General features: G+C 75.3%; 47 protein-coding genes, 1 tRNA gene, 1 pseudogene and 2 riboswitches (2 of these 51 running past the window's edge). Of the genes and pseudogenes, 30 read left to right on the forward strand and 19 right to left on the reverse strand.

Annotated features, from left to right (window positions below):
• Positions 1–254, forward strand: the 3' portion of a protein-coding gene (locus tag J0910_RS09640) for an ankyrin repeat domain-containing protein (RefSeq protein ID WP_420158184.1). Its footprint begins 133 nt before the window's first position; only the last 254 of its 387 coding nucleotides appear in the window; its start codon lies beyond the left edge, outside the window; it ends in the stop codon at positions 252–254.
• A 105-nt stretch (positions 255–359) separates the two neighbouring features.
• Here J0910_RS09640 and J0910_RS09645 read toward each other — a convergent pair whose 3' ends face one another.
• From J0910_RS09645 to J0910_RS09660, 4 genes are all read right to left on the reverse strand, one after another.
• Positions 360–1,829, reverse strand: coding sequence for a catalase (locus tag J0910_RS09645; RefSeq protein WP_420158185.1), 1,470 nt, complete (start codon positions 1,827–1,829; stop codon positions 360–362).
• 53 nt (positions 1,830–1,882) lie between these two features.
• Entirely contained in the window at positions 1,883–2,302 is a 420-nt protein-coding gene (locus J0910_RS09650; RefSeq protein WP_420158186.1) for a Fur family transcriptional regulator, read from the reverse strand.
• 167 nt (positions 2,303–2,469) lie between these two features.
• A complete protein-coding gene (locus J0910_RS09655) occupies positions 2,470–2,973 on the reverse strand; it encodes a TspO/MBR family protein (protein WP_420158187.1) in 504 nt (167 codons plus the stop codon).
• A 448-nt stretch (positions 2,974–3,421) separates the two neighbouring features.
• On the reverse strand, positions 3,422–3,832 hold the full coding sequence (locus tag J0910_RS09660) for a RidA family protein (protein WP_420158188.1): 411 nt from the start codon (positions 3,830–3,832) through the stop codon (positions 3,422–3,424).
• Positions 3,833–3,857: 25 nt separating this feature from the next.
• Here J0910_RS09660 and J0910_RS09665 point away from each other — a divergent pair, with 25 nt between their 5' ends.
• A complete protein-coding gene (locus J0910_RS09665) occupies positions 3,858–4,367 on the forward strand; it encodes a MarR family winged helix-turn-helix transcriptional regulator (RefSeq protein ID WP_420158189.1) in 510 nt (169 codons plus the stop codon).
• Between the two features lie 94 nt (positions 4,368–4,461).
• Here J0910_RS09665 and J0910_RS09670 read toward each other — a convergent pair whose 3' ends face one another.
• Positions 4,462–5,331, reverse strand: coding sequence for a helix-turn-helix domain-containing protein (locus J0910_RS09670; protein ID WP_420158190.1), 870 nt, complete (start codon positions 5,329–5,331; stop codon positions 4,462–4,464).
• 154 nt (positions 5,332–5,485) lie between these two features.
• On the opposite strand from J0910_RS09670, the gene J0910_RS09675 reads away from it, so the two are divergent.
• From J0910_RS09675 to J0910_RS09690, 4 genes are read left to right on the forward strand one after another with little or no spacing between them, the layout of a single operon-like run.
• Positions 5,486–5,608: a hypothetical protein gene (locus J0910_RS09675; RefSeq protein ID WP_420158191.1), complete on the forward strand. Its 123-nt coding sequence runs from the start codon at positions 5,486–5,488 to the stop codon at positions 5,606–5,608.
• On the forward strand, positions 5,605–5,808 hold the full coding sequence (locus J0910_RS09680; protein ID WP_420158192.1) for a carboxymuconolactone decarboxylase family protein: 204 nt from the start codon (positions 5,605–5,607) through the stop codon (positions 5,806–5,808). Before J0910_RS09675 ends, J0910_RS09680 begins: the two co-directional genes overlap by 4 nt.
• A complete protein-coding gene (locus J0910_RS09685; RefSeq protein WP_420158193.1) occupies positions 5,808–6,221 on the forward strand; it encodes a cupin domain-containing protein in 414 nt (137 codons plus the stop codon). Before J0910_RS09680 ends, J0910_RS09685 begins: the two co-directional genes overlap by 1 nt.
• A 13-nt stretch (positions 6,222–6,234) precedes the next feature.
• Positions 6,235–7,092 (forward strand): aldo/keto reductase, encoded by an 858-nt coding sequence (locus tag J0910_RS09690; RefSeq protein ID WP_420158194.1) that lies wholly within the window; start codon positions 6,235–6,237, stop codon positions 7,090–7,092.
• Between the two features lie 494 nt (positions 7,093–7,586).
• Here the strand turns inward: J0910_RS09690 and J0910_RS09695 are convergent, their stop codons facing one another.
• Positions 7,587–7,856 (reverse strand): MerR family transcriptional regulator, encoded by a 270-nt coding sequence (locus tag J0910_RS09695; protein ID WP_420158195.1) that lies wholly within the window; start codon positions 7,854–7,856, stop codon positions 7,587–7,589.
• Positions 7,857–8,008: 152 nt separating this feature from the next.
• Here J0910_RS09695 and J0910_RS09700 point away from each other — a divergent pair, with 152 nt between their 5' ends.
• On the forward strand, positions 8,009–8,440 hold the full coding sequence (locus J0910_RS09700; protein ID WP_420161933.1) for an Hsp20/alpha crystallin family protein: 432 nt from the start codon (positions 8,009–8,011) through the stop codon (positions 8,438–8,440).
• A gap of 339 nt (positions 8,441–8,779) precedes the next feature.
• Here J0910_RS09700 and J0910_RS09705 read toward each other — a convergent pair whose 3' ends face one another.
• Positions 8,780–9,550 (reverse strand): SGNH/GDSL hydrolase family protein, encoded by a 771-nt coding sequence (locus J0910_RS09705; RefSeq protein WP_420158196.1) that lies wholly within the window; start codon positions 9,548–9,550, stop codon positions 8,780–8,782.
• Between the two features lie 112 nt (positions 9,551–9,662).
• On the opposite strand from J0910_RS09705, the gene J0910_RS09710 reads away from it, so the two are divergent.
• The 3 genes from J0910_RS09710 (at position 9,663) to J0910_RS09720 (ending at position 12,219) form a co-directional block, all read left to right on the forward strand.
• The gene (locus J0910_RS09710) at positions 9,663–10,337 is read left to right on the forward strand and encodes a response regulator transcription factor (RefSeq protein ID WP_420158197.1); all 675 of its coding nucleotides are present in this window, start codon (positions 9,663–9,665) and stop codon (positions 10,335–10,337) included.
• A complete protein-coding gene (locus J0910_RS09715; RefSeq protein WP_420158198.1) occupies positions 10,334–11,749 on the forward strand; it encodes an ATP-binding protein in 1,416 nt (471 codons plus the stop codon). Before J0910_RS09710 ends, J0910_RS09715 begins: the two co-directional genes overlap by 4 nt.
• Before the next feature lie 104 nt (positions 11,750–11,853).
• A complete protein-coding gene (locus tag J0910_RS09720) occupies positions 11,854–12,219 on the forward strand; it encodes a hypothetical protein (protein WP_420158199.1) in 366 nt (121 codons plus the stop codon).
• On the opposite strand, the gene J0910_RS09725 is transcribed toward J0910_RS09720, so the two are convergent.
• Positions 12,220–13,755, reverse strand: a complete 1,536-nt coding sequence (locus tag J0910_RS09725; protein WP_474646589.1) for an acyltransferase family protein — start codon at positions 13,753–13,755, stop codon at positions 12,220–12,222.
• A gap of 131 nt (positions 13,756–13,886) precedes the next feature.
• On the opposite strand from J0910_RS09725, the pseudogene J0910_RS09730 reads away from it, so the two are divergent.
• Positions 13,887–14,705: pseudogene (locus tag J0910_RS09730) on the forward strand (site-specific integrase); the annotation flags it as partial.
• Positions 14,706–14,974: 269 nt separating this feature from the next.
• Here the strand turns inward: J0910_RS09730 and J0910_RS09735 are convergent.
• Positions 14,975–15,050: transfer RNA gene (locus tag J0910_RS09735), tRNA-Arg, on the reverse strand.
• 328 nt (positions 15,051–15,378) lie between these two features.
• Complete coding sequence (locus J0910_RS09740; protein ID WP_420158200.1) at positions 15,379–15,519, reverse strand: hypothetical protein; 141 nt, start codon at positions 15,517–15,519, stop codon at positions 15,379–15,381.
• A gap of 92 nt (positions 15,520–15,611) precedes the next feature.
• Between J0910_RS09740 and J0910_RS09745 the strand changes: the two genes are divergently transcribed.
• The 3 genes from J0910_RS09745 to J0910_RS09755 all read left to right on the forward strand — a co-directional run bounded on the left by J0910_RS09745 (position 15,612) and on the right by J0910_RS09755 (position 18,848).
• Entirely contained in the window at positions 15,612–16,595 is a 984-nt protein-coding gene (locus J0910_RS09745; RefSeq protein ID WP_420158201.1) for a cobalamin biosynthesis protein, read from the forward strand.
• The gene (locus J0910_RS09750; RefSeq protein ID WP_420158202.1) at positions 16,592–18,124 is read left to right on the forward strand and encodes a cobyric acid synthase; all 1,533 of its coding nucleotides are present in this window, start codon (positions 16,592–16,594) and stop codon (positions 18,122–18,124) included. The genes J0910_RS09745 and J0910_RS09750 overlap by 4 nt, the downstream gene beginning before the upstream one ends.
• A gap of 244 nt (positions 18,125–18,368) precedes the next feature.
• Positions 18,369–18,848: a hypothetical protein gene (locus J0910_RS09755; RefSeq protein WP_420158203.1), complete on the forward strand. Its 480-nt coding sequence runs from the start codon at positions 18,369–18,371 to the stop codon at positions 18,846–18,848.
• Between the two features lie 102 nt (positions 18,849–18,950).
• On the opposite strand, the gene J0910_RS09760 is transcribed toward J0910_RS09755, so the two are convergent.
• Positions 18,951–19,469, reverse strand: a complete 519-nt coding sequence (locus J0910_RS09760; protein WP_420158204.1) for a hypothetical protein — start codon at positions 19,467–19,469, stop codon at positions 18,951–18,953.
• A 114-nt stretch (positions 19,470–19,583) separates the two neighbouring features.
• Positions 19,584–19,744: riboswitch (cobalamin riboswitch) on the forward strand.
• Positions 19,745–19,808: 64 nt separating this feature from the next.
• Between J0910_RS09760 and cobN the strand changes: the two genes are divergently transcribed.
• The 4 genes from cobN to J0910_RS09780 all read left to right on the forward strand — a co-directional run bounded on the left by cobN (position 19,809) and on the right by J0910_RS09780 (position 28,529).
• Entirely contained in the window at positions 19,809–23,576 is a 3,768-nt protein-coding gene (gene cobN, locus J0910_RS09765; RefSeq protein WP_420158205.1) for a cobaltochelatase subunit CobN, read from the forward strand.
• A 317-nt stretch (positions 23,577–23,893) separates the two neighbouring features.
• On the forward strand, positions 23,894–26,752 hold the full coding sequence (locus tag J0910_RS09770) for a penicillin acylase family protein (protein ID WP_420158206.1): 2,859 nt from the start codon (positions 23,894–23,896) through the stop codon (positions 26,750–26,752).
• 185 nt (positions 26,753–26,937) lie between these two features.
• Positions 26,938–27,378 carry an NfeD family protein gene (locus J0910_RS09775; protein WP_420158207.1) on the forward strand — a complete coding sequence of 147 codons (441 nt, stop codon included), beginning with the start codon at positions 26,938–26,940 and terminating at the stop codon, positions 27,376–27,378.
• Between the two features lie 59 nt (positions 27,379–27,437).
• On the forward strand, positions 27,438–28,529 hold the full coding sequence (locus tag J0910_RS09780) for an SPFH domain-containing protein (RefSeq protein ID WP_420158208.1): 1,092 nt from the start codon (positions 27,438–27,440) through the stop codon (positions 28,527–28,529).
• Between the two features lie 45 nt (positions 28,530–28,574).
• On the opposite strand, the gene J0910_RS09785 is transcribed toward J0910_RS09780, so the two are convergent.
• Both J0910_RS09785 and J0910_RS09790 read right to left on the reverse strand, forming a co-directional pair.
• Positions 28,575–29,555, reverse strand: coding sequence for a quinone oxidoreductase family protein (locus J0910_RS09785; protein ID WP_420158209.1), 981 nt, complete (start codon positions 29,553–29,555; stop codon positions 28,575–28,577).
• A gap of 70 nt (positions 29,556–29,625) precedes the next feature.
• The gene (locus J0910_RS09790) at positions 29,626–31,782 is read right to left on the reverse strand and encodes a serine/threonine-protein kinase (protein ID WP_420158210.1); all 2,157 of its coding nucleotides are present in this window, start codon (positions 31,780–31,782) and stop codon (positions 29,626–29,628) included.
• 168 nt (positions 31,783–31,950) lie between these two features.
• On the opposite strand from J0910_RS09790, the gene J0910_RS09795 reads away from it, so the two are divergent.
• On the forward strand, positions 31,951–32,229 hold the full coding sequence (locus tag J0910_RS09795) for a DUF6504 family protein (protein WP_420161935.1): 279 nt from the start codon (positions 31,951–31,953) through the stop codon (positions 32,227–32,229).
• A gap of 43 nt (positions 32,230–32,272) precedes the next feature.
• On the opposite strand, the gene J0910_RS09800 is transcribed toward J0910_RS09795, so the two are convergent.
• Positions 32,273–33,292, reverse strand: a complete 1,020-nt coding sequence (locus J0910_RS09800) for an LLM class F420-dependent oxidoreductase (protein WP_420158211.1) — start codon at positions 33,290–33,292, stop codon at positions 32,273–32,275.
• Between the two features lie 69 nt (positions 33,293–33,361).
• Positions 33,362–33,661, reverse strand: a complete 300-nt coding sequence (locus J0910_RS09805) for a hypothetical protein (protein WP_420158212.1) — start codon at positions 33,659–33,661, stop codon at positions 33,362–33,364.
• 143 nt (positions 33,662–33,804) lie between these two features.
• Positions 33,805–33,933, forward strand: a riboswitch (cobalamin riboswitch).
• Positions 33,934–33,988: 55 nt separating this feature from the next.
• Between J0910_RS09805 and J0910_RS09810 the strand changes: the two genes are divergently transcribed.
• From J0910_RS09810 to J0910_RS09820, 3 genes are all read left to right on the forward strand, one after another.
• Positions 33,989–36,058 carry a putative cobaltochelatase gene (locus J0910_RS09810; protein WP_420158213.1) on the forward strand — a complete coding sequence of 690 codons (2,070 nt, stop codon included), beginning with the start codon at positions 33,989–33,991 and terminating at the stop codon, positions 36,056–36,058.
• A 50-nt stretch (positions 36,059–36,108) separates the two neighbouring features.
• Positions 36,109–36,711 (forward strand): cob(I)yrinic acid a,c-diamide adenosyltransferase, encoded by a 603-nt coding sequence (gene cobO, locus J0910_RS09815; RefSeq protein ID WP_420158214.1) that lies wholly within the window; start codon positions 36,109–36,111, stop codon positions 36,709–36,711.
• 140 nt (positions 36,712–36,851) lie between these two features.
• Positions 36,852–37,046 (forward strand): hypothetical protein, encoded by a 195-nt coding sequence (locus J0910_RS09820; protein ID WP_420158215.1) that lies wholly within the window; start codon positions 36,852–36,854, stop codon positions 37,044–37,046.
• A 129-nt stretch (positions 37,047–37,175) separates the two neighbouring features.
• Here J0910_RS09820 and J0910_RS09825 read toward each other — a convergent pair whose 3' ends face one another.
• Both J0910_RS09825 and J0910_RS09830 read right to left on the reverse strand, forming a co-directional pair.
• Positions 37,176–37,778 carry a GNAT family N-acetyltransferase gene (locus tag J0910_RS09825; protein WP_420158216.1) on the reverse strand — a complete coding sequence of 201 codons (603 nt, stop codon included), beginning with the start codon at positions 37,776–37,778 and terminating at the stop codon, positions 37,176–37,178.
• Complete coding sequence (locus J0910_RS09830; RefSeq protein ID WP_420161936.1) at positions 37,775–39,166, reverse strand: cobyrinic acid a,c-diamide synthase CobB; 1,392 nt, start codon at positions 39,164–39,166, stop codon at positions 37,775–37,777. Before J0910_RS09830 ends, J0910_RS09825 begins: the two co-directional genes overlap by 4 nt.
• A gap of 552 nt (positions 39,167–39,718) precedes the next feature.
• Here J0910_RS09830 and cobC point away from each other — a divergent pair.
• The 8 genes from cobC to J0910_RS09875 all read left to right on the forward strand — a co-directional run bounded on the left by cobC (position 39,719) and on the right by J0910_RS09875 (position 55,248).
• Entirely contained in the window at positions 39,719–40,849 is a 1,131-nt protein-coding gene (cobC, locus tag J0910_RS09835; protein ID WP_420158217.1) for an Rv2231c family histidinol phosphate aminotransferase CobC, read from the forward strand.
• 50 nt (positions 40,850–40,899) lie between these two features.
• Positions 40,900–43,221 (forward strand): nicotinate-nucleotide--dimethylbenzimidazole phosphoribosyltransferase, encoded by a 2,322-nt coding sequence (gene cobT, locus J0910_RS09840; protein ID WP_420158218.1) that lies wholly within the window; start codon positions 40,900–40,902, stop codon positions 43,219–43,221.
• Positions 43,222–43,762: 541 nt separating this feature from the next.
• A complete protein-coding gene (gene cobA, locus J0910_RS09845; protein ID WP_420158219.1) occupies positions 43,763–45,061 on the forward strand; it encodes a uroporphyrinogen-III C-methyltransferase in 1,299 nt (432 codons plus the stop codon).
• 61 nt (positions 45,062–45,122) lie between these two features.
• A complete protein-coding gene (locus J0910_RS09850) occupies positions 45,123–46,889 on the forward strand; it encodes a GTPase (RefSeq protein WP_420158220.1) in 1,767 nt (588 codons plus the stop codon).
• Complete coding sequence (locus J0910_RS09855) at positions 46,886–49,537, forward strand: GTPase (protein WP_420158221.1); 2,652 nt, start codon at positions 46,886–46,888, stop codon at positions 49,535–49,537. The genes J0910_RS09850 and J0910_RS09855 overlap by 4 nt, the downstream gene beginning before the upstream one ends.
• A gap of 968 nt (positions 49,538–50,505) precedes the next feature.
• Positions 50,506–51,786, forward strand: a complete 1,281-nt coding sequence (locus tag J0910_RS09860; protein ID WP_420158222.1) for a GGDEF domain-containing protein — start codon at positions 50,506–50,508, stop codon at positions 51,784–51,786.
• Positions 51,787–51,878: 92 nt separating this feature from the next.
• The gene (gene ettA / locus J0910_RS31310) at positions 51,879–54,632 is read left to right on the forward strand and encodes an energy-dependent translational throttle protein EttA (RefSeq protein WP_474646590.1); all 2,754 of its coding nucleotides are present in this window, start codon (positions 51,879–51,881) and stop codon (positions 54,630–54,632) included.
• A 127-nt stretch (positions 54,633–54,759) separates the two neighbouring features.
• Positions 54,760–55,248 carry a globin gene (locus tag J0910_RS09875; RefSeq protein WP_420158223.1) on the forward strand — a complete coding sequence of 163 codons (489 nt, stop codon included), beginning with the start codon at positions 54,760–54,762 and terminating at the stop codon, positions 55,246–55,248.
• Here J0910_RS09875 and J0910_RS09880 read toward each other — a convergent pair.
• Both J0910_RS09880 and J0910_RS09885 read right to left on the reverse strand, forming a co-directional pair.
• Positions 55,229–56,413, reverse strand: coding sequence for an MFS transporter (locus tag J0910_RS09880; RefSeq protein WP_420158224.1), 1,185 nt, complete (start codon positions 56,411–56,413; stop codon positions 55,229–55,231). The two genes, J0910_RS09875 and J0910_RS09880, sit on opposite strands and share 20 nt — an antisense overlap.
• Positions 56,414–57,006: 593 nt before the next feature.
• Positions 57,007–57,474, reverse strand: the 3' portion of a protein-coding gene (locus J0910_RS09885; protein ID WP_420161938.1) for a helix-turn-helix domain-containing protein. It continues 1,485 nt past the right edge of the window; the window shows 468 of its 1,953 coding nt (coding positions 1,486–1,953); its start codon lies beyond the right edge, outside the window; its stop codon occupies positions 57,007–57,009.

A 57,474-nucleotide genomic window follows, 5' to 3' on the forward strand; every position in this document is an offset into this window, starting at 1 on the left:
GCAACAGCCTGCTGATGCTCGCCGCCTACCACGGCCACGCGGAGACGGTGGCCGCCCTCATCGGCCGGGGGGCCGACGTCGACCTGCGCAACGGGCGCGACCAGTCGCCCGTGGCCGGGGCGCTGTTCAAGGGCGAGGACGAGGTCGTGGCCGCACTGGTCGAGGCCGGCGCCGACCTGGATGCGGGCACCCCCAGCGCCAGGGCCACCGCCGAGATGTTCGGGCGGAGCGGCCTCCTTCCGGAGAGCGGCTGACCGCGTGGGGCCGGAGCACGGAAAGGGCCGGCGCGGTCGGGAAGACCGCGCCGGCCCCTTCATGCGCGCCGATGCCGCTCTAAGGGCATCTCACGCCGGGCCTTCTCAGAGGTTGCCGGCCTTGAGGGCCTCGACGGCCTTGCGCACGCCCTCGCCGTAGGCCGGGTCGGCCTTGGTGCAGTTGGCGATGTGCCGCTCGACGGTGGCCTCGGAGGCGCCGTCGATCGCCCGGGCGGTGTTGGCGAACAGCCGCTGCTGCTCCTCCGTGCTCATCTGGCGGAACAGGTCGCCGGGCTGCTGGAAGTAGTTGTCGTCGTCCTCGCGGTAGTCGAACCGGTCGGCGCTCGCACCCACGCTCAGCGCCGGCTCGGCGTAGGCCGGCTGCTCCGGCCAGCGGCCGTAGGAGTTCGGCTCGATGCCGGGGACGCTGCCCTGGTTGCCGTCCACGCGCATGGTGCCGTCGCGGTGGTAGGTGTTGACCAGCTTGGCGCCGCGCGGGTAGTTCACCGGGATCTGGTGGTGGTTGACGCCCAGGCGGTAGCGGGCGGCGTCACCGTAGGAGAACAGGCGGCCCTGGAGCATGCGGTCGGGGGAGACGCTGACGCCGGGGACCAGGTTCGCCGGGGTGAAGGCGGCCTGCTCCACGTCGGCGAAGTAGTTCTCCGGGTTGCGGTTGAGCTCGAACTCGCCCACCTCGATGAGCGGGTAGTCCTTCTTCGACCAGACCTTCGTCAGGTCGAAGGGGTGGAAGCGGTAGTTCTCCGCGTCGGCCTCGGGCATGACCTGGACGTAGAAGGTCCACTTGGGGTTGTCGCCGCGCTCGATGGCCTCGTAGAGGTCGCGCTGGGCCGACTCGCGGTCGGCGGCGATGACCTCGGCCGACTCCTGGTCGGTGAGGTTCTTGATGCCCTGCTGGGTGCGGAAGTGGAACTTGACCCAGAAGCGCTCGCCCTCGGCGTTGATGAAGGAGAAGGTGTGCGAGCCGAAGCCGTGCATGTGGCGGTAGCTCGCGGGGATGCCGCGGTCCGACATGACGATGGTGACCTGGTGCAGGGCCTCGGGCAGGTTGGTCCAGAAGTCCCAGTTGTTCTCGGCCGACCGCATGTTGGTGCGGGGGTCGCGCTTGACGGCGCGGTTGAGGTCGGGGAACTTCAGCGGGTCGCGGAAGAAGAAGACCGGGGTGTTGTTGCCGACGATGTCCCAGTTGCCCTCTTCGGTGAAGAAGCGCAGCGCGAACCCGCGGATGTCGCGCTCGGCGTCGGCCGCACCGCGCTCACCGGCGACGGTGGAGAACCGGGCGAACATCTCGGTCTCCTTGCCGACCTCGGAGAAGAGCGCGGCCCGGGTGTAGCGGGTGATGTCCTGGGTGACGGTGAAGGTGCCCCAGGCGCCCGAGCCCTTGGCGTGCATGCGCCGCTCGGGGATGACCTCGCGGTCGAAGTGCGCCAGCTTCTCCAGGAACCACAGGTCCTGCAGGAGCATCGGGCCGCGCGGGCCGGCGGTCAGGCTGTTCTGGTTGTCGGCGACGGGAGCGCCGTTGGCCGTGGTGATCGGATTCGTGTTGTCCTGCGACATGAATTCCTGTTCCTTGGGAGAAGACTGTCAGCGCCGCGGACGGCACTGGCGTGTCAGGCCTCTTGACACGCAGGGCACATGCCCCAGTAGGTGACCTCGACCTCGTCGATGGCGAAGCCGTGGTCGTCCGAGCCCTCGAGGCAGGGCGCCGCCCCTGTGGCGCAGTCCACGTCCGAGATCGCGCCGCACCCGCGGCAGATCACGTGGTGGTGGTTGTCGCCCACGCGCCGCTCGTAGCGCGCCGGCGACCCTTCGGGCTCGATGCGCCGCAGGAGCCCCGCCTCGGTCAGGGCCTTGAGGACGTCGTACACCGCCTGGGTGGACACCGCACCGAGTCGGGCGCGGGCCAGGCGGAGAACGGAGGAGGCGTCGGAGTGCGGATGGGCTCCGACCGCCTCCAGTACCGCGACCCGGGGCCCGGTCACACGCAGCGAAGCCTCGCGGAGGACGGCTTCGGTGTCGGTCTGGTGCATGGGCCCAGTAAAGCATGTTTTCTAGAGTTGTTCCAATATTGGGGTCATGCCGAGGAAGTCGCTGGTCACGGCCGCGGCGGCGCGCACGTCCGCTCCGCACCGTCCGGCACGGTACGGCCCGGTCGGCCGCCTCCGGCGGTGCGCGGGATCCCCTCCGGGGCGCGCGGTCAGGCGTTGAGCCGCCACACGGCGAGGTTGAGCGCGGCCGCGAAGGCGACCCAGAACCAGTAGGGCACGAGGAGCGCCCCGGACACCGCGCTGACCCGGAAGAACGCGGGGACCGCCGCGGTGAGCACCGCCAGCAGCAGGACGATGTCGACCAGCGCGGTGCCGCGCAGGCCCGCCGCGAAGAACAGCGGCGTCCACGCGGCGTTGAGGACCAGCTGCACCGCGTAGAGCGACAGCGCCGTGCGCGCGCCGCTCCAGCCCCGCAGCCGCCACACGTTCCACCCGGCCACCGCGATCGCGGCGTAGAGCACCGTCCACACCGGGCCGAAGACCCAGGAAGGGGGAGCCCACGCGGGCTGCTCCAGGCGCATGTAGTCCTGGGCGGCGGTGGTGCTCGACAGGGCGCCGGCCAGCGCGGCGGCGATGACGGCCGCGGCGAACACCCCCAGCCCGGCCAGCGCGGGCGCCCCCGCCGCCCGCGGCGGCCGCTCGGTCTCGCTCACTGCGGTGGCCTCCTCCGGCCGCTGGGCTGCGGGCCGGGGCGGCCGTCCGGTCCGCCTCGGAGAGGACGGCGCCCTGCCGCTCCGATGCCCCGCGCGGTGGGGCCGAAACCCCTGAGGACGCCTCCTCCTTCGGACCGGGCCCGGCATCCGTCCTTGCACCTCAAGCGGCGGGGAGCGCTTCCGCCCGCCCCCGGCGCCCGACCGGGGAGGGGGGAAGGGGCAGGGCGGTCGACGGCCCTGCCCCGGTTCATGTCCTGGAGCCGTTCCCGGACGCGTTCGACTTCCGCGACCTGCAGGAACGGTAACCCTCCGGCTCGCTCTGAGGGCGGCGCCGCGCCATCGCCCCGGGAGCGCCGCCGGTATGGGCGTTCCTTCCGGCCTGCGCTGCCTCCTGCGGGGGAGGCCTCCTGCGGCCGAGCCGCTGCGGGGTGGCCCGGGGCGGGGCGCGCTACCGGGCGGGCGCCGAGGGGTCCAGGGCGATGGCCTCGACCTCGATCTGCCAGTCGGGCCGGGCGAGCGAGGACACCTCGAGGAGGGTGTCGGCCGGGTAGGGCTCGGTCAGGAACTCCTCGCGCAGCCGGATGACATCGGGCAGGACCGCCGCCATGTCGCGGACGAAGATGCCGATCTTCACGACGTCGGCGAGGGTGGCGCCGGCCTCGGCCAGGACCCGCTGGACGTTGGCGAAGGCCTGGCGGCCCTGGGTGAGGAAGTCGTCGGAGACGGTGGCGCCGCGCTCGTCGAACCCGGCCTGGCCGGAGACGTGGATGAACCCTCCGGCGCGCACCGCCTGGGAGATGCGGTAGGGCGCGTACCAGTCGGGGGCGGTGGCGACCTTGGCGATGCGGGTGGCGGGCATGGTGGCTCCTCAGAGAATTATCTGCATGTACATGCATTTGATGTACATGCAGATCATGCACATGCATGTATCCTGGTGTCAACTCGCATGGCGGAGAGGAAGGGCGGCGCCGGTGGACGCGCGGATCTGGGACGACGTCGTGGCCCTCCACGGCCGGGTCGAGCACGAGCTCGGCCGCGCCCTGCAGCGGCGGCACGGCATCGGCCTGTCGGAGTACCGGGCCCTGTGCCGGCTGGAGGCCGCCGACGGCGGCGAGCTGCGGGTGCGGGAGCTCGCCGGCCTCATCGGCCTCAACCAGAGCTCGGTCAGCCGCCTCGCGGCCCGCCTGGAGGCCGACGGCCTGACCCGGCGCGACCTGTGCCCCAAGGACCGGCGCGGGGTCTACAGCGTCATCACCGGCGCCGGCCGCGCCCGCCGCGCCGAGGCCGAGCCCACTTACCGCGCCGCCTTGGAGCGCGCTCTGGCCGGCGCCGCCGCCGACCCCCGTACCGGCCCCCTTGCGGCGGCCCTGCTCGCCGCCGACCCGGCGCGCTGACCGGCCCGGGCGTCTCCGGAGGCGGCGAAGGCCCCCGCCCCGGGCCGGGGCGATGGACCCTGCGCATCACCCGGCACGGCACCGCGGTGCGGGTTCATCCACGGTGGCCTTCTTCCGCGGCTTCGGTGTTCTCCTCCCATGAAGAGAGGAGGCGGAGAGCCTCGTGGGTGGGGCTGTCTCGCGGAGCCGTCCAGATCACGAGCTGCTGCTCAGAGTCATGGGCTTCGATGAGGGTGTCCCAGTCGAGGGTGAGCTCTCCGACCGCCCGGTGGCGGAGGGTCTTGGTGCCGGTGGTCAGGCTGGCGACATCGCGTTCAGCCCACCACTGGCTGAACTGCGGGTCCTGCACGGAGAGCTCACCGACCAGCGAGGTCAGGCCGGGATCGTCGGGATACTTCGCCGCCTCCATCCGCAGCTGTGCGACGGCGGTGCGGGCCACGGACTCCCAGTCGGCGTAAAGGGCCCGCATCACCGGGTGGGTGAAGAGTATGCGCACGTAGTTGCGCTGCTTGGCCGGGATCTGGGCGAAATCGACCATCATGGCGGCTGCCAGCCGGTTCCAGCCGAGGATGTCCATCCTCCTGCCCATGACGATCGCCGGTGTCGTGCCCAGATCGTCCAGGAGCCGGCGAAGTTGCGGCTGGACCTTCTGCGCGCCCGGCCGGCGCGCCCGCCCGGAGGGCTTGCCGGCGAGGCTGAACAGGTAGCGGCGCTGGTCCTCATCGAGCTTGAGCACCTCGGCGATGGTCTTCAGCACTGGCGCGGACACAGTGATGCGCCCCTGCTCGATCCGCGTGTAGTAGTCGGTGCTGATCGCTGCCAGGTGGGCCACTTCCTCACGGCGAAGACCGGCCACGCGGCGCGGCCCGGAGGTGTCGGCAAGCCCGACCTCACCAGGCGACAACCTGGCGCGACGGGTCTTGAGGAAGGTGCCGAGCTCGTTCAACTCGGATCTGGCGGCCATGCCGAAAGTGTCTCACCGTCCCCGGCCGTCCACCGGGGGACGGAAACCTCCCAGGATGTTTCTTTCCACTGCCACTCGAGCTCATCGCGCAGCAGTATGGGACCCGGCAGGCACCGCGCACTGCGTGGGACCGCGAGTGCAAGGGGGAGCGGCCTTGACCGCACAGCCATCGGCGGCGCAGCGGGCCGCCGGCGCCATCGCTCCGGAGCCGGCCGACCTGACCGACGAGGTCTTGTTCGGGGGCCGGGCCTCTCATGACGGGATCGAAGCCTGGTGACCGTCTCCGCGCTCGCCGCGCTCTACCGCGGCGAGCAGCTGAACTTCCACTCGAAGTTCGCGATGGACAACGGTCTGGGCGAAGGCGAGCTCGGTGAGGCCCTCACCCATCCGGCGTCCTACGCCGGTCGGCTGAACGCGATGGACGCAGCCGCACGCCTGAAGGCGCTGCACAGCACCGGAGAGCAGGAGGAAGAGTGATGAGCGGCATGGACATCGACCCGATCTTCCCGCGCGGGGAGAAGAACGAGGCCTACGCCGAGTACTTCACCGGGCAGAGCTACCTGAACACGCTCACCACCGAAGGGGTCGCCGTATCGAACGTGACCTTCGAGCCCGGATGCCGCAACAACTGGCACATCCACCACGCCTCCTCCGGCGGCGGGCAGATTCTGCTCGCCACGGCGGGCAGCGGCTGGTACCAGGCCGAGGGCGAAGACCCTGTCAGCCTGGAACCGGGCTCGGTCGTCCAGGTCCCCGCGGGGAGGAAGCACTGGCACGGCGCCAAGGCCGACTCCTGGTTCACCCACATCGCCATCGCGGTGCCCGGCGAGGACACCCGCAACGAGTGGCTCGAACCGGTCACCGACGAGCAGTACGGCAAGCTCAAGTAAGAAGGAACGACGCATGGCGATCCTGGACGAGGACTACACCCTGTCCCACGGCGTGACCATTCCCAGACTGGGGCTGGGCACGTGGTTCATCGACGACGACCAGGCGGCGCAGGCGGTCCGCGACGCCGTCGGGATCGGGTACCGCAACATCGACACCGCGCAGGCCTACGGCAACGAGCGAGGCGTCGGCGAGGGCGTCCGCACCGCGGGCGCGGCCCGCGAAGACCTGTTCGTGTCCACGAAGCTGGCCGCGGAGATCAAGGACTACGACCAAGCGGCCGCCGCGATCGACGGATCGCTGGCGGCGCTGGGGCTGGACCACATCGATCTGATGCTCATCCACAGCCCCCAGCCCTGGGACGACTTCCGCGGCGGCGACTACGCCGAAGGCAACCGCCAGGCCTGGCGTGCCCTGGAGGACGCCCACAAGGCCGGCAGGCTCCGCTCCATCGGGGTGTCCAACTTCCTGCGGTCCGACCTGGAGGACATCCTCGGCTCCTGCACCATCGCACCGCAGGTGAACCAGCTGCTCGCCCACGTCGGCAACACCCCCTCCGAGCTCATCGCCTTCTGCCGGAGCAACGGCATCCTCGTGGAGGCGTACTCACCGATCGCCCACGGGCAGATGCTCAAGAACGCGGCCGTCGCGGCGATGGCCGACGACTACGGTGTGACCGTCCCGCAGCTGTGCATCCGCTACACCCTGCAGCTCGGCACCGTGCCGCTGCCCAAGACCGCGAACCCCGAGCACATGCGCGGCAACGCCCAGGTCGACTTCGCCATCTCCGACGAGGACATGGACATCCTGCGGGACATGCGCATGCAGGACTACGGCGAGCACAGCGATTTCCCCGTCTACAGCGGCAAGTAGCAACCGCTGCGCACACAGCACGCCCACGGCCGGCGGAGACCACCGATGACTGAGAACATGCGCGCCCGCCCTCGTGGGGCGGCCGCGGACCCGAGCGGGCCCAGGCCGAGGTGCCGATCCCCCGGCCCGGTCCGGGTCGGGTACTGATCCGCGACCACGCCTCGGCGACCGACAACGCCGACATCCCCATGCTCGACGAAGCCGATCCCGCCGGAGGGCGCGGCAAGGAGTGCATCGCCGGGTTCGAGTACGCCGGAAAGGCCGCGGCGGTCAGGGAGGACGCCGGCGACCGGCAGGTCGGCGACGCGGTGACGGGGGCCTTCCCGTCATCGCTCGCCGACCATCTCGTCGCGGACCACCGCTTCGTACCGCCCAGTCCAGGCGACCTCGCGCCCGAGATCGCGTGCGCACTCCCGACCGGCCTGTTCGAGGAGCGACTCCCTCAGCCCGGCACGGAGAAGAGGCGCTCACCGAAGAACAGGCCCGGCGAGCCCTCAGGCCTCCTCGGGCGGGACGCGGTCGTGGAGGTCGAGTATGTGGCGGATGCCGGCGAGGTTGATGCCCTGGTCGGCCAGCTCGGCAATGCGGCGCAGGCGGGCGATGTCGTTGTCGCTGTAGCGGCGGGCGCCCCCCGCGGAGCGCTGGGGGGCGAGCAGACCCTTGTCCTCGTACAGCCGCAGGGCGGCCGGGGTGAGGCCGACCAGCTCGGCGGCCACGGAGATGGCGTAGAGGGCCCGATCGGGCTCAGGGCGCGGGGTGTTCACGGAAGCCGCCTTCCGGGTCAGTGCAACGCGTGCAACCTCCTCCTAGAGCGGGAGGAAAGCTCGTTCAGTCGGCTTGTTTATGCTCCACCGACTGTGGTAATAAACTTGAGCGTAAGCGCATCAGGTTAGCTGAGCTGCAACTGGAGGTGACCATGATGCTGATGCGCACCGATCCGTTCCGCGACTTCGACCGGCTGACCCAGCGGCTGTTCAACGACACCGCGCGGCCGGCCACGATGCCGATGGACGCCTACCGGGAGAACGACACCTTCGTGGTCAGCTTCGACCTGCCCGGAGTGCGTGCTGAGAGCATCGATCTGGAAGTCGAGCGCAACGTTCTGACGGTCAAGGCCGAGCGCCCCGGGCTGAGCACTTCCCAGGAGCGTGAGACGGTCGTGACCGAGCGCCCCTACGGGTCCTTCTCCCGCCAGCTGTTCTTGGGCGAGACCCTGGACACCGACCACATCACGGCCGATTACGCCGACGGTGTGCTCACGTTGCGCATCCCCGTGGCCGAGCAGGCCAAGCCCCGCAAGATCAGCATCAGCGAGACCGGGGACCGGCCCCGCCGGATCAACGCCTGACCGCCCACGGGTGAGCGCTGCGGGGGCGGCCCGGGGGCCGCCCCCGCAGCACGGCTGGAGGCCCGCCCCGGCGGCGGGGCGGATGCTCGGTCGGCGAAATGCTCCATGACGTGCTCGATGCGGTCGAGTCCGGCATCGCGGTCGGGGCCGGGCGGCTCGGTCCTGGGTGTTGAAGGCGTGGATGACCTCGCGGACGGTGTCGCCGCCGGCGGAGGAGACGGCGCGCTGGGCCGCGGTCGGGCAGATGGCCCGCCGGCGAAGCGGTCCCGGCTGGCCTCGACTCGGGGAAAGGCCGGGGGAGGAGGGGGCCCGGGGGGACAGGGTCCCGCCTCGCATCGGTCAGCAGGCGGCGAAGTGCTCGTCCGCCGCCCAGTCGCCGCCGGCCCAGGCCTCGGGCGCCGGCGCGGTGAAGCCGGGGTAGAGCTCCGCCAGCTCGTCGAGCAGCCAATCGGTGAAGCGGGCCGCGCCCTGGGGGCAGGTGTGGATGCCGTCGGGGTTGCGGTCGGGCGTTCCCTCCCTCTCCTGGAGGTACTCCTGGCCCCACACCTCGGCGGCGTCGAGCACCGTGGCCTTGCCCGAGGAGCCCTCCGCGACCTCGCGCGCGACCTCGGGGGCGCGTTCGAGGTCGCCCATGTGCGGCTCGTAGAAGTCGTCGGGGCGGATCGGCGGCGAGGTGACGAACACCAGGTCGGCCCCTTCCCCGGCCACGGTCTCCAGAAGCCTGCCGTACCCCTCCGCCTGCTCCTCCCGCGTCCCCCAGTCGTAGGTGGTGATCTGGTAGACCACCACGTCGGGTGAGGCGGAGCCGATCTCGCCGGGCAGCGACTTCCAGTTCTCCTCGGAGAAGGGGCCCACGACGTTGCCCCCGCCCTCGGACGCGAGCGGCGTGAAGCCGACTCCCGCCTCCTCCAGTGCGGAGGCCAGCGGCAGGGACTGGCCCACGGCGACGGAGTCGCCGAGCAGGAGGACCTCGGACAGGGACGTGCCGGAGGGCTCGGCCGCGGATTCGGCGGCCGACGAGCCGGCGGACTCCTCGGGGGAGCCCGAGCACGCGGCGGCCAGCAGGATCAGCGGGAGTGCGCCGGTGAGGGCGCGCAGTGCGTTGTTCATGGGCCCCACGGTCGCGGAGCGGTGTCCGGGGGGCTCCACCGCCGTGTCGCAGTCGTGTCGCGAACCGGCCCGGTCTCCGCCCGAACGCCCCGGTGTGTCCGATACTGGCCTGGTGGCACGACTCCTCCTGATCGAAGACGACCCCATGGTGCGGCGCGGCCTCGAACTCGCCCTGTCCCGACACGGGCACGCCGTCCGCACGGCGGACACCGGTGAGGAGGGCCTGCGCCTCTACCGCGACCGCGCCCCGGACCTGGTCGTGCTCGACGTGATGCTGCCGGGTGTGAGCGGGTTCGAGGTGTGTCGCCGCATCCGCGCCGAGGGCGAGACCCCGGTGATCGTCCTGACCGCGCTCGGCGACGACTTCGACGTGGTCGGCGGGCTTGAGGCGGGCGCGGACGACTACGTCGTCAAGCCGGTGCAGCCCACCGTGCTCGACGCCCGGATCCGTGCGGTGCTGCGCCGCAGCGTCGGGGACGGCGAGGGGGTGCGTGTCCACGGCGGCCTGCGGATCGACACCGCGGCGCTGGTGGTCACCTTGGAGGGGGCACCGGTAGCGCTGACGCCCACCGAGCTGCGCCTGCTGCTGACCCTGTCCCGGTCGCCGGGCCGGGTGTTCGACCGCCAGCAGCTTCTGGAGGAGGTGTGGGAGCACGACTACCTGGGCGACTCCCGGCTGGTGGACAACTGCGTGCAGCGGCTGCGGGCCAAGATCGAGCCCTCCCCCGCCGCCCCGAGGTACGTGCAGACCGTGCGAGGGTTCGGCTACCGGTTGGGGCCCGTATGAGACTGCGGCGGTGGCCGGGCCCGCGCGGGCTGCGCTCCCGCCTGCTGGCCGTGTTCACCCTGGTGACGGTGGTGGCGGCCGGGGCGGCGGCGTGGTCGGGCGCGGGCGCGGCCAGCGCGGCGCTGGTCTCCTCCCACCAGGAGCGGATCACCGAGGGGGTCGCGGTGCGGATCGCGGAGGCCGCGCCTCAGCTGCCCTACCCGCCCGACCAGGAGTCGCTCGACGGGCTGCGCCGGGCGGTGGGCGGGGACACCGTGGTCACCTTCGGGGACCTGGTCTCCTCCGATGGGTTCGACACCTCCCTGGTCACCGGCGAGCTGCGCACCACCGTGCGCCGCGAGCGCCGCCTGGCGGCCCAGCGCGTCACCCTGGAGGACAGGTCATGGCTCCTGGTGGGCACCCCCGTGATGACCACCACCCCCGATGGGGACCGCGCCCCGTCGGGGATCGAGGTCTACACCCTGCGCGACCTCGCCGACGTCGAGCGGGATGTCGAGGGCATCACCCTGACCGCGACGGCCACCGCGGTGGCGGCGCTGCCCCTCGCGGCGCTCTTGACCCTGCTGGCCGCGCGCGGTGTGCTGCGCCCCGTGCGCGACCTGCGCGACACGGCGGGGCGGCTGGCCTCCGGCGACCTCGACGCGCGGTCGGAGCCCCAGGGGGTCGACGAGCTGGCCGAGCTGGCCGGGGCCTTCAACGACATGGCGGCCTCGCTCCAGGAGTCCATGGCGGCGATGGAGCGCATGCAGGCCGACGCCCGCAGGTTCGCCGCCGACGTCTCCCACGAGCTGCGCACCCCCCTCAGCACGCTCGCTGCGGCGGTGGAGGTGCTGGAGGACGCGACCGGCGGCATGGAGGCCGACGCCCGCGAGTCCGTGAGGATGGCGATCAGCGAGACGCACCGGCTGATCCGGCTGGTGGAGGACCTCATGGAGGTGTCGCGCTTCGACGCCGGCACCGCGGTGCTGCGCACCGAAGAGGTGGACGTGTCCGCCGCCGTCCGCGACTCCCTGCGCCTGCGCGGCTGGTCGGATCAGGTGCAGGTGCAGGCGCCCGACCGCGTCCCGGCCCGCGTGGACCGCCGCAGGCTGGACGTGGTCGTGGCCAACCTGGTGGGCAACGCGCTGCGCCACGGGGCCGCGCCGGTGCGGGTGCGCGTGCGCGCCCTGGCAGAGGAGGTGCACATCATCGTGACCGACTCCGGACCCGGGCTGGGCGAGGACGTGCTGCCCTTGGTGTTCGACCGCTTCTACAAGGCCGATGCCGCCCGCACGCGCACCCCCGGAAGCGGGTTGGGCCTGGCGATCGCCCGGGAGAACGCCCGCTTGCACGGGGGCGACCTCACCGCGGCCGACACGGGGTCGGGGGCGCGGTTCGACCTGGTTCTGCCAAGGAGGACAGAGGAACGGTGAGACGGATCTGCGCGACGATGGTGGCCGTCCTTCTCACAGGGTGCGGGGTAGGCCCCTCGGAGGTGTTCGACGGCGGCCCGGCGCCCACGGGCGTGGCACCGGGAGTGACGCTGTACTTCCTGGACGACCGGGGGGAACTTCTCCCGCAGCGGCGCGACACCGGCCGCCTGGGCTCGATCTCCGAGGCGATGACCCTGCTGCTGACGGGGCCGGGCGACTCTGACCTGCGCACGGGAATCGCCGAAGGCGCCGTGGAGCGTATGGTGGTGACCGTGAAGCCGGGCCTGGTCGACCTGGCCACCCCGTTGGAGATCGGGGACGTCACCTCTGCGGGGATCGACCAGATCGTGTGCACCGCCCTGGGAGTGCACGTGCAGTCCGGCGGGGCGACCGACACCCGGGTGCGGGTCCGCTTCGTCCAGCCGACCCCGGAGTCGGAGGAGCTGCGGACCTGCCCGCTGATCGGCTGATCAGTCCAGCGCGGTGACGTCGACGGCCGGCGGCGCCGGGGCGGGCACGGCGACCCACACCAGGGCCAGGGCCGCCATGACCGCCGCGAACGCGAGCGCGCCGCGGCCGCCCGAGGCCCAGGACGCACGGAACCGGACAGGGTTCTCCACCAGGTGGGTCGAGAGCACGGCCAGGCAGGTGGAGACGGCGCACACCAGGGCCGTCCACCACCAGCCGGACAGGCCGGTCGCCTCGGGGGACAACAGCACGATGACCGGCCAGTGCCACAGGTAGAGGCTGTAGGAGATCGTGCCCGTCCAGCGCAGAGGCGCCCAGGACAGAATCCGCGGCACCGGCCCCCTGGGCGCCTGCGTGCACAAGCCGATGAGCAGGGCGCAGGCCAGCGCATGTGCGAACAGACCGCCCCGGTACAACCACAGCGAGGTCGTCCCGTCGGCGAGCAGCCACAGCGCGCCGACCGCGGCCGCTGCGGCCGCGGCCGCGCCCGACACGGCCCGCGGCGCGCGCTCGACCGTGCGCTCCAGCAGGTCGTGGACGCGGGCTGTGGCCACCAGCGCGCCCAGCAGCAGGGAGAAGGCCCGTGTGTCAGTACCGGTGTAGACGCGGGTCGGGTCAGCCGGGTCGACGAGGACGGCCATCCACACCAGCGAAGCCAGGGAGACCACGGCGGCCAGCAGCGCGACGCGGTCGCCGACCCGTTTGCCGCCCAGGGCGACCAGGGCCACCAGCAGCGGCCAGACCAGGTAGAACTGCTCCTCGACCGCGATGCTCCACAGGTGCTCGAACACCCGCTCCGAGCCGAACCGGTTCCAGTAGCCGGCCGACTCGGCGAGCAGGTGCCAGTTGAGCAGGTTCAGCTGGACCCATGGGCCGTCCGCGAGAGTGGTCCGCACCAGCTGCGGCGGGCCCACGGCCCGGACCGCGAGGGTGACGCAGACGAGCACGACCACCAGCGCGGGCAGCAACCGCCGCAGGCGGCGGCCCCAGAAGGACACCAGGGACACCCGGCCGGCCGTCTTGACCTCCTTTAGCAGCAGACCGGTGATGAGGTAGCCGGACAGGGCGAAGAACAGGTCGACTCCGAGGAACCCCCCGTCCAGGTTGCCGGTGTGGAAGAGCAGGACGCCGATGACGGCGACGCCCCGCAAGCCGTCCAGGGCCGGGAGGCGGGAGCTGCGGGCCGGGGGCCGGGCGGTTGCGGCCGAGGGATCCGGTGTCATGGGCCGATCGTCGCGGCCCCGTGTCGGGAACGGGTCCGCGCCGTGTCCCGATCCCGTCGTGATCGCGGAGGGCGCCGAGGAGGGCCGGGACGCCGCCCGAGCGCTCACGGCCGCGAGCTCGCCGCGGTCGGCCTGTACCGGGCACACCTCCTCTGCCGGCCACTCGGCGAGCTTGTCCTCACCGTCCTCGGCGGCCGGCCGGGTTCCGTAGCGCTCCTGGATCCGCCTGCGGTGGTACTCGATCGTGCGGCCGGTCCAGGCGTACTCGGCGAACAGGGCGGCCTCGCCGCCGACCCCGGAGGCGACGGGGTCCACCGCGGCCGCGAAGACCTCCTCGGGGTAGGCGGGAATGAGCCCTCGCTCTGGAAGGGCTCCAGCAGCAGCGCGAACCCCGGCCGGGAGCTGCCGGGTGTTGAGGAGGTGAGGCGCCGCCTGCTGGGTGGGCCCAGGTGCGGGCCACGCTGCGTAGCGCGTTGTCGGCGGCGGTGGCCCGCCCCGACCTGCCGGTGCAGGTCAATGCGGCCTCCCATGTTGTGCTGGCCTCGTGTGCGCGGCTGCGCCCGCTGGTGTGGAGTGGCGAGCGGGTGCGGCGCTACCGGGAGAAGGGCCAGGCGCCTTCGGCGGTGATGGTGTGGACCCCGGGGCAGACGGCGGCGTTTCTGGCGCGGGCCGCACAAGACCGGCTGTACCCGCTGTTCCACCTGATCGCGCTCAAGGGGCCGCGCCGGGGCGAGGCGGTCGCCCTGCAGTGGGAGCACGTGCGCCTGGAGGAGGCCCAGATCGACATCTGCTCGCAGGTGGTGCAGCTGGGGTGGAGGACGGTCACCACCGCACCCAAGAGCGAGGCCGGGCGGCGGGCCATCACGCTGGACGCCGAGACGGTGCGGCTGCTGCGGGGCTGGCGCAAGCGCCAGGCGGCCGAGCGGTTGGCCGCCGGGCGGGGGTGGGTGGATTCGGGGCGGGTGTTCACCCACGCCGACGGCTCGGGTCTGCACCCGGGGTGGGTGGGCAGGCTGTTCTGCCGGATCGCGGCGGAGGCGGGGCTGCCGCCGATCACGCTGCACGGGCTGCGCCACGGGGCGGCGTCGCTGAGCCTGGCCGCACAGGTGGACGTGAAGGTGGTTGCGGCCGAGCTGGGCCATTCCAGCACCTGGTTCACCCAGGACACTTACCAGTCGGTGTTTCCGGAGGTGGCGCGGGAGGCGGCTGAGGCCACCGCGGCGCTGGTGCGGGCCGGGGCCGCGCCGGGGGCGCCCGGGCGGTGATGGGGCGGGCGGCGCCGCCGGGGCCACACCTGGCCCCGGGGGCGCTGCCGGTGTGTGTCCGGGGCCGGGGGTGTGTCGGGTTTGTGGGGCGGTTCAGGGGCGCCGGGGGCATCCGGGGCGGGGGTGCAGCGGATTTGTGCGGGGTGGTGCGGGGGCGGGTGCGTGCTGGGGAGCGAGCGCGGAGCCGGCAGGGGGGCGAATCGGGCGCCGGGAAGGGGTGAACCCCAGGCCTGCCCGGTGGTTGGGGTGGGGTTGACCTGGGGTTTTGTTGGTGCACCCGGCAGGATTCGAACCTGCGGCCATCGGATTAGAAGTCCGGTGCTCTATCCACTGAGCTACGGGTGCGCGTTTCAATTGTGGCCTGCCGCGGGGGTCTGCGTCGCAGGGGCGGCAGGGAGTCCATGGGAGGGCCTCCGGCCCGGGCGGTGCCGGGGTCCCCGCAGTCTTGCGGGGGACATCCTACGGTATTCGGGCGATGGGCCCCAAGGATGGGCAAAGCAAGAGCAACTGCGGCCAATCGTAGTTGCGCCTCGTTAGCGCTCGGGCTTCACCAAAACGACGGGTATCGGCGTCGGACCACACGTTACCCGTGATTAACCCTTGCCGGGGTGCAGGTCGGGGGCGTTTCGCCGAGTCGGGGGCGGGGCGGCGCCCGGCGGGCGGGGCCCGGGGATCAGAAGATCCACCAGATGCCCGACACGGCGAGGGCCTCCAAGGCCGACAGCAGAGCCATGTGCTCCTCCTCCCTGATCCGTGCGGACGGCGGGCCGGTCCGTGCGTACGGCGGGGAGGGCGCGACGCGTGCGGTGGTCATGCTCCCCCGGGTGTCCGGGCAAACCGCCTTTGCCCGTGCTTGGCCTGATCATGGTGCGGGGGAGCGGGGCGCGGGGGCGCTACCGTTGTGCCGTGACGAAGCAGAGGCCGGACGGCGGCGCGCGGGCCGCGGGGCTGATCACCGGGGCCGTGCTCGACCGGGTCGTGCCCGACCCGAGGCGGGGGCACCCCGTCGCGCTGTTCGGGGCGGCGGCGGCCCGCCTGGAGCAGGCGCTGTACCGCCCGTCGCGGGCGAGCGGCGCCCTGTTCACCGCCGCCGCGGTGGGCTCCGCCGCCGCGCTGGGGGCGCTGGCCGAGCGGGCGCCGGGCCCGGGGGCGCGCACCGCGGCCACCGCCGCCGCCGCCTGGGCGGTCTCCGGCGGGGCCATGCTGCGCAGGGAGGCCGGGAGGATCGCCGGCGCCCTGGAGGCGGGCGACCTGGACGAGGCCCGCCGCAGGCTGCCCGGGCTGTGCGGGCGCGACCCCTCCGCCCTGGACGGCAAGGGGATCGCCCGCGCCGCAGTCGAGTCGGTCGCGGAGAACACCTCGGACGCGGCCGTCGGCGGGCACGTGTGGGGCGCCCTGCTGGGCCTGCCCGGGCTGCTCGGGCACCGTGCGGCCAACACCCTGGACGCCATGGTCGGCCACCGCTCCGAGCGCTATGAGCGGTTCGGCTCGGCTCCGGCGCGCCTGGACGACGTCGCCGGGTGGGCGCCCGCCCGGCTCACCGCGCTGCTGGCCTGCGCCGCCGCCCCGCTGGTCGGCGGGGACACCCGGCGCGCCCTGGCGGTCACCGCCCGGTACGGGCACCGCCACCCCAGCCCCAACGCCGGCCACTGCGAAGCGGCCTTCGCCGGCGCCCTGGACCTGCGCCTGGGCGGCGCCAACCGGTACGGCGACCGGGTCGAGCACCGCCCCGAACTGGGCGACGGGCGGCCGCCCGGCCCCGCCGACCTGCGCCGCGCGATCCGGCTGGCCGGCATCGTGGACGCCGCCTCGGCGGGCCTGGCCGCGCTCGCCGCGGCCGGGATCCCCGATCGGGCGCCCGGTGCGCGCCGCGGAGGGGGGCGGCGGTGAGCGGGGCGGGAGGCGCGGCCCCGGCGCTGCTCGTCGCGGGCACCACCTCCGACGCGGGCAAGAGCGTGGTCACCGCGGGCCTGTGCCGGTGGCTGGCCCGGCAGGGGGTGAAGGTCGCGCCGTTCAAGGCGCAGAACATGTCGCTCAACTCGGTGGTCGCCCCGGACGGCGCGGAGATCGGCCGGGCGCAGGCCATGCAGGCCGCCGCGGCCGGGCTGGAGCCGTGCGCGGCGATGAACCCGGTGCTGCTCAAACCCGGCGGCGACCGGAGCAGCCAGGTCGTGGTGCGCGGGCGCCCGATCGGCGAGGCCGACGCGCTGAGCTACCGGGACTACAAGGAGCGGCTGCGCGAGGTGGCGCTGGAGTCGCTGGCCGAACTGCGCGCCGACTACGACGCGGTGGTCTGCGAGGGCGCGGGCAGCCCGGCGGAGATCAACCTGCGGGACGGCGACATCGCCAACATGGGCCTGGCGCGCGCGGCGGACCTGCCGGTGCTGCTGGTCGGCGACATCGACCGGGGCGGGGTGTTCGCGGCGATGCACGGCACCCTGGCCCTGCTGGAGCCGGCGGATCAGGCGCTGATCGCCGGATTCGTGGTGAACAAGTTCCGCGGCGCGCGGGAGCTGCTCGAACCGGGCCTGGACATGCTGCGCGACCTCACCGGCCGCCCGGTGCTGGGGGTGCTGCCCTGGCTGGACGGCCTGTGGCTGGACGTCGAGGACTCGCTCGCGCTCAGCGTGGACCGGGGGCCCGCCGCGCCGCCGGTCACCGGGACCGCCCTGCGGGTGGCGGTGGTGCGCACCCCGCGGATCAGCAACTTCACCGACGTCGACGCGCTCACCGTCGAACCGGGGGTGGACGTGCGGTTCGCCACCGCCCCGCACGAGCTGGACGGCGCCGACCTGGTGATCCTGCCCGGCAGCCGGGCCACCGTGGCCGATCTGGACTGGATGCGCGGGCGCGGGCTGGACGCCGCGGTCGCCGACCGGGCCCGCCGGGGCCGCCCCGTGCTGGGCATCTGCGGCGGCTTCCAGATGCTCGCCCGCACCATCACCGACGAGGTGGAATCGGGGGCCGGGACCGTGCCGGGGCTCGGCCTGCTGCCGGCGGCGGTCCGCTTCGCGGCGGAGAAGACCCTGGCCCGGCCGCGCGGCACCGCCTACGGGGAGGACGTCCGGGCCTACGAGATCCACCACGGGCGGGTGGAGACCGACTGGTCCGACGCGGCGGCGCCCGAGCCGTTCCTGGACGGCTGCCGGAGCGGAGCGGTGTGGGGCACCACCTGGCACGGCGCCTTCGAGAACGACGGGTTCCGCCGCGCCTTCCTCACCGACGTCGCCGCCGCGGCGGGGAGCGCGTTCCGCCCCGCCCCCGGCACCGACTTCGCGGCCGCCCGCGCCGCCCGCCTGGACGCGCTGGGCGACCTGGTCGCCGAGCACATGGACACCGGTGCGGTGCTGCGCCTGCTGGAGCGGGGCGCCCCCGCAGGCCTCCCGGTGGTCCCGCCGGGCGGGCCGCGCCGGCGCTGACCCCCGGGGGGCCGGGAGGGCGGCCGCCGGGCCGCCCCGGGCCGGGGCTGTGGACGACGGGCTGTGGACGGGCGGTGGCGCTCCGTCGCGCGGCGGCCTAGCGTGGTACCCGACCGGTGGCGGACCGGGTGGGAAGAGGGCCGAGCGCAGCGCGGACAGGGGCCCCGACGAGAAGGACGCCGCCGCCGGGATCCGGCCCGCAGGGCCGGAGCACCCCTGCTCCTTCCATCTTCGGAGGCCCCCTGTGACCATCACCGGAACCGACTGCACCGCCGACCGCACCGACGACCGCACCGACGGCCCCGCCGCCTTCCCCGGGGCGGAGGGCGCGCCGCCGCACCGGGTCGTGCTCGACCTGGACCCGATGACCCGGGCCGAGCTGGAGCGCGCCGCGGGCGGCCGCTCCGTCGAGGCCTACCTGTACATACTGGCCGGGCGCTGCGCCCGGTGGAGCGAGATGCGCGACTGGCTGATCCACTTGGAGGCCTGCTACGGCCCGATCCCCGCGGAGGCCCTGGAGCGGCTGCACCGGAAGATGCTCGGGCTGCGGCCGGCGGCCGGGTCCGGGGCCGCGCTCGGCGTCGCGTTCACCGGCGAGGAGCTCGCCGCGCTGAAGGAGGCCGCGGACGGCAGGGCGCTCGCCCCGTTCGTCCGGGAGGTTGTGCTGGACCGGCTCACCGCGGCGGCGCAGGATACCGCCGAGCCCCGGCCGGACGGGGGGTGAGCCTTCCCGCCGCCCCGGGCCGAGGCTCTCCCGGCGGCGCCCGGTCCGCCGGCCCCGCCGGGAGGCCGCGGGGCCCGGCGGCGGTACCGGGGCCGCGCCGGGCTAGGCGGCGAGCGAGCGGGCGTAGTTCACCTGCTGGGCGACGTTGGCGCCGGTGGCCCTGCCCAGGGCGGGGACCATCGTGGAGTGGTACGTTCCGCCGCCCTGCACGGTCACCTGGATGTAGCCGGTGACCCGCTCCTCCTTCACCAGCAGGAACAGCAGGCCGAGCAGGCAGGTCCACCAGAAGACCAGGATCGCCACGATGATGGCCCAGACCGGGGTGGTCTTCTCCACCCGGGACATGTCGGTGACGGTCCATACCGACCCCTTGATCGGGAACCGCCCGGCGGGGGTGATCACCTCGGTCTGGGTGACGGCGATGTCGCCGATGGTGGTGAGCGTCGGCCCGCCGGCCGGGGCCGGGGCCATCGGCGCGTCGTAGCCGCCCGCCTGCACGGGGACGATCTCACCCGAGCTCTGCGGGGGCGGCCCGTACACCGGTCGGCCGTAAGGGTCGGTTCCTGGGGGCCGCTGATAGGGGTCGCCGGCCCCGGAAGGGGGGTGGGGGTACTGGGTCATGCGCTGATTGTCGCAAAGCGCTCGGCCTGATGGGACCCGCTCGGGAAAGGCGTTCCGGCGGCCGGAGGCGGGCCGGGACAGGGCCTCTGCGAAGATGGGGCGGTACGTGCCGCGAAGGAACACGGTGCCCCGGATGGCGGGGCCTGGCCGGATCCGGCCTGGAAGCCGTGGCTGTCCCGCAACTGTGAGGGAGGAGCGCCCCCGGAAGCGCGCCACTGCCGGCACCGCCGGCGGGAAGGCCCGGGAGGCGCGGCGAGCCCCGAGCCAGGAGACTTCGCGGCGCGCGAGCATCCGATCGGCACCGGGGCGCGGACCCCGGAACGACACGAAGGACCGAGTGTGGCCACCATTCTGCTGCTGTCCACCGCGGACACCGAGCTCCTCGCCGCACAGGCGGCCGAGGCCGGGTACCGCACCGCGAACCCGGCGCGGACCCCTGCGGGCGAGGTCCCCGCGCTGCTGGAGGGGGTCGACATCGCGGTCGTGCGGCTCCTCGGCGGAACCGAGTTCTGGCCGGAGGGCATGGCCGCGCTGCGGGCCGGCGGCGTTCCGCTGGTGGCCCTGGGCGGTGAGGCCGCGGTGGACGCGGAGATGATCGCGGCCTCCACGGTCCCCGCCGGGGTGGCCACCGAGGCCCACGCCTACCTGGCCGAGGGCGGGGTGGAGAACCTGCGCCAGCTGGCCCGGTTCCTCTCCGACACGGTGCTGCTCACCGGGGACGGGTTCGCCCCGCCGGAGAAGATGCCCGAGTACGGCCTGCACGAGCGGCCGCGCCGGGAGGGCGCGCAGGCGGCAGGCGCGCGGCCGGTGGTGGCGGTGGTCTTCTACCGGGCGCACGAGCTGTCCGGCAACACCTCCTTCGTGGACGTGCTGTGCGACGCGATCGAGGAGGCCGGGGGAGAGCCGCTCCCGGTCTTCTCCGGCTCGCTGCGCGGGCTGGACGCGGAGAACGCCCCCGGCCTGTTCGAGCTGCTCGGCCGGGCCGACGCGGTGGTCACCACGGTGCTGGCCGCGGGCGGGGCGGTCGCCGCCGACGCCAGCGGAGGCGGCGACGAGGACGCCTGGGACGCGGGCGCGCTCGCCGCGCTGGACGTGCCGATCGTCCAGGGCCTGGTGCTCACCTCCACCCGGGAGCAGTGGCAGGCCTCCGACGCGGCGCTCACCCCGATGGACGCCGGCATGCAGGTGGCCATCCCGGAGTTCGACGGCCGGCTGATCACCGTCCCGTTCTCCTTCAAGGAGCCGGCCGAGGGGTCGGCTCCGGTCTACCGGGCCGACCCGGAGCGGGCGGCCAGGGTGGCCGGGATCGCGGTCCGGCACGCGCGGCTGCGCGCGGTGCCGCCGGCCGAGCGCCGCCTGGGCGTGGTGCTCTCCTCCTACCCCACCAAGCACTCCCGGGTCGGCAACGCCGTCGGGCTGGACACCCCGGCCTCGGCGGTCCGGCTGTTCCGGCTGCTCGCCGAGCGCGGGTACGACCTCGGCCCGGACGACGCGCTGTGGCGCCGCCCCGGGCCCGGCGAGGACCGCCGCGAGGACGACGGCGATCCGCTCATCCACGCGCTGATCGCGGCCGGCGGGCACGACGTGGAGTGGCTCACCGAGGAGCAGCTCTCCGCCGCCGGCGCCCGGGTGCCGCTGGAGGACTACACCCGCTGGTTCGAGGCGCTCCCCGCCGGGCTGCGCGACTCCATCCGGGAGCACTGGGGCGAGCCGCCGGGCGAGCTGTACGTCGACGACTCGCGCGGCCGCCCGGAGATCGTGCTGGCCTCGCTCCGCTTCGGCAACCTGGTGCTGATGATCCAGCCGCCGCGGGGCTTCGGCGAGAACCCGATCGCCATCTACCACGACCCGGACCTACCGCCCTCGCACCACTACCTGGCCGCCTACCGGTGGCTGGAGGGATCGCGCGAGCAGGGCGGCTTCGGCGCCGGCGCCGTGGTGCACCTGGGCAAGCACGGCACCCTGGAGTGGCTGCCCGGCAAGGGGCTGGGGATGGCGGCCGAGGACGCCCCGGACGCGGTGCTGGGGAACCTCCCGCTGGTCTACCCGTTCATCGTGAACGACCCGGGCGAGGGCACCCAGGCCAAGCGGCGCGGGCACGCCACCGTGGTGGACCACCTGGTGCCGCCGATGGCGCGCGCCGACACCTACGGCGACATCGCCAAGCTGGAGCAGCTCCTCGACGAGTACGCCCTGGTCAGCGACCTGGACCCGGACAAGGCGCCGGCGCTGCGCGCGCAGATCTGGACGCTGATCAAGACCGCCGAGCTCCACCACGACCTGCACCAGGAGGACATGCCGGGCGAGGAGGAGTTCGACGACTTCGTCATGCACGTCGACGGCTACCTGTGCGAGATCAAGGACGTGCAGATCCGGGACGGCCTGCACGTGCTGGGCGCGGCCCCGGAGGGGGAGGCCCGGGTCAACCTGGTGCTCGCGGTGCTGCGGGCCTCGCAGGTGTGGGCGGGCGCGGCGGGCGCGCTCCCCGGGCTCCGCGCGGCGCTGGCCCGCCGCTTCGGCCTGGAGGAGAAGGCGCTGCTGGCAGACCCGGGCGCCCGGATCGAGGTGCCCAAGGAGCTCGCCGCGCTGGAGGACGGGCCGGCCCGCACCGCCTCGGACGCGGTCGACCTGCTGGAGGCGGTGGCCCGCCGGCTGGTGGAGGCGATGGAGGAGGCCGGCTGGGAGGCCGGGCGCGCCGAACCGGTGGCCGCCGGGGTGCTCGGCGGGGCCGCAGGCGGCGAAGAGCGGGCCGCTTTCGCCGATGCGGTCCGGGTGCTGGTCTTCGCGGCCGAGGAGGTGGTGCCGCGGCTGGCCGCCACCGGCGCCGAGATCGACGCGGTGCTGCACGCCCTGGACGGCGGGCACGTCCCGGCCGGGCCCTCCGGATCGCCCACCCGGGGCCTGGTCAACGTGCTGCCGACCGGCCGCAACTTCTACTCGGTCGACCCCAAGGCGATCCCCTCCCGCAACTCCTGGGACGTGGGCCAGGCGCTGGCCGACTCGCTGGTCGCCCGGCACCTGGCGGACACCGGCTCCTACCCGCGCTCGGTCGGGATCACGGTGTGGGGCACCGCGGCGATGCGCACCCAGGGCGACGACATCGCCGAGGTGCTGGCGCTGCTGGGGACCAGGCCCACCTGGGACGACGCCTCCCGGCGGGTGACCGGTTTCGAGATCGTCCCGCTGGAGGAGCTGGGCCGGCCGCGGATCGACGTCACACTGCGCGTCTCCGGTTTCTTCCGGGACGCCTTCCCGCACGTCATCGGGTTGATCGACGACGCGATCAGCGCGGTGGCCGGGCTGGAAGAGCCGGAGGAGTCCAACTACTGCCGGGCGCACGCGCTCGCCGACCACGCCGGCCACGGCGACTGGCGGCGCGCCACCACCCGCATCTTCGGGTCCAAGCCGGGCGCCTACGGGGCGGGGCTGCTGCCGCTGATCGACGCGCGGAACTGGCGCGACGACGCCGATCTCGCCGAGGTCTACGCGGTGTGGGGCGGCTACGCCTACGGGCGGGGGCTGGACGGAGCCGAGCGCCGCCCGGACATGGAGGCGTCGTTCCGCCGGATCGCGGTCGCGGCGAAGAACCAGGACACCCGCGAGCACGACATCGTCGACTCCGACGACTACTTCCAGTACCACGGCGGGATGGTCGCCATGGTGCGCCGGCTGACCGGGGGGTCCCCGGCCGCCTACATCGGCGACTCCGCGGTGCCGGACCAGGTCAAGACGCGGACCCTGGGCGAGGAGACCCGCCGGGTGTTCCGGGCCAGGGTGGTCAACCCGCGGTGGATCGCGGCGATGCGCCGGCACGGCTACAAGGGCGCGTTCGAGCTGGCCGCCACGGTGGACTACCTCTTCGGCTACGACGCGACGGCCGGCGTCGTCGACGACTGGATGTACCGGACGCTCGCCGAGACCTACGTGTTCGACCCGGAGAACCGGGACTTCCTGGAGGAGTCCAACCCGTGGGCGCTGCGCGGCATCTCCGAGCGGCTGCTGGAGGCCGCTGAGCGCGGGCTGTGGGAGGAGCCGGAAGAGGAGCTGCTGGAGCGGCTCCGGGAGACCTACCTCCGGATGGAGGGGGAGCTGGAGGGCGACGACTGACCCTCCCCCCGCCGGGCGGGGTAGCCGATCGCATCCGGGAGGCGCAAGAACCCTGGGGTGAACCGGGGTGGCCGCATGCGGCCACCCCGGTTCGCTGTGCCTCCGGTCACATCCGGAGCGGCGGGACGGCCGGTGTTACCGCTGGTAGCGGCGCGGGTCCCGGGCGGCGGCCGGCCCCGGGGCCGGGAGAGGGGGCGGGAGGGGGCCGAAACAGGGAACATGAAAGTCTTTCGCGAAAGCCGCGGGCGTGCGTAATCTGCCGACGACGCGTCGTGCACGACCCCTGTGATCCCCCGCCGATCGAGGTGCGACTCCCCATGGCACACCACGTTCGACGCAGGACCGCCGCCGCGCTGGCGGTCATCTGCGCGACCTCACTCGCCGCCCCGGCGGCCGCAGCGGACGGACCGGACGCCGCGGCCCTGATGGCCGCGGTCGAGGACCACTGCGGCGAGAACGGCTGCCACGACATCATCCCGCCCGGCCAGAACGGCAACGCCACCCTGGTCGAGATCCTGGGCAACCAGATGTTCGGCACCCGTCCGGCGCACTCCTCCGACCAGCTGGACATGTACGACAACCTGCTCCACGACTACGAGGGGCTGGACGACGCCGGACTCGACTCCTACTTCATGGACGCCTCGTTCGGCGTCGCCGAGGGCGACGTCGGCAGCGAGTACAGCCCGCGCGGAGACGTGACCATCATCCGCGACGACTCCTACGGAGTGCCGCACATCTACGGCGAGACCCGCGAGGGGACCATGTTCGGCGCCGGGTACGCCGTCGCCGAGGACCGGCTCTTCCTCATGGACGTGCTGCGCAACCTGGGGCGGGGGGAGCTCACCCCGTTCGCCGGCGGCGCCGAGGGCAACCGCTCCTTCGAGCAGATGCTGTGGCGCACCGCCCCCTACACCGAAGAGGACAAGCAGGCCCAGATCGACCGGGTCGCCGCCTCCGGTGAGCGCGGCGCCCAGGCGCTGGCCGACGTCGACTCCTACATCGAGGGCATCAACGCCTACATCGACGCCTCGCAGGACCGCAACGACTACCCCGGCGAGTACGTGCTGACCGGGCACAAGAACGCGGTCACCCAGGAAGGCGAGATCGAGCACTTCAAGCCCACCGACATCGTCGGCATCGCCTCGATGGTCGGCGCGCTGTTCGGCGGCGGGGGCGGCGGCGAGGTCCAGTCCGCCGTCATCAGGCTCGCCTTCCAGAACCAGTACGGCGCGGAGAAGGGCGCCGAGCTCTGGCAGGACTGGCGGATGGAGAACGACCCCGAGGCCACGGTGACCGTGGACGGCGACTTCCCCTACTCCGGGACCCCCGAGGACCCGGTCGGCCGGGCGCTGCCGGACGAGGGCTCGGTCGAGCCCTACGACATCGTCCACGACGAGCAGGGGTCGGCCGCCGGCGGCGCCTCCGCCCAGGCCGCCGCGTCGGAGGAGAGCACCTCCGAGGGCGGCGAGCAGGTCTCCGACCTCCCGGAGAAGAAGCAGGAGGAACTGGAGGCCAAGGCCGAGGAGGGCGACCTGGAGGCCGCCGAGGGCATCTTCAACGAAGGCGTCCTCCCCGCCGACCTGGCCGAGCCGCGCGGCATGTCCAATGCGCTGCTGGTCTCCGGCGAGCACACCGCCAGCGGCCGACCGGTCGCCGTCATGGGCCCGCAGACCGGCTACTTCTCCCCGCAGCTGCTCATGGTCCAGGAGCTGCAGGGCCCCGGCATCAGCGCCCGCGGCGCCTCCTTCCCCGGCACCAGCTTCTACGTGCAGATGGGGCGGGGCACCGACTACGCCTGGAGCGCCACCTCCGCCGGGCAGGACATCACCGACACCTTCGCCGTCGACCTGTGCGAGCCGGACGGCTCCGCCCCCGACACCTCCTCCCGCGGCTATGTCGCCGGGGACGGCTCCTGCACCGGGTTCGAGGAGCTGACCGTGGAGAACGCCTGGGAGCCCACGGTGGCCGACCAGACGCCGGCCGGCTCCTACCGGCTCACCTCGCTGCGCTCGGAGTTCGGCCTGGTCGAATCGTTCGCCACGGTGGACGGCGAGCCGGTCGCCTTCGTCCAGCGCCGCTCCACCTACATGCGCGAGGTCGACTCGATCATCGGCTTCCAGCAGTTCAACGAGCCGGAGACGATCACCTCGGCCGAGGACTTCCAGAAGGCCGCGAGCGACATCGGCTACGCCTTCAACTGGCACTACGCCGACGCCGAGGAGATCGCTTTCATGAACTCCGGGGCCAACCCGGTCCGCACCGAGGGCACCGACCCCAACCTGCCGATCGCCGCCGACTCCGACGCCGGGTGGAAGGGCTGGAGCCCCGGGGACAACGGGGCCGACTACACCCCGCCCGAGCAGCACCCCAACACCATCGGCCAGGACTACCTGGTCAACTGGAACAACAAGGTCGGCCGCGGCTACACCGCCGGCTGGGGCAGCGGCCCGGTGCACCGGGGCGACCTGCTCGACGGCCGGGTCTCCGCGCTCATCGAGGAGGGCCACGACTTCACCAAGTCCTCGCTGACCCGGGTGATGATGGAGGCCGGCCACACCGACCTCCGCGGCGAGCAGGTGCTCCCGGTCCTGCTGCGCGCCCTGGAGGGCGCCGACACCTCCGACCCGGAGGTGGCCGGGGCGGTGGCCGCCCTCACCGCCTGGGAGGAGGCCGGCGCGCCGCGCCGGGAGGCCGAGCGCGACGACGGCTCCTACGAGCACGCCGAGGCGATCCGGATCATGGACGCCTGGTGGCCGCTGCTGGTCTCCGCCCAGTTCAAGCCGGGCCTGGGCGAGGGCCTCTACACAGAGCTGACCCGCGCGGTCCAGGTGGGCGAGACGCCGTTCGGCGGCGGGCACAAGGGCTCCGCCTACCAGTACGGCTGGTGGTCCTACGTGGACAAGGACCTCCGCTCGGTGTTCGGCGAGAAGGTCGAGGGGCCGCTGGGCGAGCGGTACTGCGGCGGCGGCGACGCCGGCGAGTGCCGCACCCTGCTCGTCGACACCCTCGCCGACGCGGCCGCCACCCCGGCCGAGGAGATCTACCCGGGCGGCGACCAGCTGGCCGCGGACACCGTGGCGCACCAGCCGCTCGGCGGGATCAACATGTGGCCGATCGCCTGGCAGAACCGCCCCACCTACCAGCAGGTCGTCGAGTTCGAGGGAGGGCGCGGCTGACCCCGGCCCGGTCCGGCCCGCCGCCGGACCGGGACCGGTCCCGGCCGGGCGCGGTGTCCCCGCCGCGCCCGGCCCCCGCTTTTCCGGGCGTCCGCGAACCCGGGCCGATAACCCGCCCGGAGGACGTGTGGCCGGACGAGGGCGCGGGGTACCTTAGGGGTATCCCGCAGGACGGGAGGACGTACATGCCGCTGTGGATCCTCTGGATCGTCGCCGCCGTCGCCCTCGGCATCGCCGAGGCCCTCACCCTCACCCTGTCACTCGGCCTGCTCGCGGTCGCAGCACTGGTCGCCGCCGTCGTCGGGGCGCTCGGCATGGGGGTCGCGGCCCAGGTGATCGCCTTCGTCACCGCGTCGGCCGCGGGCGTGCTGGTGGTCCGCCCCATCGCCCGCCGCCACCTGCGCCAGCCGCCGCTGCTGGCCTCCGGCACCGCCGCCCTGGTCGGCAAGTCCGGCCTGGTCATCGAGGAGGTCACCGGGGACCACGGGCTGATCAAGCTCTCCGGAGAGGAATGGTCCGCGCGCGCCCTCGACGAGGACCACGTGATCCCCGCCGGGACGCACGTGGACGTGATGGAGATCGACGGGGCGACCGCCGTCGTGTACCCCCGGGAGGCCCTGCCGTGACCGAAGGCCAGGCGCCCGGCCCGACCCCCGGACCCGACTCACAGGGCAGGTAGAGACCCATGGGACCCGAAATCCTGTTCATCGTCCTGGCGGCCCTCGTGGTGCTCCTCGTGGTCTCCACGGTGCGGATCGTTCCGCAGGCGCGCGCCTACAACATCGAGCGCTTCGGCCGCTACCAGCGCACCCTCCAGCCCGGACTGAACTTCATCATCCCGTTCGTGGACCGGGTCAACACCAAGTACGACCTGCGCGAGCAGGTGTTCTCCTCCCGCCCCCAGCCGGTCATCACCGAGGACAACCTGGTCGTCAACATCGACACGGTGCTCTACTACCAGATCACCGACCCCCGGGCGGCCGCCTACGAGGTCGCCAACTACCTGCAGGCCATAGACCAGCTCACCGTCACCACGCTGCGCAACGTCATCGGCGGCATGGACCTGGAGCGGACCCTCACCTCCCGGGAGGAGATCAACACCCGGCTGCGCAGCGTGCTGGACGAGGCGACCGGCAAGTGGGGCATCCGCGCCAACCGGGTCGAGATCAAGGCGATCGACCCGCCGCCCTCCATCAAGGAGGCGATGGAGAAGCAGATGCGGGCCGAGCGGGACAAGCGCGCCGTCGTCCTGCACGCCGAGGGCGAGCGGCAGTCCCGCATCCTCACCGCCGAGGGCGCCCGCCAGCAGGCCATCCTGGAGGCCCAGGGCGACCAGCAGGCGCGCATCCTGCGCGCGGACGGCGAGGCGCAGGCGGTCGAGCGGGTCTTCCGGGCGGTGCACCAGAACGACGCCGACCCCAAGCTCCTCGCTTACAAGTACCTGGAGACCCTGCCGCACCTGGCCAACGGCGAGGGCAACACGTTCTGGGTGATCCCCGGCGAGCTCACCTCGGCGATCCAGAACGTCACCAAGGCCTTCTCCGGCGAGTCCGGCGGGTCGGCCGCGGGGCCGCCCTCCCAGGGCGACGGCCGCGGCGAGGGCGGGGAGCTGGAGGGGACCGGCACCCCCGAGCTCACCTCCGGCGACGACGGGGCGCGGGACGCCGCCGAGCAGGCCGCGGAGAGCGCGGCCGCCGCGGTGGAGAACGCCCGCCAGGCGGCCGAGGCCGCGGCGGCCGGCGGAGCCGTCCCCGAGCAGGGGCGCACCGGGCAGTGACGCCGCCCGGGGCCGCGCGGGCGCCCGCGCGGCCCCGGGCCCGGGTCAGTCCCGGGTGCGCAGCACCAGCTTGCCGGTGGTGCGGCGGGAGGCGAGGTCCTGCTGGGCGCGGGCCGCCTCGGCCAGCGGATAGCGGCCGCCGATGCGCACGTCCAGGTCGCCCCGGCCGACCATGCCGAACACGGCGGCGGCCCGGTCCAGCAGCTCGGCGCGGTCCGCGGTGTAGTGCGCCAGCGAGGGCCGGGTGAGGAAGAGCGCGCCCGCCCCGTTCAGCCGCTGCGGGTCGAACGCCGGGACCGGGCCGCTGGACTGGCCGAACAGCACCAGCATGCCGCGCCGGCGCAGCGCGCCCAGGCTGGCCTCGAAGGTCGAGGCGCCCACCCCGTCGTAGACCACCGGCACCCCGGCCCCGCCGGTCATCCCGCGCACCGCCGCCGCCACGTCGGCGCCCGGCTCGCCGTACCGGACGACCTCGTCGGCCCCGGCCGCGCGGGCCAGCTCCTCCTTGGCCGGGGTGGAGACGGTGCCGATCACCCGGGCCCCGCGGAGCTTGGCCATCTGCACCAGCAGCAGGCCGGTGCCGCCGGCCGCGGCGTGCACCAGCACCGTGTCGCCCTCGCGGACCGGGTAGGTGGAGTGCGTCAGGTAGTGCGCGGTCATGCCCTGCAGCAGCACGGCCGCGGCCTGCTCGGCGCCGACCCCCTCGGGGACCGGCACCACCCGGTCGGCGCGGACCACCGCCCGCTCGGCGTAGCCGCCGGGCTCCCCGGTCCAGCCGACCGGCTGCCCCACCGCCAGGCCGGTGACGCCCGCGCCGAGGGCGGCGACGGTGCCCGCCGCCTCCACGCCGGGGACCAGCGGCATCGGCATCGGGTACAGGCCGCTGCGCTGGTAGATGTCGATGAAGTTGACGCCGGCCGCCGCCACGTCCACGGCGACCTCGCCGGGGCCCGGCTCGGGCGGGTCGGCCTCGGTGAGCCGGAGCGCCTCCGGCCCGCCCGGTTCCTCGATGGTGATCGCGCGCATGCCGTCTCCCTTCCCGGCCGGGCCCCGGCCGCCCGGAAGGCGGTGCGGAGGCCCGTTCCCCGGCGGTGGTCTACTCGTCGTCGGAGGGCGACTCGGAGGGCGTCGCCTCGGTGGACGGCGCCGTCTCGGTGAACTCGATGTCGTCGTAGTAGGCGATGGCGTCGCCGCCGCTGCCCCCGCCGGTGCGCTGAACCGCCACCCCGGCGCCGGTCCCCAGGATGGGGGTGGTGTCCTCGGCCTCGCCGACGTACTCGTCGTTCACCCAGGCGCGGACGGTGATCGTGCCGTCCTCCGGGTCGGCCTCGGGGTCGGGCAGGTCGCGGTCGCAGGTGACCTGGAGCCGGTTGACGGCCTCCTTCCCGGTGTCGAAGCCGGGCACCTCGGAGGTCTTGAACAGCGTCCCCGACCCGTCGGTCCCGTCGTTGCGCCGGATGAGCAGCTCGCCGCCGTCCTTGCGGACCAGGACCTCGTACTGGCGGTAGTCGTCCTCGTAGTCGTCCTCCGCGGCGTCGTAGCCGAAGCAGAACATGCCGGCCTGTGCGTAGTCCGGTCCGCTCTGCCAGCTCAGGCCGACGCTCATGCCCAGGTGGACCGGGCGCTCCCCGCTGTAGGGGGCCCAGGCCTGCATGGACGGCTCGTCCTCGGTGGCGCGGACGGCGAACTGCTTGTCGATGTGGCCGAAGTCGCTGTCCTCCTCGAACTCCGGGCTGTACTCGTCGGTCCACGTCGTGGCGCCGCTGTCGAAGTCCTCCTGGTAGATCACGTCGGCCTCGGAGGGGAACTCCGGGTCGGCGGTCAGGTAGAGCGCGGTCGCTCCGGCCAGCACCAGGACCAGGCCCGCGGCGCCGCCGATGAGCAGCGTGCGCCGGCCCGGCCGCTTCTTCCCGCCGGGGGCGCCCGGCGGGACCGGGCCGGGAGGCGCGCCGGGGCCGTCCGGCCCCCCCGGCCCGCCGGGGCCGGCGCCGAACTGCGCGGGCTGCCCGTACGGGGGCGAGGGGCGGCCCGGGGCGAAGCCCGGCTGCGGACCGGACGGGGGGAGGCCGGGGCCGTGGCCGGGCTGCGGGCCGCCCATCGGGCCGTACGGTCCGGGCTGCTGCGCGGGGACGCCGTAGCCGCCCGGCTGCGGGCCGGACGGCACCTGGCCCTGCGGCGGGGCGTAGGGGCGGGTGGGCGGGGCGCCCGGCGACTCCTGCGGCGGGACCGCCGCGGCGGGCTCGGCCCCCATGGCGGCGGTCGGCACCGAGCCCAGGTCGGTGGTGGCCCCCGGGGTGCCGGCGGCCGGAGTGCCGCCCTCGCCGGGCGGGGGCGGCAGCGCCGCCGCGGTCCCCACCGGCCGCGGGGTGGACGGCGGCGTCCAGGAGCGGACCACGGTCCGGTCCACCACCGAGTCGCTCGGGTTCTCCTGCCCGACCAGCCGGTTGAGCAGCTGCTGGGCGGTGGGCCGGCCGGCCGGGTCCTTGTCCAGCGCCCGCTCGACCAGCTCCTTGAGCGAGGGGTCCAGCCCCTCCAGGTTCGGCGCCATCGAGGCGATCTGGTGCAGCACCGCCGGGACCGAGGGCCCGTCGAACGGGGTCCGGCCGGTGCCGGCGAAGGCGACCAGGCAGCCCCAGGAGAAGATGTCGGAGGCCGGGGTGATGTCCTTGCCCTCGATCAGCTCCGGGGCGAGGTAGGCCGGGGTGCCCATGAGCTGGCTGGAGCGGGTCACCGCGCCGTCGTCCTCCATGGCCCGCGCGATGCCGAAGTCGATCACCTTGGGGCCGACCGTGGAGAGCAGCACGTTGGCGGGCTTGAGGTCGCGGTGGATGACGCCGGCGCCGTGGATCGCGGTGAGCGCCGCGGCGACCCCCATGGCCAGGCCGTCCAGGGTGCCGCCGGCCATCGGTCCGTCGGCGTCGATGGCCTCGGCCAGGTTGGGGCCGGAGACGTATTCGGAGACGATGAAGAGCGGCTCGCCCTCCAGGCGGGCGTCGAGCACTCCGGCGGTGGAGAACCGGGCGACACTGCGGGCGGAGGAGACCTCCCGGGCGAAGCGGCGCCGGAAGGCCTCGTCGTCGGCGAGGTCGGGGTGGATCAGCTTCACCGCGACCTTCTGCCCCGAGGGGTTCTGCGCGAGGTAGACCGTGCCCATGCCGCCCCGGCCCAGCCGGCCGATGATCCGGTAGTCGCCGAGCTCGCGGGGGTCGCCGGTGCGGAGGGGTCTGGCGCTGTCGTGCCCGTTTGACGTCACAGTGTCGAAGTCCTTCGTGGATCGCGCGATTCGCCGTCACAGAGTACCGATGAGGCGCCCGGCCCGGCATCCGGGATCGGCCACGGTCCGCTACCATGGGAACACGTGTTCGAACGCCTGCCCTTCCCCGCAGGCCTGCCCGTCGTCGTGTACAGGTACGTGAGGAGGATGGCGGTGTCCGCTGTGTACGGTGTCCGGATCGATGTCGTCGAGGAGGGCGGCAGACCGGTGCGCTTCACCTGGAACGGGCGGGTCTACGCGGTGCGCCGGGTGATCGACCACTGGGTGACGCTCCGGGCCGACCACGCCGCGGCCGCGGGCGGCCGCGGCGTCCCGCAGCGCCGCCACTGGCGGGTCGAGGCGGGATCGGACCGCGCCCCCGGGGTCTTCGAGCTCCGCTACGAGTCCCTGGGCGACGAGTGGACCCTGGCCCGGGTGGTGGAGTGAGGGTGCGGGCACCGGGCGGGCGCGCGGCGGGGCCCCGCCGCGCTCAGCCGAGCACCATGTCCCGCAGGGCGCGCAGGGTGGGCTCGTCGCGCACCCCCGCCACCAGCAGCGTGCCGACCGGGGAGGCGCGCCAGGCGGCCAGCCGCTCGGCGATCCGGGGGAGCGGGCCGGCCAGGGTGAGGCCGTCGGCGAGCTCGTCCGGCACCGCCTCGACCGCCTCGGCCCGGCGCCCGGCGAGGAAGAGCTCCTGGACCTTGTGCGCCTCCTCCTCGAACCCCATCCGGACGAACACGTCGAGGTGGAAGTTGCTGCTCCGGGCCCCCATGCCGCCGATGTAGAAGGCGATCGGGGCCTTGGCGGCGCGCAGCGCGGCGGCGGTGTCCCGGGCGTGCAGCACGCTCACCGTGCAGGCGATGTCGAACCCCTCGGGGGCGCCGGCCAGCGCGTCGGCGTACAGCCCCGGGCTGATCCCGGGGTGGTAGAACATCGGCACCCAGCCGTCGGCGGCCTCCGCGGCCAGCGCCACGTTCCGCGGCCCCTCCGCGCCCAGGTAGACCGGGATGTCCGGGCGGAGCGGCCGGGTGATCGACTTCAGCGGCCGGCCCAGCCCGGAGCCGCCGGGCAGCGGCAGCGGGTAGTGCGGGCCGGCGCTGGCCACGGGGGCCTCCCTGCGCCACACCTGCCGCATGATGTCCAGGTACTCCCGGGTGCGCTGCAGCGGGCGCGGGAACGGGCGGCCGTACCACCCCTCCACCACCTGCGGCCCGGACACCCCGATGCCCAGCCGCAGCCGCCCGCCGGACAGGTGGTCCAGGGTGAGCGCGTGCATGGCGGTGGCCACCGGGGTGCGCGCCGAGATCTGCGCGATGGCGGTGCCCAGCCCGATCCGCTCGGTCCGGGCCCCGTACCAGGTCAGCGGGGTGAAGGCGTCGGAGCCGTAGGCCTCTGCGGTCCACACCGAGTCGTAGCCGAGCGCTTCCGCCGCGCGGACCGCCTCGGTCGCGTCGTCGGCTCCGGCGCCCCAGTAGCCCAGGGCCAGGCCGATCCGCATGTCCGTCGCCATGGCGGCTCCCCTCGGTGTGCGGGCCTGCCGCGCATGGTAGAACGCGTTTCAGTCCGGCGGAAGGGCCGGTCAGTCTCCGCCGCCGCCACCCCCGTCGCCTCCGCCGCCCCCGCTGCCCCCGTCGCCTCCGCCTCCGTCGCCGCCGAACAGGCCGCCCCACCCGCCGCCGTCGCCGCCGGACGCACCGCCGCGGTCCGACCGGTCGTCGCCGGCGGTGTAGGCGCCGCCTCCTCCGTCGCCGCCGTACCGGGTGCGCCGCGGCCGCCCGGTCGGCCGCCGCGATGACCGCGCGTCCATCAAGACGCCGACGATCACCAGAACGATCATCACCACCGCCAGCGCGATGAAGAGTACGGGGAAGAGGCTCATGGGGGGTCTTTCCTGATCGGGGGAGCTCGCAGGGATGAATGTACGCCCGGGGGTGCGCGGCCCACGAGGCCCCTCCCCGGTGACCGGCGGCCGGAATCGGCCGGTCCGCGCCGGTATGAGAATCTGGGGGGCGGTGCGGACGGCAGGAACCCGGTGCGAGACCGGGGCGGACCCGCCACTGTGACCGGGGAGCGAGCCCGCGACACCCGCCACTGCCGCGGAGAGCGGCGGGAAGGCGGCGGGGGAGCACGGATCCGGGAGCCAGGACACTGCGCGGCACCGAGACCGAACCCATGGGCGTGGACTCCCAAGGAAGGACTGACCTGCGTGGGCGCTAACGCTCGCTATCCCTTCACCGCGGTCGTCGGCATGGACGACCTCAAACTCGCTCTCCTCGTCAACGCCGTCTCGCCGGCCGTCGGCGGGGTGCTGGTGCGGGGCGAGAAGGGCACCGCGAAATCGACCGTCGTGCGGGCCCTGGCCGCACTCCTGCCCGAGCTGGACGCGGTGGCCGGCTGCCGCTTCGGCTGCGACCCCGCCGCCCCGGACCCCGAGTGCCCGGACGGCCCGCACCCCGCCGGCGCCGTCCCCGAGCGCCGCCCGGCCCGGCTGGTGGAGCTCCCGGTCGGAGCCAGCGAGGACCGCCTGGTCGGTTCGCTGGACATCGAGCGCGCGCTCACCGAGGGCGTCAAGGCCTTCGAGCCCGGCCTGCTCGCCGCGGCGCACCGCGGAGTGCTCTACGTCGACGAGGTCAACCTGCTCCACGACCACCTGGTCGACCTGATGCTGGACGCCGCGGCGATGGGCACCTCGCACGTCGAGCGGGAGGGCGTCTCGGTCCGGCACGCCGCCCGGTTCCTCCTGGTCGGCACCATGAACCCGGAGGAGGGCGAGCTCCGCCCGCAGCTGCTGGACCGGTTCGGGCTCACCGTGGAGGTCGCCGCGACCCGCGACCCCGAGCAGCGGGCCGAGGTGGTCCGCCGCCGGCTGGAGTTCGAGACCGACCCCGAGGCGTTCGCGGTCCGCCACGCCACCGGTGAGCGGGAGCTGGCCGGGCACATCCTGGCGGCCCGCAAGCGGCTGCCCGGTGTGGTCCTCACCGACGCGGCGCTGCGCCAGGTCACCGCGGTCTGCGCCGCCTTCGAGGTGGACGGGCTGCGCGCCGACATCGTCACCGCGCGCACCGCGATGGCGCTGGCCGCCTGGCGGGACCGGACCGAGGTCACCGCCGAGGACGTCCGCGACGCGGCCCGGCTCGCCCTGCCGCACCGGCGCCGCCGCGACCCCTTCGACGCCCCCGACCTCGACGAGGACCGCCTCTCCGAGGCCCTCTCCCAGGCGGGCGGGGAGGACCCGGAAGGCCCTGAGGACGACCCGGACGGCCCGGGGAGCCCCGGCGGCGGTGATGGAGGCGGCGGCGACGGCGGCGCGCCGGACGGGGGAGCCGGCGCCCCCGACAGCGGTCCCGGCGCCGGGGCGGACGACCCGGCCCCGGGCCCCGCGCCCTCCGCCGGGGAGGGCGGCCCCGGCGAAGGGGCCGACGGCCGCCCCGCCGGCGGCGCCGGGGGAGAGCGGACCTCGGAGGCGGGGGAGACCTTCCGTCCCCGCCTGTTCAGCGTCAAGGGGATCGGCGCGGGCGCGCCCGGCCGGAGGTCTCGCGCGCAGACCCCGTTCGGCCGCACCTCGGGGGCGCGCGCCCCGGGCGAGCGCCCCGGCCAGGTGCACCTGGCGGCGACGCTGCGCGCCGCCGCCCCGCACCAGCGCGCCCGCGGCCGGGACGGCCGGGGCCTGGTGCTGCGCCGCGGAGACCTGCGCGAGGCGGTGCGCGAGGGGCGCGAGGGCAACCTCGTGCTGTTCTGCGTGGACGCCTCCGGGTCGATGGCGGCCCGGCAGCGGATGCGCGCGGTCAAGGGGGCGGTGCTCAGCCTGCTGCTCGACGCCTACCAGCGCCGGGACAAGATCGGCCTGGTGACCTTCCGCGGCCGCGAGGCGCGGCTGGACCTGCCGCCCACCTCGTCGGTTGAGGCCGGGGCGCGCCGGCTGCGCGAGCTGCGCACGGGGGGCCGCACCCCGCTGGCGGCGGGCCTGCTGCGCAGCGCCGGCGTGCTCCGCGTCGAGCGGCTGCGCGATCCGCGCCGCCGCCCGCTGCTGGTGGTCGTCACCGACGGCCGCGCCACGCACGGCGGCGTGGACGAGGCGCTGCGCGCGGGGGCCTGGATCGGCGCCCAGGACGTGGAGTGCGTTGTCGTCGACTGCGAGTCCGGCCCGGTCCGCCTGGGCCTGGCGGACCGGCTGGCCTCCGCGCTCGGCGCCACCCGGGTCCGGCTGGAGGAACTCGGCGCCGAAGCGCTGACCGGCCTGGTCCGCGGCGCCCGGACCACCCGCGGCGCCGCCTGACCCGGCGCGGCCGCCCCACCCGAACCACGGACCGAGGAGAAGCGAGACAGATGCCTCAGGGCAAACCCGCCTACGTCCCCGACGACGGGCTGACCACCCGCCAGCGCCGCAACCGCCCGCTGCTGGTGGTGCACACCGGCGCGGGCAAGGGCAAGTCCACCGCCGCCTTCGGCCTGGCCACCCGCGGCTGGGCCCAGGGCTGGGACATCGGCGTCTTCCAGTTCGTCAAGTCGGCGAAATGGCGGATCGGAGAGGAGAAGGCGCTCCGCGTCCTCGGCGAGTCCGGCGAGGGCGGCCGGGTCACCTGGAACAAGATGGGCGAGGGCTGGTCCTGGATCCAGCGCCCCGGCACCGAGTCCGACCACGCCGCGGACGCCGCCGAGGGCTGGAACCAGATCAAGCGCGACCTCGCCGCGGAGACCTACCGGCTGTACGTCCTGGACGAGTTCACCTACCCGATGAAATGGGGCTGGATCGACGTCGCCGACGTCGTGCGGACCCTCCGCGACCGCCCCGGGGCCCAGCACGTCATCATCACCGGCCGCGACGCCCACCCCGACCTCCTGGACGCCGCCGATCTGGTCACCGAGATGACCAAGGTCCGCCACCCGATGGACACCGGCCAGAAGGGCCAGCGCGGTATCGAGTGGTGAGCCCGCCGGAGGGAAAAGGGAAACGGGGAACGTGAGACCCGGTCGGCCATCCGAAGGCGTGTCCGGAATATCAGTGATCCCCTTTCCGCGGCGCTAATCTGTGCGGCATGAGTGAAAATTCTGAAAACACCACAAATGCCGTGAACGGTGACGATGGTGAGGACGTCGCCGTGGAGAACATCGTCACCGGAGACGTCACCGGACAGATCATCCAGATCGGGAGCGCCGACGGCGGGAAACCGGGCGGGAGCGTTCGGAACATCGTCATCGGGAACGTCGGCGGCGGAATCGTCGTCCAGACGGGGAGCGCCGCCGAGGCGGACCGGGACCGCTGATCGGGCCGGCCCGCGCAGGCGGGGGCGGAGCGGGGTCCGGGAAGCACTTCCCGGACCCCGTCCGAAGGGTTCTTCCCGATCAGGGGGTACGGCGGTGCGCGGAGGGGCCGGGCGCCACCGGGGACCGGCTCACAGGTCGGACGGGATGAGGCTGTAGACCGCGAGGTCGGTGCGGCCTTCGTGGAGGGGCATGGCGTTGCGTTCGACGCCCTCGAAGGTGAAGCCGGCCTTCTCCGCGACGCGGCGGGAGGCGGTGTTGCCGATGGCGGCCTTGAGCTCCACCCGCTCCATCTCCTGGTCGAGGATGGCCCAGCGGGAGACGGCGGTGACCGCCTCGGTGGCGTGGCCGGAGCTGCGGAGGCCGGGGGAGAACCAGTAGCCGACCTCGGTGGTGCGGGAGGCCCAGCGGGTGCGGAGCAGGCCCACGGCGCCGGCGAACTCGCCGGTGGCGCTGACCGCGGCGGCCCACTGCTGCCCCTCGCCGGAGGCCCGCATGGACGGGGCGGTGACGCGGCACCACTCCTCGGCGTCGGCGCGGGTGTAGGGGCGGCCCGGTTCGGGCAGCGGGAGCCAGCGCCGGGTCTCCGGGTCGGTCATGGCCGCCAGGACGTCGTCGACCAGGGACTCGGTGAACGCGCGCAGCGTCAGCCGCTCGGTCTCCAGGACCACCATCGGCATGCGCCGGGTCCCTTCACCGGTGGAGTCGGCGGCGGGGCCGGGGGCGGAGCTCATCGGCGTCCCTTCTCGGTCCGGTCCCGCGCCGAGGCCAGGAGGCGGGCGGCGAGCGCCGGCGCCCCGGCCCAGTGCAGGTGCAGGTATGACGCGATCATCGTTGCACTCGCGTACCCCTCGGCGCCATCACCGCTCCACTGCCAGGCGGCGGTGGAGCCGCGCGCCGGGTCCAGTGCGGTCCGGTGGAACTCGTGGCCCCGCACCCGGGTGCCGGCGCGCGCCAGCACCGAGTCGGAGACCGCGACGGCGGACCGGTAGCCCAGGGTGAGCCGGTCGGTCATCCGCCCCCTCGCCGGCAGCACCCCGCACATCGGCGCGCCGTCCAGGCTCTCCGCCAGGTAGAGCAGGCCCGCGCACTCGGCCGCGATCGGCCCGCCCCGGGCGGCGAAGCCGGCCACGGCTTCGCGGAGCGGCCGGTTCGCGGAGAGCGCGTCGGCGTGCACCTCGGGGAAGCCGCCGCCGACGATCAGCCCCGACGCCCCCTCGGGCAGCGCCTCGTCGCGCAGCGGGTCCAGCACGGCGACGTCCGCGCCGCCGGCCCGCAGCAGCTCGGTGTTCTCGGTGTAGCCGAAGGTGAACGCGGCGCCGCCGGCCACCGCCAGCACCGGGGCGGCCCCGGTCCGGGCGGGCCCTTCGGCTCCGGCGGCCGCGGCGAGCTCCGCGGCCGGGTCCCAGGGCGCGTCGGGCAGCGGGCCCGCGGTCGCCGCCAGGGCCGCCACCGCGTCCAGGTCGCAGGAGGACGCGACCAGGGCGGCCAGCGCGCCGACCGCCTCCCGGGCGCGCGCGGTCCGCTCGGCCGCGGGGATCAGGCCGAGGTGCCGGGCGGGCGTCTCCGCCCCGGTGCTGCTCCGCAGCGCGCCGAGCACCGGGACGCCGGTGTCCTCCAAGGCCTCGCGCAGCAGCTCCTCGTGCCGGTCGGAGCCGACCCGGTTGAGGATGACGCCGCCCACCCGGACCCCCGGGTCGTAGGTGCAGAAGCCGTGCACCAGGGCGGCGACCGACCGGGAGGTGCGGGAGGCGTCCACCACCAGGACCACCGGGGCGCCCAGCAGCGCGGCGACGTGCGCGGTGGAGGCGTAGTCGCCCGGCCCGCCGTGCCGGTGCGGCCGGGACGCGCCGTCGAACAGCCCCATCACCCCCTCGACGACCGCGATGTCCGCGCCGGCCGCGCCGTGCAGGAAGAGCGGGGCGACCCGCTCCTCGCCGCAGAGCACGGGGTCCAGGTTGCGCGGCGGGCGCCCGGTGGCCAGCGCGTGGTAGCCGGGGTCGATGTAGTCGGGGCCGACCTTGTGCCCGGACACCTCCGCGCCGCGCGCGGCGAACGCCGCCATCAGGCCGGTGGCGACCGTCGTCTTGCCGCCGCTCGACGCCGGCGCCGCGATCACCACCCGCGGAATGCTGCGCACCTGCTCCTCCGTCCTCTCCGGGCCCGCGCCGGACGCGGACCGAGCCGGTTGACAAGGCTAGGACCCGCGAGGGGCCCTCCGGGCCCGCCGCCCCGCACCGCCCCGTCCCGCTCTCGCGGAGGCCGGGCCGCGCGCGGGGAGCGCGGCCCGCTCCGGCGGTGGCGGGGCGGGCACGGCGAGCGGTGCCGTTTCCCGGGCGCCGTGCGGCACGGGCCGGCTGGCTCCCGCCCGGCCCGTCAGTCCCCCGATCGCCGGCCGAGGCGTGCGCTCGGCCGCAGGCCGCCGCGGCCGTCCGCCGGAGCGGCGGCCTTCCGGAGGGCGGCGCCCCGGGGCCGAGGCCGTCGCGGGGAGGGACGGGACACTCCCCCGCCCCGCCCGCTCCGGCGCCGCCGCCGGGTCAGCGGCCCGGGAGGCTCGGAGCCCGCCCCCGGGTGCAGGGCCGCAGGTCGCGGGGGAGGCCCAGAGGTATAAGGTCGCGGAGTGTCCGGAGTGCCCCGGTTTCCGGGGGGAGAGCGGAGCGGGGGAGGACGACCGGTGGCGGTCGGGGCCGAGCAGAGCGGGGACGGGATCGACCTGCGCCACCACGGTGACGCGGAGACCGGTCCCGGACTGGTCGATTTCGCGGTGAACGTGCGCACCGGGACGCCGCCCGCGTGGCTGGCGGAGCGGATCGCCGCGTCCCTGTCCGGCCTGGCGGCCTACCCCGACCCGGCCGCGGCGCGCGCCGCCGTCGCCCGGCGGCACGGCCGCCCGGTCGGCGAGGTGCTGCTCACCGCCGGAGCCGCCGAGGCGTTCGTGCTGCTCGCCCGCGCCCTGTCGCCCCGCCGGGCGGTGGTGGTGCACCCCCAGTTCACCGAGCCCGAGGCCGCCCTGCGCGCCGCCGGGCACCGGGTGGAGCGCGTCCTGCTCGACCCCGGGGAGGGCTTCGCCCTCGACCCGGCGCGGGTCCCCGGCGACGCCGACCTGGTGGTGCTGGGCAACCCGACCAATCCGACCTCGGTGCTGCACCCGGCCGAGGCCCTGGCGGGGCTGGCCCGCCCCGGCCGGGTCCTCGTCGTCGACGAGGCGTTCGCCGACTGCGTCCCCGGCGAACCGGAGTCGCTGGCCTCCCGCGGCGACCTCCCCGGGCTGGTCGTGGTGCGCAGCCTCACCAAGACCTGGGGGCTGGCCGGGCTGCGCGCCGGCTACCTGCTGGCCCCGGCCGCACTGGTGGACGCGCTCGCCGGAGGGCAGCCGCTCTGGTCGGTCTCCACGCCGGCGCTGGCCGCCACCGAGGCCTGCTGCGCCCCGGAGGCGCTCGCCGAGGCCGAGGAGTGGGCCCGGAACCTGGCCGGCGACCGGGACCGGTTCGCCGCGGCGCTCGCCCGGGCCGGCGCCCGGGTGCTCCCCGGAGCCGCCGCGTCGTTCCTGCTCGTGCGGGTGGAGGGCGGCGAGCGGATCCGGGCCGGGCTGCGCGGACGGGGCATCGCGGTCCGCCGCTGCGACACCTTCCCCGGGCTGGGGCCGGACTGGATCCGGGTCGCGGTCCGGGAACCGGGGACTTCCCTCCGGATGGCCCGGACTCTGGCAGAGTTGCTCTCGACCGAACGGGGGAGCGGTCCGCGGCAGGCCCCGGATCCGCCTCCGCCGGCGACGGGACGGAGTCAGGGGGAGCAGGGGGGATAACGACGTGCCGACGAGAGGCGGAGCCGACCGGGCTCCGGTGAGGAAGCGCAATGACCGGTAACGACCACCGCTCCCCGGCGGGCCGGGGATCCGACGAGGACCAGGACCGCGCGGGCGGCGGGCTCTTGGACGGCCTGCCCGAACCGGGGCGCGGCGCGGCCGCGCGCCCGGAGCCGGGCCGCGCGGCGGCGCCCCAGCGCGGCAACCCGTTCCACACGCCGCCGTCCCGGTCGGCCCCGGGCAAGGGCGGGGCGGACCGGCCCAACGTCATCCCGTTCCGCGGCGCCCCGCAGCCCCCGAGGCCGCCGGAGGAGCCGCCGCCCGGCCGGGCCCCGGCGTCCGGTGCCGGGCAGGGGACCGCGACCGGCGGCGCGCACGCCGCACCGGCGGCACCGCCCTCCGCGGCCCCCGAGCCGGCCGCCCCCCAGACCCCCGAGCCGGCCGCCGCGCCGCAGGCCGCCGAGGCCGCCGCACCCGCCGAGCCGCCCGCACCCGAGAACCCCGAGGCCGACGTGAACGCTTCCGCAGCCGCTCCGCTCCCGGAGCACCCGGACCCCGCCCCCGAGCCCGCCGCCCCGGCGGCGCCCCCGGCCGCCGAGGCCCCGGAGCCGCCCGCCGCCGAGGCGCCGCCGGCGGCCGACCCGGACCGCAACGCCTTCTCCGGCGCCGAGCGCGACGCCGTGTACCGGGCCATCCGGGAGCGCCGCGACGTCCGGATCGGCTTCCGGCCCGACCCGGTGCCCGACGAGGTCCTCACCCGGGTCCTGGACGCCGCCCACCAGGCGCCCTCGGTCGGGTTCTCCCAGCCGTGGGACTTCGTGGTCATCCACGACGGGGAGGTCCGCCGGCGCGTGCACGGCCTGGTCTCCGAGGAGCGCGACGCCTACGCCGGGGCGCTGCCCGCGGCGCGCGCCCGCGCCTTCTCCGGGCTCAAGGCCGAGGCGATCCTGGACACCCCGGTCAACGTCGCGGTCACCGTCGACCCGACCCGCGGCGGCCGGCACACCCTCGGCCGGCACGCGCAGCCGCAGACCGCCGCGCACTCCGCCGCGCTGGCGGTGGAGAACCTCTGGCTGGCGGCGCGCGCCGAAGGGCTCGGCGTCGGCTGGGTCAGCCTGCTCCGCGAGCGCGACGTCGCCCGCCTGCTCGACCTCCCCCCGCACCTGGAGGTCGTCGCCTACCTGTGCGTCGGCTACGTGGAGGACTTCCCCACCGAGCCGGAGCTCTCCCTGGGCGGCCTGGCCCGCCGCCGCCCCCTCTCCTGGGCGGTCCACCGCGACCACTACGGCCGCCGGGGTCTGCCCGGCGAGGAGGCCACCAGCCTGCTGGAGGAGACGGTCGCCGCGATCGGCCCGCTGGACGCCGGGGCCGTCGAGGAGGCGGCCGACCGGCAGCGGCGGATGACCAAGCCGCTGGGCTCGCTGGGCGTGCTGGAGGACGTCTCGGTGCAGCTGGCCGGCCTGGTGGGGGAGTGCCCGCCGCCGCTGCCGGAGCCCGCGGCGCTGGCCATCTTCGCCGGCGACCACGGCGTGCACGCCCAGGGGGTGACCGGCTGGCCGCAGGAGGTCACCGGGCAGATGGTGCACAACTTCCTGGCCGGCGGCGCGGTCGCCAACGCCTTCGCCGCCCAGGCCGGGGCCGAGGTGACCGTGGTCGACGTCGGCGTCGTCGCCGACCTGCCGTCCGTCCCGGGGCTGCTGCCCCGCAAGGTCGCCCGGGGCACCGCGGACATGACGCAGGCCCCCGCCCTGACCCGCACCCAGGTCCAGCACGCCATCGAGGCCGGCATCGAGGTCGCCCGCGACCTGGTCTCGGCGGGCAACCGCTGCCTGGTCACCGGGGACATGGGCATCGCCAACACCACCCCGGCGGCGGCGCTGATCGCCGCGTTCACCGGGGCCGACCCCGAGGAGTGCACCGGCCGGGGCACCGGGGTGGACGACGCCGTGCACGCGCACAAGATCGACGTGGTGCGCCGCGCGCTCGACCTGCACCGGCCCGACCCGGCCGACCCGGTCGGCGTGCTGGCCGCGGTCGGCGGGCTGGAGCACGCCGCGCTCGCCGGGTTCATCCTGGGCGGCGCGGCGCTGCGGGTGCCGGTGCTGCTCGACGGCGTCATCGCCGGCGCGGCCTCGCTGGCCGCCGCGGCGCTGGCCCCGGAGTCGATGTCGGCCTGCTTCGCCGGGCACCGCTCCGCCGAGCCGGGCCACACCGCGGTGCTGGACCGGACCGGCCTGCACCCCCTGGTCGACCTGGACCTGCGGCTGGGCGAGGGCTCCGGCGCGCTGCTCGCGCTGCCGGTCCTGCAGGCCGCCGCCCGCGCCCTGCGCGACGTGGCCACCTTCGAGGACGCCGGCGTGACCGAGCGCTGAGGCCGCTCCGACCGGGGAGACGCGGGCACGGATCCGCGCCTCCCCGGCCGCGTCCCGCCCCGGCGCCGGGTACCGATCGCGTTACGACCGCGCGGGGCCGGAGAGCCCGCGACCGGCGGGGAAGCCGATGGTCGCGGAGCCCGGACCGGGCGGGCGGGGCCGGACAGGGCGTGCGGAAACACATCCTCCGGCCACCTGCCCACGAAGCGGGCGGGTACGATCTGCGTACCAGCCCGCGGGCCCGCAGGACGCGAACCGGTTCGCCGGGGACGCGGTTCCGGCGGAGCCGAGCGGGCCGGCGCCACCGGGGTCCGCCCCGGGGCGGGGCCCGGTCGGCGGCCCCGCGCCGCGGCAGCGGCGGATGCGATCCCGACGCCGCGGCCGGCGGCGGCCGGGGAGCGCGGACCGGCGTGCGCGGCGGCGCGCGGCCGGGAAGCCGACGGAACCACGCAAGGCGCTCCGCCGCCGTCGCGGGCGGCGGGAACGGGGACCCGGGGGCGAACCCGCCGGGCCCCGGACACGGATCTGGAGGACTGCCCCGGTGACGTACCTTCTCGGCCTGCGCCTGGACGGGCGCGACGTTCTCATGGTCGGCGGTGGACGGGTCGCCCAGCGCAGGGTCCCGGTCCTGGTCGAGGCCGGAGCCAGGGTCGTGCTGATCGCACCGGAGGCCACCCCGGCCCTGGAGGGCCTCGCCGACGCCGGCCGGATCGCCTGGCACCGCCGCCCCTTCCGGGCCGGCGACGTCACCGACCGCTCCCTGGGCGACTTCTGGCTGGTGCACACCGCCGCCGACGACCCCGCCGTGAACACCGCCGTCACCGCCGAGGCCGAGGCCGCCCGGATCTGGAGCGTCCGCGCCGACGACCGGCACGCCTCCGCCGCCTGGACCCCGGCCACCGGCTCCGCCGCCGGGGCGACCGTGGGCGTCATCGCCGACGGCGACCCTCGCCGCGCCGCCGGGCTGCGCGACGCCGTGGTGGACGGGCTCGGCGACGGCTCCCTGGACGCGCGCCGCGGCCGCGAGCCGCTGCGCGGCGTCGCCCTGGTGGGCGGCGGCCCCGGCGACCCCGGGCTGATCACCGTGCGCGGCCGCCAGCTCCTCGCCCAGGCCGACGTGGTGGTGGTGGACCGGCTCGCCCCGACCTCGCTGCTGGACCGGCTCCCCGCCGACGTGGAGGTCGTCGACGCGGCCAAGATCCCCTACGGGCGGGCGATGAAGCAGGAGGAGATCAACCGGCTGCTCGTCGAGCACGCCCGGGCCGGCCGGTTCGTGGTCCGGCTCAAGGGCGGCGACTCCTTCGTGTTCGGCCGGGGCGGGGAGGAGGCGGCGGCCTGCGCCGCGGCCGGCGTCCCGGTGACCGTGGTCCCCGGGGTGACCAGCGCGCTGGCCGGCCCCGCCGCGGCGGGCATCCCCGCCACCCACCGGGGGGTCTCCCAGGAGGTGCACGTCGTCTCCGCGCACGTGGCGCCCTCCGACGAGCGGTCCACCGTGGACTGGGCGGCGCTGGCGCGCTCCCGGGGGACGGTCGTGGTGCTGATGGGCGTGGAGCGGGCCGGCGCGATCGCCGAGGCGCTGATCGCCGGGGGCCGCTCCGCCGACACCCCCGTCGCCGCCGTGCAGGAGGCCACACTCCCCTCCCAGCGCACGGTCACCGCGACCCTGGGCACCGCGGGGCGGGCGCTGCGCGACGCGGGGGTGCGCCCCCCGGCCGTGCTGATCGTCGGCGAAGTGGTCGATGTGGCCCGGGAACTTGACATACTGCACGGAGGGCCGGGCGGGTCCGCGGAGCGACCGGGTGCCGGCTCCGCCGGACGCGGCGGTGACCGGGGGCAGTGACGGGCACGTAGGGGGAACCGGGTCCTTGAACCTGACGACCGATGGGAAGGGCGGAAGCGCCATGTCTCGGCCGCCTGCCGCTCCGGACGCGGCGCAGACCCGCTCCGGGCGCACCGGCGACGGCGCCGCGCAGGGCCGGGCCAAGCACCGGAGCGGAGGAACGGGCGACGCCCGCTTCGAGCAGATCCTGGAGAACCTGCGCGGCCGGATCCGCGGCGTCCGCTTCGCCGACGGCCTGCCCGGGTCCGCCGAGGGCGAGTCGGCCCGCGGTGACGTGCTGCACCAGCTGGAGGACTTCGTCCTGCCCCGGGTGCGCCGCCCGGACACCCCGCTGCTGATCGCGGTCGCCGGCTCCACCGGAGCGGGCAAGTCGACCCTGGTGAACAGCCTGGTCGGCGAGCAGGTCACCACCACCGGCGTGCGCCGCCCCACCACCAACAGCCCGGTCCTGGCGTGCAACCCGGCCGACGTCGACTGGTTCAGCGAGGCCTCGTTCCTGCCCACCCTGCCCCGGGTGCGCCAGCAGGGCCTGGCGATGCCCGGCAAGGACGGCATGCTGGTGCTGGCCGCCAGCGAGTCGATGCCCGAAGGGGTCGCCCTGCTGGACACCCCGGACGTCGACTCCGCGGTGGCGGCGCACCACGAGTTCGCCGCGAAGTTCCTGGACGCCGCCGACCTGTGGGTGTTCGTCACCACCAGCCGCCGCTACGCCGACGCCCGGGTCTGGGAGTTCCTCCAGGTCGCCCGGGACCGGGACACCTCGCTGGCGGTGGTGCTCTCCCGGGTCCCCGAGCGCGGCCGGGAGCAGCTGCTCGACCACTTCTCCGCGATGCTGCAGGCCAACGGGCTGGGCGGGGCCACCCGGTTCTCCATCCCCGAGACCGACCAGATCGCCGGCGGCCGGTTCACCGCGAACACCGCCGACCCCATCCGCTCCTACCTGGCCGACGTCGCGGGCGACCTGGCCCGCCGGGACCGGGTGACCCGGCGGACGTTCATCGGCGTGGTGGACAGCTTCCGCACCCGGGTCCCCGAGCTCGCCCGCCAGGTCGAGGTGCAGGTGGAGGTCAGGCAGCGGCTCTCGGAGACGGTTCGCGAGGCCTACGGCGACGCCGCCGAGGAGGTCTCCGACGCCCTGGAGGACGGCTCCCTGGTCCGCGGCAACGTGCTGGCCCGCTGGCAGGACATCGCCGCCAGCGGCGAGCTGGTGCGCACCCTGCGGCTGCGCGGAAAGCGCAAGGCCAAGGCGGTGGAGGCCGCCGCCCCCCGGATCGAGGCGCTGCGCGGCGCCGTGCTGGACGCGCTGGAGGCGCTGGTGGCCTCCGCCGCGGAGCGGGCCGCCGACCGGGTGGGCGAGGAGTGGGACCGGGTCCCCGGCGGCGGCGTGCTCGCCCAGGCCTACCAGGACGAGCCGCCGGAGGCGTTCTCCCGCCGCACCCGCGAGGCCCTCTCCGGCTGGCAGGACCGGGTCGCCGAGATGCTCACCGCCGACGGCGCGACCAAGCGGTCGGTGGCCAAGTTCGTCACCTTCGACAAGGAGGCGTTCACCCTGATCCTCATCGTCGAACTCCTCGGCTACCCGGCGGTGGAGGCCGGGCGCCGCGGCTCCGGCCCCTCGCCGCAGCGCCTGCTCAAGGGCCTCTTCGGCGCGGAGGCGCTGCGTAGCATAGGGGTGGCGGCGCGCGACGACCTGCGCGGGCGGATCGGCACGCTGCTGAGCGGGGAGAAGCGCCGTTTCACCGACGCGCTGGCGGCCGCGGGGCTGCCGGACGAGGACGACGCCGTCCAGCTCTACCAGGCCACGTACAACCTTGAGATTGCGCGATGACGAGTCAGCGGAACCCCGCCCACACCGGCGAGGAACCGGACGCCCCTGAGGGCGCCGGGCAGCGGGAGGAGGCCCCCCGGGCCGCCTCCGACGGGTGGAGCGGGTACATCGTGCCCACCGCCGGCGCCGACGCCGGCTGGCTGCCCCGAGAGGGCGGCGGGCCGCTCCCGCCCGCCCGGAGCGGGCCGGACCGGTCCTACCCCGAGCTGCGCCGGGCCGTCGACGAGCGGACCGGCGACGGCGGGGGCGACGGGGAGGCGGAGCAGGGGCCCTGGCCCACCGCGGAGGACGGCCCCGAGCGGCAGGCCGCCGAGCCGCCCGCCGCGGACGCCGACGGCGGAGCCGATGCCGGATCCGAGGCCGCAGCCGGGGCGGAGCCCTCCGCCCCGGCGCGCCGGGGCCGGCACGCCGCGCCCCGCCGGGCCGAGCAGGACCCCGGCCCGGCCGAGGCGCCGCACACCGGGAGCGCGCACGAGCGGCCGGACGGCGGCCCGGCCTCCCCGGAGGGGCCGGAAGGGCCGGAGGAGGACGCCGGCGCCCCCGCGCCCGCTCAGGGACAGGGCGCGGCGGCCGGGGACATGGACGACCCGGAGGACCTGGCGGGCTGGGTCGGCAGCCTCACCGAGGCCGTCGACGCCGACACCCGCATCGCGGGCCGCCGCACCGGCGAGATCCCCATCGTGCGGCCGCAGCCCGAACCGGCCGCCGAGGACGCCGGGAGCGGCGCCGGGACCGATGCCGGCGGAGCGGCGGAGCCGGAGCGCCCCGAGCCGGCCGGCACCGGCTCCGCCGATGCCGGGCTCCCCGAACCGGAGCCCGCCGGCGCCGAGCCCTTCGCCGGGCCCTCCGTCGAGGAGGAGCCGGAGGCCGGCGCCCCGGAGGAGCACGGAGCCGAGGAGGACGGCGGCACCGGGGCCGAACCGGACGACGGCCCCGCGCCCTGGACGCCGGACCCCGGTTTCACCGTGGACGGCGCCGATGGCGATGACGACGAGTACCGCCCGGACACCCGGGAGCACTGGCAGCCGCACCCCGAGGTCTCCCGCGCCGAGCTGGTCGCCCGGCTGGACGGGCTGGCCGCCGCGGTGGAGATCGGCGGCGAGGACATCGCCCCGGAGCGGGCCGCCGCCGCCCGGCACATGCTCAACCACGCCGGCGCGCGGCTGCGGCTCTCCGCCGACCACACCGTGGTGGCGCTGGCCGGCGGCACCGGCAGCGGAAAGTCCTCACTGTTCAACGCGGTGTGCGGGCTGGAGTTCTCCCGAGTGGGGATCACCCGCCCCACCACCTCCGCCGCGCACGCCTGCGTGTGGGGCACCGAGGGCGCCGACGAGCTGCTGGACTGGGTCGGGGTGCCGCCCCGGCACCGCCACTCGCGCACCAGCGAACTGGACCGGGACGACTCCGAGCTGTCCGGGCTGATCCTGCTCGACCTGCCCGACCACGACTCGGTGCGCGCCGTGCACACCGCGGAGGCGGACCGGCTGATCGGCGCCGCCGACCTGCTGGTCTGGGTGCTCGACCCGCAGAAGTACGCCGACGCCGCGGTGCACCACCGCTACCTGGCCGAGATGTCGGGCTACGGGGCGGTGACCGTCGCGGTGCTCAACCAGGTGGACCGGGTCGAGCCCGACGAGCTGGAGGAGCTCCTCACCGACCTGCGCCGGCTGCTGGAGACCGAGTCGGGGGTGCACCCCCGGGTGCTCACCACCTCCACGCTCACCGGCCACGGCATCCGCGACCTGCGCGAACTGCTCACCGAGACGGTCGCCGGGCGGCGCGCCGCGGTCGACCGGCTGGTCGCCGACCTGGAAGGCGTGGTCGAGGAGTTCGAGCCCTACCGGTCCGGGGAGGGGAGCGCCCCGGAGGAGGTGCCCGAGCCGGACCGGCGGCGGCTGGCCGCCCGGCTGCTGGAGGCCTGCGGCACCGACGCCCTGGCCGACGCGGTGGAGACCCGCCACGCGCGGCGCGGCACCCGGCGGGTCGGCTGGCCGGTCACCCGCTGGGCGAGCCGGTTCCGCCGCGACCCGGTGCGCGCCGCGGGCATGGACTTCCTGCGCGACTCCTCGGACGCGGCGGCGAGCCCGGTCGCGCCGCAGCAGGCCGAGGTGGAGAAGGCGGCGGTGGCCACCGCGGACGCGGTCGCCGGCGGCCTGCCGGCCCCGTGGCCCAAGCGCCTCCGCGCGGCCGCGCGCTCCGGCACCGAGGGCCTGCCCGAGGCGCTGGGCTCCGAGGTGGCGGCGGTGCTGCCCTCGGACGTCGCCGAGCCCTCCTGGTGGGGGGCGGTGCGCGCGCTGCAGTACACCCTGGTGGCGGCCGCGGGGGCGGCGCTGGCCTGGTTCGCGGTGGTGCTGGTCAGCTGGCTCGCCGGCGGCCTCACCGGCCTCGCGTTCCTGGATTCGCCGCTCTTCCTGGGGCTGGCGGCGGCCGTCGCGGCCGCGGCGCTGCTGGCCGGCTGGCTCACCTCGATCGGCTGCCGGAACCTGGTCTCCGACGCCGCCGCCAAGGAGCGCGAGGCGACCGAGGCGGCCTGCGCGGAACGGGTCGAGGCGGTGGCGGAGGAGCAGGTCATCGCCCCGGTCGAGCGGGAACTGGCCCGCTACCGCTCCTTCGAGGCGGCCCTGGCCGAAGCGCGCGGCGAGGCCTGACCCCGGCCCGGTCCCGGACCGCCGGGGCCGGGCGCGCGCCCGCCGGAACGTCCCTCCCCGGCCCGCGCCCGCACGGCTCCGCGGGCAGGGGCGCCGTGCACGCCGGCGGACGCCCTTTCGCGCCGGTCCCGGCCCGTATCCGGGCCCACCTGTGCCTGGTCCGCGCCCGGCCGGACCCCGGAGCGTCCTGCGGACCTGAGGGCGCTCGCGCGGGCCCGGCCGGTTGCGGCTCCGGTCCCCCGGGGGGCAGGGCGGGGCGCCGGGCGCGCCGGCGGACGTCCTGCCGCACCCGAGTCGGCCCGCACTCGGTCCGTGCTCTGCCGGACCCTGAAGGGCCCTGCGTGCCGGAGGCGGCCGCGCGGCTCCGGTCCTCGGAGGCGGTGCCGGGCGCCGGCGGACCTCTGCCGCATCCGAGTCGCCTGTGCCGCGGAGCGGATGTCCGATCCGACCGCAGGGGGAGGGGCCGCGGCCGGGGCGTCCGCCCGCGCCGGCCCGGATCTTCCGGCCGGGCCGCCTGCGGGCGCCGGACCGGATGCCCGCCCGGCCCTCGGCGGGGCGGCCCACCGGGCGGAGCCCCGGCGAAGCGGCCTTCCGCCGGCGTTCTCAGCGGCCCTCGCGCGCCGCCGCCCGGGTTCCGGGCCGCCGGGGGAGGTACGCCGGATAACAGGAGAAACGGGGCGCAGCGGTTCGGAGCGCCGCGAACGGTGCGGCCGGCGCCGGGCAGGCGGCCGAGGCCTGCTGGAGCTCGGCAATATGGCGGTTTCCCTCTCCCCTTGTACAATCGGCGATTAGGCTGTCACTGACCGTGATTCACGGTCCGGGGGCCGCCGCCCGGCTGCGCCGGCGCCTCTGGCCGTCGACCCTGGGATCGGGGGGAGAACGAGGTGGCGATGGATCGGCGCGGTACGGCTCCTGCGCGGTCCCTGCCCCGATACCCGAAGGACCTGCCCCGGCCCCTGCTGGCCTTCATGGGGGCCGTGTCCGCCTGCGCCCTGGCCGCCGCCGTGCTCGCGCTGCTCGCACTCCCGCCCGTCCGCGCCGAAGACCTGCTGCTCTTCGGGGGCCTGGTGCTCTGCGCGGCGCTGTGCGTCGAGGGGATGCGCAGGCTCGGCTCACCGCAGGGCGTCACCCGCGACCTCTTCGGCGCCTGGTGGTTCCCCACCCTGCTGCTCCTCCCGCCGGCCTACGCGCTGCTCATCCCGGCCCCGGTCTACCTGCTGCTGCAGTACCGGATCCGGCGGATCCCCGCGCACCGGCGGACCTTCAACGCCGCCTCGGTCGGGCTCGCCGGCGCCGCCGCCTCCTGGGTCTTCCACCTCGCCGCCGCGGACGCCGCCGCGGCCGGGGGGCCGGCGGGGGCCGCGGAGCTGCTGGCCACCCCGGAGGGCGTACTGGCCGGGGTGGCGGCCTGCGTCCTGTTCACCGTGGTCAACACCGGCATCATCGCCACCGCGGTCCGGCTCAGCGGCGGCGGGGCGCCGCTGCGGATGCTGTGCGGCCGGGAGGCGGTGACCGTCGCCGGCGTGGAGATCTGCGCCGGCCTCACCGCCGCGGTGCTGGCCGGGCTCTCCACGCCGCTGCTCGTCCTCGCGCTGCCGCCGGTGCTCATGCTCCAGCGCAGCCTGCTCTTCGAGGAGCTGCAGGCGGCCGCGCGCAACGACCCCAAGACCGGGCTGCTCAACGCCACCACCTGGGAGAAGGAGGCCGAGCTCGGCCTGCAGCGGGCCCGGCGGGAGAACAGCCCCGCGGCGGTGCTGATCGTCGACATCGACCACTTCAAGCGGGTCAACGACACCTACGGGCACCTGGTCGGCGACGAGATCCTGCAGGCCGTCGCCGACACCCTCGGCGGCCAGCTGCGCACCGGGGACCTGATCGGCCGGTTCGGCGGCGAGGAGTTCGTGGTGCTGCTGAGCGACGCCGACATGGCCGAGGCGTGCCGCGTCGCGGAGCGGCTGCGCTACCGGGTGGGGCTGCTCCGCCCGCCCACCGGGCAGGGCGAGATCACCATCACCGTCTCCGTCGGCATCGCGCTGCTGCCGCTGCACGGGGAGACCCTGGTCGACCTGCTCACCATCGCCGACCTCGCGCTGTACCGGGCCAAGGACGAGGGGCGGGACCGGGTCCGCCTCCCGGTCGCGGCCGGCCCCGCCGCCATCCCGGGGCAGAAGCGCGGCGAGGACGCGGTCCCGGAGTGCCGCCCGGCCGACCCCGCGGTCACCGGGGAGCCCCGGGTGCTGGAGGCCTGAGCGGATCGGCCGGACCGCCGTCCACAGCCCCGCCGTCCACAGCCCGGAACGCGCCGTTGCCGCGGCCCGCCGCCGTGACGCACGGTGAGCGCATGGAAACAGCCACCCCCTGGATCTCCGTCCGCCGCGCCGGCGACGTCATCGGAGTCGTCCCCTACCTCGTCGGATACCACCCGAGCGACGCCGTCGTCGTGGTCGGGGTGCAGGGCACCACCGGCCGGATCCGGTTCGTGATGTGCTCCCGCCCGCCCCTGCCCGACCCGGGCGACGTGGCCCGGCGCTCGCTGCGCGCGCTGCGCGACCACGGCTGCGAGACCGCCCTGCTGATCGGCTACGGCCCGGCCGAGCGGATCACCCCGCAGGTGGACGCGTTCGCCGCGGCGGCCCGCGCGCACGGCGTCGAGCTCCGGGACGCGCTGCGGGTCACCGGCGGCCGGTACTGGTCCTACCTGTGCGCCTCGCCGTCGTGCTGCCCGCCGGAGGGCAACCCGGTCGACCCCGCCGGCTCCGCGGCGGTCGCCGAGGCGGTCGCCCGCGGGTTCAGCGCCTGGCCGGACCGTGCGGCGCTGCTGGACTCGATCGCCCCGGCCACCGGGGAGCCGCGGGCCCGGATGGACCGGGCCACCGTCGCCGCCGAGGCGCGCTGCGCCCGGCTGTGGAGCCGCCGCGATCCCGGCGGCCAGGCCCCTTTCCGCACCGCGTTCCGGGCCGAGGGGAAGCGCGCGGTCCGCGCCGCGGTGGACGCCGCCCGGGCCGGCCGCCCGCCGGAGGACCCGGCCTCCGTCGCCTGGCTCGCGCTGCTGCTCGTCTCGGTCGAGGTGCGCGACGAGGCCTGGCTCCGCATCGACCCCGCCGAAGCCGGGGTCCACGTCGACCTGTGGCGCCGGGTGCTGCGCCTGGCCGACCCCGGCTACACGGCGGCCCCCGGGTCGCTGCTCGCCTTCGCGGCCTGGCTCCGCGGCGACCTGGCACTGGCCGACGCGGCACTGGACCGGGTGGCCCGGGCGGCTCCGGGCTACTCCATGGCGGCCCTCATCCGCCGGGCCCTGGAGGCCGGTGTGCCGCCGGGCGGCTGGCGCCCGCCCGCCGCGGAGTGGCCGGTGCGGCGCGGTCCCGGCCGGCCGCCCCCGGACCGCCGGTACGGGCCCGGGCACCTGGGCGATGGCCCTAGGCTGGGAGGCATGCCGGAGTACATCTACACCATGCAGAACGTGCGCAAGGCGCACGGCGACAAAGTCGTCCTGGACAACGTGTCGGGCTCCTTCCTCCCCGGGGCGAAGATCGGTGTCGTGGGGCCGAACGGCGCGGGCAAGTCCACCCTGCTGAAGGTGATGGCCGGCGTTGAGCAGCCCTCCAACGGCGAGGCGCGCCTGATGCCGGGGTTCACCGTGGGCATGCTGGCGCAGGAGCCCCAGCTCGACGCGGACAAGACCGTGCTGGAGAACGTCGAGGAGGGCGTCGCCGAGACCAAGGCGATGCTGAACCGCTTCAACGAGATCGCCGAGAAGATGGCGACCGACTACTCCGACGAGCTCCTCGAGGAGATGGGCAAGCTCCAGGAGCAGCTCGACCACCGCAACGCCTGGGATCTGGACAGCCAGCTCGCGCAGGCGATGGACGCGCTGCGCTGCCCGCCCGGGGACGCCTCGGTCACCAGCCTCTCCGGCGGTGAGAAGCGCCGGGTCGCGCTCTGCCGCCTGCTGCTGGAGCAGCCCGACCTGCTGCTGCTCGACGAGCCCACCAACCACCTGGACGCGGAGAGCGTGCAGTGGCTGGAGCAGCACCTGGCGAAGTACCCCGGCACCATCGTCGCCATCACCCACGACCGGTACTTCCTGGACCACGTGGCCACCTGGATCCTGGAGCTGGACCGCGGCCGCTTCTACCCCTACGAGGGCAACTACACGACCTACCTCGACAACAAGGCCGCCCGGCTCAAGGTCGAGGGACAGAAGGACGCCAAGCAGGCCCGGCGGATCTCCGAGGAGCTGGAGTGGGTCCGCTCCAACGCCAAGGCCCGCCAGACCAAGAGCAAGGCCCGGCTGCAGCGGTACGAGGAGATGGCCACCGAGGCCGCCAAGACCCGCAAGCTGGACTTCGAGGAGATCCAGATCCCGCCGGGCCCGCGGCTGGGCGGCACCGTGGTCGAGGTCAAGAACCTCACCAAGGGCTACGGGGACCGCGTCCTCATCGACGGCCTGAGCTTCTCCCTGCCGCCCAACGGCATCGTCGGTGTCATCGGCCCCAACGGCGTCGGCAAGACCACCCTGTTCAAGATGCTGGTCGGCGAGGAGCAGCCGGACTCCGGCTCGGTCGCCGTCGGCGACACGGTGAAGGTCTCCTACGTCGACCAGTACCGGGCCGGCATCGCCGACGACAAGAACGTCTGGGAGGCGATCTCCGACGGGGAGAGCTTCATCCAGGTCGGCAACGTGGAGATCCCCAGCCGGGCCTACGCCGCGGCGTTCGGCTTCAAGGGCTCCGACCAGCAGAAGCCGGCCGGGGTGCTGTCCGGCGGTGAGCGCAACCGGGTCAACCTGGCGCTCACCCTGAAGCAGGGCGGCAACCTGCTCCTGCTGGACGAGCCCACCAACGACCTCGACGTGGAGACCCTGGGGTCGCTGGAGAACGCGCTGCTGGACTTCCCCGGCTGCGCCGTGATCACCTCGCACGACCGGTGGTTCCTGGACCGCGTCGCCACCCACATCCTGGCCTGGGAGGGCGGCTCGGACTGGTTCTGGTTCGAGGGCAACTTCGAGTCCTACGAGAAGAACAAGATCGAGCGGCTCGGCCCGGAGGCCGCCCGCCCGCACGCGGTCACCCACCGCAAGCTCACCCGGGACTGACCCGCGCCGGCCGGCGCGGCCCCCGGTCCGGCGCCCTCCGCGCGGGGCGCCGGACCGGGGGTTGCGCGCCGCCCGGCCCCACCGCATAAGCTGGTCGGCGACTATGACTTCCGCGCGCGATGACCAAGTGACGTTCTATGACGCCGTCGGCGGCGAGGAGGCCTTCACCCGCCTCGTCCGCCGGTTCTACGAGGGCGTCGCCGACGACCCGGTGCTCCGGCCGATGTACCCCGAGGAGGATCTGGGCCCGGCCGAGGAGCGGCTGCGGCTCTTCCTCATCCAGTACTGGGGCGGCCCGCGCACCTACAACGAGCTCCGCGGCCACCCGCGGCTGCGCATGCGGCACGTGCCGTTCCGGATCGGCGCCGCCGAGCGGGACCGCTGGCTGGCGCACATGCGCGCCGCCGTCGGCTCCCTCGAGCTCCCCGAGGCACTGGAGGCGCGGCTCTGGGAGTACATGGTCTACGCGGCGCACAGCATGGTGAACGTGCCCGAGGACGAACCGGTCCGGCAGGTCGCCGACCCCACCGGGATCACCGTCGCCCGGGGGCCCGGGGCCGACCGGTCCGGTGAGGACCCGGACGACGGCGAGACCGTCACGATCTCCCTGAAGTGACCGGCGCCGCCGCCACCGCGGCGGCGGCGAACAGCGCGCTCACCGCGAACACGGCGGGCAGGCCGGCCCCGGTGATGACCGCCGCCATCAGCACCGGCGTCAGCGTCGTGCTGACCGCCTGGAGCCAGTTCTGCACGGCCAGCGCCCGGCCGGCCCAGGAGGTCCCGGCGATCTCGGCGACCGAGGTGAAGGTCAGCCCGTTGTGGCACATCGACAGCACCAGGCAGCCGAGCAGCAGCGGGACCGCGGTCCACGGCAGCGCGGCCGGCACGGCGGAGAGCAGCAGCAGCGCCGCGCAGGACACTGCGGAGAGCACCCGCACCGGGCGCATCCGCTCCCCGGTCCGGTCCGAGAGGACCCCCAGCAGCAGCCGGCCCAGCGCCCCGGGGACCTGGGCGGCGGCCACCACCGCGCCCGCCGCGGGCGCGGCCCAGCCGTGCTCCTCCACCAGGTAGACCAGGGCGTAGGTCACCAGCGCGATCTGCGGGACGCCCAGCAGCATGCTCACCCCGTGCACCCGCCACAGCGTCCGCCCCCGGTACGGCGAGCCCCGGCGGCCGGAGGCCGCGTCCCCGGTGGGCCGCCCGTCCGCCCCGGCCTCGGGGGGCGGCGGCGCGGACAGCAGCAGCACCAGCGGCGCGGAGGCGGCCGCCGCGGCGGCCGGGAGCATCATCGCGCCGAGGAACCCCCACCGCTCCGCGGCCGCGGGCAGGACCAGCGCGGCCAGCCCCATCCCCAGCGGCAGCGCCGACTGCCGGATCCCCATCGCCAGCCCGCGCTCCCGGGCGGAGAACCAGGACAGGATCAGCCGGCCGCTCGCCGCGTTCACCGGGCCGCCGGCCGCCCCCGCCAGCAGCAGCACGCCGCCGACCCCCAGCGGCCCGCGCACGGCCGCGAGCAGCCCTAGCGCCCCGGCGGTCAGGGCCAGGCTCAGCGCCATGGTGGCCCGCTCGCCGAACCGGTCGATCACCACGCCCCAGAGCAGCAGGGTCAGCAGCAGCCCGAACGCGGGCAGACCGGCGAGCATCCCGGCCTGCGCCGTGGTCATCCCGTAGGCGTCCCGCAACTGCGGCAGGACGAAGGGCACCCCGTACAGCGAGGTGACACTGGCCACCTGGGCGGCCATGCTCACACAGAGGATCACCCAACGATTGCGCACCCGCACCCGGCCAGGGTAGTTCGCCCCGGTTCCGCCCCTGGCGGGCGCCCCCTCGGCTTCCGCTCGAGCGGAAACCGGCTCCCGGCATGCCCGGCTCCTCGGGACCGGTCCGACCGACCCGAGAGGTCCAGGGGAGCCCATGCCCGGAGAGGCCGGCAGAGGCCGGGCGCTGTGCTCCGGTCGCCCCTTCCCGCCCGGTGGCGGAGCGGTGAGTCCCGCCCGCGGGCCGGGGCGCCCGTACCCGGTTCTTCGGGCCGGTCCGGGAGGCCCCGGGGATTTGTACCTGGAGAAGAACCGGCGGGAGCCGGGTGCTGGGCGCCCCTTTCCGCAGGCTTCCGGTCGCCCCCCTTCCCGTCCGGCGGCGGAGGGGCGGGTGCGGGGCCGGCGGAGCGGCGGCCCCTGCCCGGAGGCGGGTGCGCCGGGCCGGGCTCCGCCGGGTGCTCCCGGCCGCTCTCCGCGCCGCCGTGGCGGGTGGAGAACACCGGCCTCGCGCGGGCCGGCGGGGCCCGGCGGAGGCCGCCGGCCGTGAACGGAGGCGGAGGCCGCCACCCGATCGGGGCCGGGCGCTCCCCGGCTCCCGGAGGCGGGGAGCGGCGGGGTCAGCCACCGTGCGGCGGGTCGAGGTCCAGGCCGCCGCCGAGCAGGGCGTGCAGGCGCAGGGCGAGCTGGAGCTCCAGGGCGCGCGGCGGGCTCTGCCAGTCCGGTCCGAGCAGCCGGCCGACCCGGTCCAGCCGCTGGGCGACGGTGTTCACGTGCACGTGCAGGGCGTCCTTGGCGCGGGCCGGGCTGGACCCGTGCGCGAAGTAGGCGCGCACCGTCTCCACCAGGGCGGTGCCGCGCTCCCGGTCGTAGGCGAGCAGCGGGCCCAGGGTCGTCTCGACGAACCCGGGGACGTCCCGGTCGCCGCCGATCAGCAGCCCGAGGAAACCCAGGTCGGCGGGGGAGGCCACGTCCCCGGTGCGGCCCAGCGAGACCAGCGCCCGCAGGCAGCGCCGCGCCTCGGTGTAGGCGCCCCGGAAGGCCGGCACCCCCGCGGTGGGGCCGGCGGTGCCCGCGGTCACCGGGGT

Origin of the sequence: Nocardiopsis oceanisediminis (assembly GCF_048595525.1) — a bacterium.
In the GTDB taxonomy this organism is placed as follows: Bacteria; Actinomycetota; Actinomycetes; order Streptosporangiales; family Streptosporangiaceae; genus Nocardiopsis_A; species Nocardiopsis_A oceanisediminis.

Bases quoted from the DNA above. Each gene is read 5' to 3' on its own strand.
- J0910_RS09645 (WP_420158185.1), bottom strand. From the start codon at position 1,829: ATGTCGCAGGACAACACGAATCCGATCACCACGGCCAACGGCGCTCCC.
- J0910_RS09650 (WP_420158186.1), bottom strand. From the start codon at position 2,302: ATGCACCAGACCGACACCGAAGCCGTCCTCCGCGAGGCTTCGCTGCGT.
- J0910_RS09660 (WP_420158188.1), bottom strand. From the start codon at position 3,832: ATGCCCGCCACCCGCATCGCCAAGGTCGCCACCGCCCCCGACTGGTAC.
- J0910_RS09665 (WP_420158189.1), top strand. From the start codon at position 3,858: ATGTACATGCATTTGATGTACATGCAGATCATGCACATGCATGTATCC.
- J0910_RS09670 (WP_420158190.1), bottom strand. From the start codon at position 5,331: ATGGCCGCCAGATCCGAGTTGAACGAGCTCGGCACCTTCCTCAAGACC.
- J0910_RS09685 (WP_420158193.1), top strand. From the start codon at position 5,808: ATGAGCGGCATGGACATCGACCCGATCTTCCCGCGCGGGGAGAAGAAC.
- J0910_RS09690 (WP_420158194.1), top strand. From the start codon at position 6,235: ATGGCGATCCTGGACGAGGACTACACCCTGTCCCACGGCGTGACCATT.
- J0910_RS09700 (WP_420161933.1), top strand. From the start codon at position 8,009: ATGATGCTGATGCGCACCGATCCGTTCCGCGACTTCGACCGGCTGACC.
- J0910_RS09705 (WP_420158196.1), bottom strand. From the start codon at position 9,550: ATGAACAACGCACTGCGCGCCCTCACCGGCGCACTCCCGCTGATCCTG.
- J0910_RS09715 (WP_420158198.1), top strand. From the start codon at position 10,334: ATGAGACTGCGGCGGTGGCCGGGCCCGCGCGGGCTGCGCTCCCGCCTG.
- J0910_RS09740 (WP_420158200.1), bottom strand. From the start codon at position 15,519: ATGACCACCGCACGCGTCGCGCCCTCCCCGCCGTACGCACGGACCGGC.
- J0910_RS09760 (WP_420158204.1), bottom strand. From the start codon at position 19,469: ATGACCCAGTACCCCCACCCCCCTTCCGGGGCCGGCGACCCCTATCAG.
- J0910_RS09770 (WP_420158206.1), top strand. From the start codon at position 23,894: ATGGCACACCACGTTCGACGCAGGACCGCCGCCGCGCTGGCGGTCATC.
- J0910_RS09775 (WP_420158207.1), top strand. From the start codon at position 26,938: ATGCCGCTGTGGATCCTCTGGATCGTCGCCGCCGTCGCCCTCGGCATC.
- J0910_RS09780 (WP_420158208.1), top strand. From the start codon at position 27,438: ATGGGACCCGAAATCCTGTTCATCGTCCTGGCGGCCCTCGTGGTGCTC.
- J0910_RS09785 (WP_420158209.1), bottom strand. From the start codon at position 29,555: ATGCGCGCGATCACCATCGAGGAACCGGGCGGGCCGGAGGCGCTCCGG.
- J0910_RS09795 (WP_420161935.1), top strand. From the start codon at position 31,951: ATGGCGGTGTCCGCTGTGTACGGTGTCCGGATCGATGTCGTCGAGGAG.
- J0910_RS09800 (WP_420158211.1), bottom strand. From the start codon at position 33,292: ATGGCGACGGACATGCGGATCGGCCTGGCCCTGGGCTACTGGGGCGCC.
- J0910_RS09805 (WP_420158212.1), bottom strand. From the start codon at position 33,661: ATGAGCCTCTTCCCCGTACTCTTCATCGCGCTGGCGGTGGTGATGATC.
- cobO (WP_420158214.1), top strand. From the start codon at position 36,109: ATGCCTCAGGGCAAACCCGCCTACGTCCCCGACGACGGGCTGACCACC.
- J0910_RS09825 (WP_420158216.1), bottom strand. From the start codon at position 37,778: ATGAGCTCCGCCCCCGGCCCCGCCGCCGACTCCACCGGTGAAGGGACC.
- cobT (WP_420158218.1), top strand. From the start codon at position 40,900: ATGACCGGTAACGACCACCGCTCCCCGGCGGGCCGGGGATCCGACGAG.
- J0910_RS09850 (WP_420158220.1), top strand. From the start codon at position 45,123: ATGTCTCGGCCGCCTGCCGCTCCGGACGCGGCGCAGACCCGCTCCGGG.
- J0910_RS09855 (WP_420158221.1), top strand. From the start codon at position 46,886: ATGACGAGTCAGCGGAACCCCGCCCACACCGGCGAGGAACCGGACGCC.
- J0910_RS09860 (WP_420158222.1), top strand. From the start codon at position 50,506: ATGGGGGCCGTGTCCGCCTGCGCCCTGGCCGCCGCCGTGCTCGCGCTG.
- ettA (WP_474646590.1), top strand. From the start codon at position 51,879: ATGGAAACAGCCACCCCCTGGATCTCCGTCCGCCGCGCCGGCGACGTC.